This window comes from Micromonospora sp. NPDC048868 (assembly GCF_043198195.1).
Lineage (GTDB): Bacteria > Actinomycetota > Actinomycetes > Mycobacteriales > Micromonosporaceae > Micromonospora > Micromonospora reichwaldensis.
In genome coordinates this window covers 223,237-269,876 of sequence record NZ_JBICUN010000010.1, presented here as the reverse complement: position 1 = coordinate 269,876, position 46,640 = coordinate 223,237, and the positions used below count along the sequence as shown (strand labels likewise).

The window sequence follows — 46,640 nt, the reverse complement described above, 5'->3', positions numbered from 1 at the left end:
CTTCTTGTCTGCCATGACGTGGTCCTTCCTGGACAGGATCGACGTCCTGTCCAACGGACCACACCCAGGTCAAACACGGAAATCTACGCAGTCCCAAGTGAGCCAGCCGACATCGGGATGCGGACGATCGATCATTACGTTGAGTGGCGACGGGCCGTTCCTGGCGGCGTCCTGATCTGCCGAGAACAGTGCGCCGACGGAGTCGGGGAGTTCCGGGGGCGCTGATCGCCGCGTCGTAGGGTATTCCGGGGCGCTACGGAGAGTTGAGACAGCGTTGTGACGAGTATGCGGTCGTTGTTCGATACCTTCGTCAAGGGCTTCGCGGAGCAGCTTGCCGGGTACGGGTTCGAGCGTGAGAAGGGTGCTCGGGTATTCCGCCGATTCTCCCGGGACAGGGACGTGTTCATCGTGGAACTGCAGTCATCGACGCACTCCACCAGGACAGAGAAGGTTTTCTACATCAACGTAGCGCTGGTATTGGCTCCGCATTGGGAGAGCCACCGGCGCCGCCTGGGACTTCCCGTCTCCGAGCTTCCCCGAGAAGTTCACGGCATCTGGCGTCACCGGATCGGGTTCACCACCCTGTCGGGGGGCGATCAGTGGAAGATCAAAGACCGAGCGACGCTTGTCAAGGTGTCGAAAGATGTTCGGCGACGTGTTGATGAAACCTTGCCCGAACTCCTGCAGATGCTGGACCGGGACACACTCTTCGTGGATGCTGCCGAGCGCTTCCGAGGCCGTGCCTGGCAGGTGCGAGCCTGGCTCCTGGCCGAGAAAGGACCTTCCGAAGAACTCGAACGCCTGTTGTCCTCAGGCGAACCGGGCGCGGTAAGGGTGATTCGTGAGTACTTAGCCAACTCCTACGGGACCAGCGAACTTCTCCGTACTCGTCCGCAGTTGCGCCATGAATCCGACTCAGGCAGTGACCAAACCCGGCGCGCTACCGATGCGGGACCAGCCGTTCAGGGACGGGTGGCCGAGGACAACGTCGTCCAGGTGCTGAAACGGATCAGCGGGTACATCGGCTACGTGTACGACGACCTTGATGAGGCGGCGCTCACCGGAGCGCTGGACGACACGAACGACGAGTCAGCCGACGCCTGGTTCCGGTATCCGCTCATGGGCATGCCCCCGCTATTGGTTCACCTGGCCCAATCACCGGGCAGTGCGGTCGTCAGCGTCCACATCGAAGGAACCATGGGGCAGGTCCTGACCACGCGGATAGAGGCCCTGCTAGACCTGCCGTAGTCGGTCCGAAGCCCTGAGCTGGATGCACGCTTATGCCGCGATCCGGGCGTTGGCCGACTGCGTGCCGGTAACTGAGCGTAGGTGTTGGCACGGAGGCTGGCTGGGCCGATGGCCAGCGGCACGCGGCTTCTCGGAGCCGACGGATCTATGTACGTCAGCGCGTACCTTGACTCTGTAGCGGAACCCGCACGCCGACAGCTCGATCAAGTTCGATGCTCTGGCATGATCATCGGGCACAGATCCGGCACAACTGAGCCCGGAAACGCCTGTAAAACGTCGAGAGGTGCTGAGGGCTCCAGCCCTGATCAGGGGCCAGATCTGCCCGTTTGCAGACGATCTCCGCCCGGCCTACGGCATTAGGGGTTCGAGTCCCCTGGGCTCCACCAGCACTTTCCATGGTTGATCTCGGCCCCGAGTACAGCCATTCGTACAGCCAAGCGGTCACGCCGTCCCCTCCTCGCCGAGGATCCGGTCGATGGCCGAGGCAGCCTGACGAGCCCGCGCCGGTAGGACGTGCCCGTAGGTGTCGGCCGTCATCCGGATCGTGGAGTGCCCGAGCAGCTCCATCACCGTGCGCAGCTCCTCGCCCTGGTCGAGGAGGAACGTGGCGAAGGCGTGCCGCAGGTCGTGCAGGTGCAGCCACTCCAGCCCAGCCGTTGCGCGGAGCTGCTCGAAGCGCCGGTTCACGTTCCGCGGTTCCATCGGCGTGCCGATCGTGCTGGCAAACACCAAGCCGAGATCCGACCACACCTCGCCGGCGGCAAGCCGCTCCTTCGCCTGACGCACCCGTTGCGACTCCAACGCGCGGACGGCCAGCGTCGACAGCGGCAGCGGACGACTCGACCTGTGCGTCTTCGGCGGCACGAACTCAAGCCCCCGGTCGGTCCGCTGGAGCGTCTGCCGCACGAACAGCGCCTTGCCGGGCAGGTCGACGTGGGGGTGGGATGGCAAGCAAGGTGGCAGCGATGACGATCTCAGTAGGATGCTGAGATGTCGCGGCCAGTGATCTTCGACCTCTTCCATACCTTGATCCAGGGGGCCGACGAGGAGCGTGACCGGGTAGTCGGCGAGATGGCGGTCATGGTCGGGGTAGCTCCGGCCGAGTTGGTCACCGCGTACCACGCCACCTGGCGGGACCGGCTGGTCCGGTGGGACGTGGAGGAGACCATCCGCATCCTCGCCGGACGCCTCGGCGGCACACCAACCAACGAACAGGTGACACGGGCCGGTGAGCATCGGCGAGCCTTCGGGCGCCGGGTGCTGGACAGCGTTTCGACCGCCACCCTGGACGTGCTCGACGCGCTACGCGGCGACGGACATCCGCTGGCTCTCATCAGCAACGCCACCGCGGACACTGCCGAGGCATGGCCGCAGAGTCCGCTCGCCCAACGGTTCGATGTCGCGGTCTTCTCCTGCGATGTCGGGCTGGCCAAGCCCGACCCGGCGATCTATCACCTTGCTGCCGAGCGCCTGAGTGTTGGGCCGGCGGAGTGCGTCTTTGTTGGCGACGGCGCAGACGGTGAGCTGGCCGGGGCGGCAGCGGCCGGTATGACTGTCTTCCGGACCACGGAGCACAACGACACCGACCCGGGCTGGGGCGGGCCGGCTTTCGCCACCCTGGGCGACCTGCCGGTCATACTCCGAGAGCCGTTCAAGGTCATGGAGCGGCATCACGCGTGGTAAGAGGAGCAGTCGCAGCCGCAGGCGGCCGGAACTGGGTGCACGCGGGATGGCGGGTGCAGCCAGCTCCGACGCCGACCGGACAACCGTCGTGCACCTCAGCGCTAAAATGGGTCACCGCGTAGGTCGACCCTCCCATGGACACGACCGTTTGTAGTCGGTCGGCACCTCGTGGCATGGCGGGTAGTGAAGGCGTGCAACGGCCTACCCGAGGAGGCAAGGTGGCTCAGCGCTCGCAGCGTCAGGGGGGTCGGTGTCCCGTCTGCAAACGCGTCGTAGCCCTCACCGCTGACGGAAGGGTTGCGCGGCACAACGGCACCATTCGTGCCTACGCCCCGCCCGAGGAGTGCCCTGGGAGTGGACAACGAGCGGAAGCCACGGGGTCATGAGCAACAGCGCGGCCCTGCGTAGATGCCAGTCAATCCGGTCGAATGGCCCGCAGGGGGAGACCGGCAAGCCTCAAGCATGAGGGCGGCGGTCGCGGTGCACCGGCAGGTGCCCCCCGCCAGTTCCTACCGTCGTCCAGGTCAGGTCAAACCGGCACCTGGGAAGGGGGTGGGAGCGCCGTGGGCGGGGCGGTCGACCAGGAGCCGCCGTCGCTGGTCCCGGTCAGGGTCAGAAGCGCTGCTGTGGCGGTGTCCGTCGGGTGGTGGGCCGTGGACACGAAAGCCGAGTACAGCCGAGCGGTCACGCGGGTCGCGGCATGCCCGTGCGTCGACGACCTTCCGGGCACCTGATCGGATCGGGCCTCTACGGTCGGGCCGCGGGCAGGATCCTACGAGCAGGATCGACGTCGAAGGGAGGCCTCGTGATCGCGGCACTCAACCGGCTCGTCGACCTCGTGGAGGAGCACCTCACCGAGGAGTTCGACGTCAGCGGACCGGCCAGGGCGCTCGGCACCACCGAGTACCACCTGCGCCGGATGTTCTCGTCGTTGGCCGGCATGCCGTTGTCGGAGTACGTGCGCCGGCGCCGCATGACCGTCGCCGCCGCCGACGTCGTGCGGGGTGAGGACGATCTGCTGAGCATCGCCGTCCGGCACGGATACGGCTCGACGGAGGCGTTCGGACGTGCGTTCCGGGCGGTCCACGGCGCCAACCCCGGTGACGTTCGCCGCGACGGAGGTCCCCTTCGCACGCAACCGCAGGTCAGGTTCCGCCTGACCGTCGAAGGGAGCATCCCCATGGACACCCGCATCGTGGACCGCCCCGTGTTCCGGCTCGTCGGACACGCGGCCCGGGTCCCACTCGTCCACCAGGGCGTCAACCCGCACATCCAGCAGCACATCACCGCGCTCCCGCCGCAGGAGCATCCCCGGCTGAAGGCCCTCAGCGACACCGACCCGGGAGGGCTGCTACAGGTCTGCGACGACCTCGATCCCGACGGCACCGAGGGCAGCGAGCTGACCTACCTGCACGGGGTCGCGGTGTCCCGGGACACGCCGGTCCCCGACGACCTCGACGCCATCGAGGTGCCGGCCGGCAGGTGGGCGGTCTTCCGCACCGCCGGGCCCCACCCGCAGGCCCTGCAGGACACCTGGGCCGCGACCGCGACCGAGTGGTTCCCCTCCAACCCGTGGCGTCTGCGGCCGGGTCCCTCGATGGTGGCGATCCTCGAGCGTGCGGACGACTTCAGCACCGCTACCTGCGAGCTGTGGCTACCCGTCGAGCCGACGTGACGGACCTGGCTGCGGGGCACGGTCGGGTCGAGTCTTCCGGGCCCCGCAGCACCACCTGATGCTCGCGGCAGCATCAGCGGTCAGTGCAGGAACGTGAAGAGCGTCCCCGTGGCGTCCAGAGGTCGCGGTGTGCCCTGGAACCGGTGGACGCCGACGGAGAACCGCACGTCGGCCGGAGCGTGGAACGCCTCCTCCACGAAGCCGGCGTCGCGGAACCACCCCCGTACGGCCGGCGTGAGGTCCGGGGTCCGCCGCGCCCGGGTCCAGATCACGGTGGCACCCGCCGCGCAGAACTGGGGCAGGGCGGCGACGGTTCGCCGCACGTCGGCGTCCGGGATGTTGCCGAAGACTCCGACCATGAGCACCAGGTCGGCCGGAACCGTCCCGGCGTAGGAGGAGAGCTGGCCCGCGTCCGTCTGCCTGATCACGAGGTGGGAGAGTCCGGCCCGGTCGGCGGCGGCCCGCGCGGCGGCCACGTTGCCGGCGTCGTACTCGAGCAGGGTCACGTGCACGCGCGGGGAGTCGGGCCGTGCGGCGAGTACGCCGATGAGGTCGTGGCCCTGCCCGGCACAGGCGCTGACCACCGTGAGCCGTTCCTCGGAGCGCTCGTCGAGCCACGAGGCGATGTGCTGCTGCACCAGCCGCAGCCGACGTGACAGCGGGGAGTCCGCGTCGGCGTATGACTCGTGCCACGCCTGCCAGTCGGTACCGCCGGTCACGGGCGGGTGTGCTCACGCAGCAGCGCGAGGAGCCCGTGGCCGTCCTCGATCCGCGCGTCCGGTTCGACCCCCGGGAGCGCCGGTTCCCGGTCGGTGCGGGGCGAGCGCATGAGGATCGCGGCGCCCGTGCCGGCGCGACGGGCGCACACGACGTCGCGGTGCACGGTGTCGCCGACGAACCAGCAGTCGCCGATCGGCACCGCGACGGCGCGAGCCGCCAGCAGCGCCAGTTCCGGGTTCGGCTTCCGGGGCCCGGCCTCGTCGCTGTAGAACTCGGCACTGAACAGCCCGGAGAGCCCCGCGGCGGCCAGGAAGTCCCGGTGGGCGGCACCGCAGAGCGTGTTGCTGACGACCGCCATCGGCAGGCCGGCGCCGGCGGCGTGCCGCAGGGCCTCGCCGATGCCGGGACGCACCGCCCACTCCCGGCGCCAGGTCCAGGCGTACGCCAGCGGGGTCGCCTCCCGCTCGACGGCGGCGCGGGCCTCCCGCGGCCAGGACCGGGTCACGAAGTCGGCCCACACCTGGGCGTGCGGCAGCTCGACCGGGTCGTCTGTCCTGCCCACGTCGTCGCGCCACAGGGCGTATGCCCGCGCGCCCTCGCCCAGGTCACGGGCGATCTGCTCGTCCGACACGGCGCCGTCGACGAGTTCGGCGAGGCGCCGCACCAGACCCGGCGGGGCCGGCGGTTGGGGCGGCGCGTCGGCCAGGACGCCGCCGAAGTCCAGCAGGAGAGCCCGGGGGGTACGAAGCATGCCCGTCATCCTCGCGCACCGGGGACAGGCGTCACCACTGTCGATACACGGTCGCCTTGCCGCCCGTCACCAGGCTGGCCGGCGGTACGTCCTCGGCCACGACCGCGCCGGCGGCGACCACGGCGTCCCGCCCGATGCTGACGCCGGGGAGGATCGTGGCACCGGCGCCGATCCACACGTTCTCCGCCACGTCGATGGGCCCTCCGCTCAGCCAGCCCCGTCGCTCCTCCGGATCGACCGGGTGGCCGACGGTGATGAAGGTGGCCTTCGGTCCGACCATCACCCCCGCACCTAGCCGGATGCCGGCGTAGTCCAGGAACGTGCAGTTCTGGTTGACGAACACGCGTTCCGTGAGGTCCAGGCGGAGGCCGTGGTCGGTGTAGAAGGGTGGATAGATCGTGACTCTCTTCGGCAGCGGCCTGCCGAGGATCTGTGCGAACAGCTTCGCCTTGCCCGCCTCGTCCTCGAAGGGCAGGACGTTCAGGCGGGAGGTGAGCTCGGTGACCCGCAGGACCCGCTCGGCCATGGCCTGGAACTCGGGGCTGTGGATGCGCATCAGACGGTCGCTGGACACGCCATGATCCTTCCTGTCGGCTCACGCGCGGGCGCGGCCGGCGCGGGGCACCGCGGTTCCGCACGGCCGCCCACGAGCCGCCCGCCCCGGCAGGTTAGCGTCGGAGGCGTGACCACCGGATCCCCACGCGTGCTCCCGGCCGACAGCGGCATCGCCGAGGCGGCCTCCGTCCTGCGTACCGGCGGGTTGGTGGCCTTTCCCACCGAGACCGTCTACGGGCTCGGCGCGAACGCGCTGGACGCCCGGGCGGCGGCCCGGATCTTCGAGGCGAAGGCTCGGCCCAGCTTCGACCCGCTGATCACGCACCTGGCGGACGCGGCCGAGCTGGAGAAGCTGGTCGGGGCGGTGCCGGCGGCGGTGACGGCGTTGGCCGGACGCTTCTGGCCCGGGCCGCTCACGCTGATCGTGGACCGGCCGGCGGCGATCCCGCCGATCGTCACCTCCGGGCTGGCGACGATGGCGGTCCGCGTGCCGGACAACGCGTACGCGCGGGCGCTCATCGTCGAGGCCGGGGTGCCGGTGGCGGCGCCGAGCGCGAACCGGTTCGGCCAGCTCAGCCCGACGCGGGCGGAGCACGTGGTGCGGGGGCTGGGCGCCGCCGTGGACGTGGTGCTCGACGGTGGGCCGACGCGGTGCGGCATCGAGTCGACGATCGTGGACGCCCGGGGCGGGCGCCCGGTGGTGCTGCGCCTCGGCGCGCTGCCCCTGGAGGCGCTGGAGGAGGCGGCCGGCCCGGTGACCGTACGCCCGGGCAGCTCCGGGCAGCCCGTCGCGCCCGGCACGCTGGCGGCGCACTACGCCCCGCGTACGCCGCTGCGGTTGGCTTCGGGCGGCGAGCCACCGGCGGCCGACGGGGTCCGGCGCGGCTTCCTGGCCTTCCGGGACCGGCCGGCGGGCGACTGGGCGGCCGTGGAGGTGCTCTCCGCCGCCGGCGACCTGACCGAGGCCGCCGCGCGGCTGTTCGACGCGCTGCACGAGTTGGACGCCGCCGGGGTCGGCGAGATCCTGGTCGAGCCGGTCCCCGAGGTGGGCGTCGGCCGCGCGGTCAACGACCGGCTGCGCCGCGCCGCCGCCACCTGGCACCCGACGGCCTGAGGCGGGGCGGGCGACCGGGTCGGGCGGCGCGGCCTCCCGGCGGGCGCGAAACGCTGTCGACGCGGGCGGTTCCTTCCGGGTGCATGGGCCGGGAGGTCGGGGGTAGGAGAAACGGCAACGATCCCCCTGGAAGTGAGGTGTCAGCCAATGCCGACCGCACGCGAGATCATGACGAACGACGTGACCTGCATCCGTGAGCAGGACGACCTCAAGACGGCCGCCAAGCAGATGGCCCGGCTGGGCGTCGGCTCGCTGCCGATCTGCGGGGACGACAACCGGCTCAAGGGAATGCTGACCGACCGCGACATCGTGGTGAAGGTCCTCGCCGAGGGCCGCGACCCGGGCCGCGTCACCGCCGGTGAACTCGCCCAGGGCGAGGCGGTGACGATCGGCGCCGACGACGACGCGGCGGAGATCCTGCGGACCATGAGCCAGCACAAGGTACGCCGGTTGCCGGTGATCGACGGGCACGAGCTCGTCGGCATCGTGGCCGTCGCCGACGTGGCCCGCTCCCTGCCCGAGCGCCCGGTGGGCGACCTCATCGAGGCCATCTCCGAGCGCGCCTGACCGCGCGTCACGAACCGATCGCCGCCCTCCGGCCCCGGCCGGGAGGCGGCGGTCGGCGTACGCGGTGCACCGGCGGGCCGGACGCCCGGGAGGAGACCCCGGCGGGATCGGGCGGGAGGTCGACGACTCAGTCCGGCGGGGTCACGGCGTGCTGGTCGACTGCGGACGGCGGGCCCGGTCACGCCGGTTCGTCGTCCGCGCCGGACCCGGAGCCGGGCAGGCGCTCCACGAGGCGGGTGAGCGCGCCGTTGGTGAAGGTGGCGCCGAGCGCGGAGCCCGTCGCGATGGTCCAGCCGACCGGGCCGAGCGGTGTGCAGCCGAAGAAGTGGCTGACCCCCGGCGTCTGGACGACCACCACCAGCGCCCCGAGCGAGGCGGCGGTGGAGGCCAGTACGGCCGGGCTGGTGCCGCCGGCCAGCACCGTCTGCCCGAGCTGGGTGCCGACCAGCGAGACCAGCGCGACGGTGCCCGCCCGCCTGCGTCGCCCGGTGTAGCGGGCCAACGTCCAGCCGGCGGTGGCGCCCAGCGTCGTGGCGGCGGCACGCAGCCCGATCTCCCGGGTCATCGTTTCGCCCAGCGAGGTGTCGGGGCCCTCCCGGAGCAGGCCGTCGGCGTGGTCCGCGTCGGGTGGCCGGATCGCGATCGCCAACGCCGGTGCCAGGTCGGTAAGCAGGTTGACCAGGAGCAGTTGCCGGCCGGTGAGCGCCGAGCGGCCGGTGGCGGCGGCGGTCAGCACGCTGAACGCGATCTCGCCGAGGTTCCCGCCGACCAGGATGCTGAGCGCGTGGCGTACCGAGGACCACATCGCCCGGCCTTCGACCAGGGTGGCGATGATGGTCTCCAGCCGGTCGTCGGTGACCACCAGGTCGGCCGCCGCCCGGGCCGCCGGGGTGCCCCGCTGACCGAGAGCGATGCCCACGTCGGCCAGCCGGATCGCCGGCGCGTCGTTGGCGCCGTCGCCGGTCATCGCGACCGTACGTCCGCACTTCTGCAACGCCTGGATGATCCGGACCTTGTGCGCCGGGGTGCACCGGGCCACCACGTCCGTGGCGGCGAGCCGCGCGGCGAGGGCCTCGTCGTCGAGCTGGTCGAGTTCCGTCGCGGTGACGACCCGCTGCTCCTCGTGGTCGCTGATGGTGGCCGCGATCGCCTCGGCGGTCGCCGGATGGTCACCGGTGATCATGATGGTGTGCACGCCGGCTTGGCGGATCCGGCGCACGGCGGGGGCGGCGCTCTCGCGTACCCCGTCGGCGAGGGCCAGGAAGCCGACGAAGGTCAGGTCGTGCACCTGTTCGTCGGTGACTCCGGGCGAGGAGACCCGGCACTCGGCCACTGCGAGGACGCGGTGTCCCGCCCCCGCCCGGTCGGCGAGCACGGCGTGCAGCCCGCCGCGGCCCTCGTCGTCGAGAGGCTCGTCGCGTCCCCCCGGCGTACGCCAGGCCGAGCACCGGGGCAGCACCGACTCCGGCGCCCCCTTCACGCTGAGCAGCAGCCGGTCCCCGGCCCGGCCGACGGTGGCGTGGTAGCCGCGGGACGGCTCGAACGGCAGCCCACCCACCGGTTCCCATCCCGGGGCGCCGGTCTGTTCGGTCACCCCGGCGGCCTGCGCGCCGGACCGGACCGCCCGGTCGGTCTGCTGGGCCAGGTCGTGGGGGTCGTCGGCGCCCGGGGTGGCGCGCAGCGCGGCCGAGAGGGTGCGCAGCAGGCCGTCGTCGAGGCGGTCGACCGGTGCGTACCGGCCGTCGTCGCCGACCCCGGCGAGCATCAGCTGCCCCTCCGTGAGGGTGCCGGTCTTGTCGAAGCAGAGCACGTCCACCCGTCCGAGCGTCTCGATCGTGCGCGGGTTGCGGACCAGCGCGCCGTGCTCCGCCAGCCGCCGCGCGGCGGCGAGCTGTGCGGCGCTGACCAGGAAAGGCAGCCCCTCCGGCACGGACGCGACGGCCAGGTTCGCGGCGGTCGCGGCGGTCTGGGCCAGGGGTACGCCCCGCAGCAGGCCCGCGCTGGCCACCGCCACCGCCGAGCCGGCGGCCAGCGGGATCGCCGCCCGGGTCAACCGGCCCAGCCGTGCCTCCACGCCGCTCGACGGCGGGGCCTGCCGGGCCATCGCCAGGCTCCGCCCCGCCTCGGTGCCCGTACCCGTCGCGACCACCACCGCCGTCCCGTGGCCGGCGGCGACGCTGGTGCCCTCGTAGAGCATCGACCGCCGGTCGGCGACGGCGGCGGCGACCACCGGCTGGTCGGTCTTGCCGACGGGCAGCGACTCGCCGGTGAGCGAGGACTCGTCCATCTCCAGCCCGGCCGACTCCAGCACCCGGCAGTCGGCCGGGACGGCGTCCCCCGATTCGAGGAGGACGACGTCCCCCGGCACCAGGTCCTCGGCCGGCAGGATCCGCTCCGCGCCGTCGCGGCGTACCCGGGCGGTCACCGCCGAGCGGGACAGCAGTTCGGCCAGCGACCGCTCGGTGTTGTGCTGGTGCACCGCCCCGAGCAGCGCCGACCCGCCGACCACGCCGCCGACCAGGGCGGCGTCGACGGGCGAGCCGAAGGTGGCCGAGAGCACCGCCCCGGCGGCCAGCACCGGGGTGAGCGGGTTGGCCAGCTCGTCGACGAAGGCGCGCAGCAGCCCCGTCGGCCCCGAGGGCCGGGCGTCCCGGTCGCCCCGGCGGCGCTCGGCCTCGTCGGTGGCGAGCCCGTCCGGGCCGGTGTCGAGCTGGTCGAGCACGGTCGAGGAGGGCATCAGGTGCCACGCGGTGACGGCCGGCGTCGGGGAGTCCGCCGGGCCGGGCAGCCGGTGCGCCCGCAGGACGCCGTGCGCGAAGGCCAGCGCCGCCGCCCCGTTCACGGCGGTGACGGCGCGGCCGGGCAGCTGTGCGCGGGGGGCGGTGAGCGCCCCCAGCGCGCCGAGGCCGGTGCCGGCCATGGCCAGGCCGATGTTCTGCCGGGCCACCCGGTGGGCCACCCCGGCCGCCTCGACCACCAGCGCCGCCACCCGCAGGTCGGCGCCGACCAGCAGGTGCGCGCCCCAGGGCGGCAGGTCCTCGGGGGCGGCGATTCCCAGCCCGCAGTCGGCGGCACCGAGCGCGGCCCGGTCGCCGGAGACCACCATCACCACGGCCCCGTCGCGTTGCAGTTCCCGCACCGACTCGACCAGCTGGTCGCGCCCGGGCAGGTGGGCGTCGGCGAAGTCGTACCGCCGCTCGTCGTCGCCGGCCACGACCAGCCGCAGGCCGGCCTGGCGGGCGGCGGCCGGCAGCGCGTCGACGCCCGGCGCCGGCTCCGGCTCGACCCGCAGCACGGCGGCGAGGGTGTCGCCGTCGGCCAGGCCGAGCACGGGGGCGCCCGCGTCGCGCAGCCGCCGGCTGTCGTCGGTGTCACCCGGGTCCTCGACGTCCAGCGCGTCCAGCGGCCCGAGCCGCCAGCCGTCGGCGTGCCGCAGCTCCCGGGGCGCGGCGGGGTCGAAGAGGGCGAACGCGCGCGCCGCCACCCGCCCGGTGTCCGCACCGGCCAGTGGCGCCAGGTCCGCCAGCACGGCCCGGTCGGAGCCGAGTACGGCGGCGTCCAGCACCAGGGTGTCGATCCGGTCGAGTTCGCGCAGCACGCTGCGGTCCATCGCGATCACCCCGCGCCGCGCGAGGATCAGGCCGAGCTGCGCGGCATAACCCTCGCGTCCGCTGCCAGGAGCCTTGGGCAGCGCGGAGAGGCCCAGCGCGGCGGCCCGTTTCCCACCCACGACCGGCGTCGCGGCGGCCGCCGCCACGGCGCCCGCGTCGAGCGTCCGGGCCACGTACCTCTCGACGGGGCCGTCCGGCTTCGGCCGGGGGCGCTCGACCTTCGGCACGGAGGCGGCGGCCCGCTCCGGATGCCCGGTCAGCCGAGGCTCGGCCTGTTTCCACGCGCGGAGCTGCGCGCGCGCCTCGCCCCACTGCACCACCCGGTGCGCGCTGTCGAGCACGAGCCCGGTCCAGCTACCCGTGAGGCCCTGCACCACCGCCTCGGCGAGCGGGAACAGCAGCTCGGCCCGGGGGTCGGCACGCAGCCCCCGGTCCGCCAGCGCGTGCAGCCTCGGGTGCAGGTCGACCGCGCCGAGCAGCCCGGCGACCTCCCCGGGCACCGGGGTGAACGGCAGGATCCGGGTGGCGGCGGAGAGGGTCAGGCCCAGGGCGTCGGAGGCCAGCGCGCCGAGGGTGCGCGGCGTGCGCGGCCCCTCCTCGGGCGGGTGTGGCGGCGGGATCTCCGGGTCCGGCTCGTGCGGACAGGTGCGTTCGGTGCGGGCGACGGTCGCGATGAGGTCCCGCAGGGCGGGCTCCGGCGTACCGACGGCGACGACCACCCGGCCGGACGGGGCGTTGACCCGCGCCCACTCCACGCCGGGCATCCGCTCGAGCGCCGCCTCGACCTGACGCGCGAGGACGTCGCCGCCGTCCTGGCAGACCCCGAGCACCTCGATGTGGTGCCGCCCGGGGCGGGACCAGACCCGACGCCGGCCCAGCCCGGCCGCCCGCGCCAGCCGGGCCGCGACGGCACCGACGTTCCGGGACGCCTCGCTGACGACCGGCGGCACCGTCACCGGCGGAAGGAGCCGGCCGGCGGTGCGGACCAGTGAGATCATCGAGGCGTACGACCGGACAGGCGCCGGTCAGGCCCCTCGCTGCCGCTGCTCCCGCCGTACGCCATCTCGCCTCCCACGCCCGAAGCTCCGGCGGCCTGGCTTCCCGGCTGATCGTCCGTTATGCGCTTCGAGCAGCGGAAGTTCCCCGGATGGGCCGGAGAGAGTCGGGTCACCCTTGACCTGAAGCCGGGTTCAGGTCCGAGGCTGGTCGCATGCTGATCGAACTGCTCCGCCGCGACACGGGTCCGTCGGACCCACGGGCCCGCCTCGGCCACCGACCGTTGTGGCTGCCGGGCGCGGCGGGCCGGAGGTGACCGGAACGGCGACGCACGCCGCCCCGGTCGCCGACGAGGCCGGGCTCTTCGCGCCCCGGCTGCGCGCGATGACGGTGGGCAGCGTCGCGCTGATTTCGCTGCTCGCCTTCGAGGCGCTGGCGGTGGGCACCGCCATGCCGACCGTCGCCCGCAGTCTCGACGGGCTGGCCCTCTACGGGCTCGCCTTCGGGGGCCCGTTCGCCGCCGGCGTGCTCGCCATGGTCGCCTCCGGCATCTGGTGCGACTCGCGGGGCCCTCGGGCGCCGATGTGGCACGGGCTCGGCTGGTTCGTGCTGGGGCTGGTGCTCGCCGGTGGCGCCACCACCATGGGCGTCCTGGTCGCCGGCCGGATCGTGCAGGGCCTCGGCTCCGGCCTGCTCTCGGTGGCGCTATACGTGATCGTCGGGCAGGCGTACCCGGAAGCGCTGCACCGGCGGATCTTCGCGGCGTTCGCCGCCGCGTGGGTCGTACCGTCGCTGGTCGGGCCGACACTGGCCGGCCTGATCGTGGAACACCTCGGCTGGCGTTGGGTCTTCCTGGCGGTGCCGGTGGTGGCGGTGCCGGCGGTGCTGCTGATCCACCCCGGCCTGCGGGCGATCGGCGCGCCCGCGGTGACCGGGTTGCCGTCCGGCGCGGCGGCCCGGATCGGCTGGGCCTGCGGGGCGGGGGTGAGCGCCGCACTGTTGCACATCGGGGGGCAGCAGCGCGGCGCTGCCGCCGTCGGGCTGGTGGCCCTGGCGCTGATCGGGCTGCTGGTCTGCGCGCCCCGGCTGCTGCCGGCCGGGTTCCTGCGCGCCGGCCGGGGCCTGCCCACGGTGATCGGCCTGCGCGGTCTCGCCTCAGCCGCGTTCGTGGGCGCGGAGGTGGTGATCCCGCTGATGCTCTCGCGGGAGCGCGGGCTGTCGCCGACCGCCGCCGGCCTGGTCCTGACGACGGGCGCGCTCGCCTGGTCGGCGGGTTCCTGGTTGCAGGGGCGGATGCCGGCGCCGCGCTCCCGGGCCACCCTGCCGAGGGCGGGGCTGACCTGCATCGCCGCCGGTACGGCCGTGGTCACGCTCGCCGTCGCGCCGGCGGTGCCGGTCTGGGTCGGCGTGCTGGGCTGGGCCGGCGCGGGTCTCGGCATGGGGCTGCTCTACCCCTCGTTGTCGGTGCTCACGCTGGAGCTGTCCGCCCCCGGCGAGCAGGGCCGCAACAGCTCCTCGCTGCAACTGGGCGACTCGCTCTTCGCGGCGACCGTGCTGGCGCTCACCGGCGCGGTGCTCGCGGCCGGTGCGGCTCCGGGACCGGCCAGCTACGCCGGCACGCTCGCGGTGGCCTCCGGGCTGGCCCTGCTGGGTGTCGTGCTCGCCGGCCGGGTGGTGCCCGGCGCGTCCGGGATCCGCGCCGGCTGACCGCCCGCCGGGTGCCCGACTCCGGCACGGGCGGCGGCGATCGGGTTCTTCGTGGTCCTGACGGCGGCCGAGCTGCTGCGGTGGGTCGAGCTGCTCGCGTGAGCCAGGCTGGTGCGGTGAGCCTTGCGCAGCCGGTCACACGCGGGGGCCGGGCGCCGTCACCACCACTGTCGCGCGGCGGGCGCGCGACGGCCGGAGAGGGAGGGAACCATGCGGGTGCTGGTCACCGGGGCGGGCGGTCGGCTCGGGCGGGTGGTGCTGCCCCGGCTGCGCGCCGAGGGGTGGGACGTGCGGGCGACGAGCCGGCGGGCGCGTACCGGCTCGTGGGTGGTCGTCGACCTGGCCACCGGGGAGGGGGTGGTCGAGGCGGTGGCCGGCGTGGACGCCGTACTGCACCTGGCCTCGGCACCGAACCGGGGGCGGCAGACCCACCGGGTCGACGTGCTCGGCACCCGCCGACTGGTCGTCGCCGCCGGGCAGGCGGGCGTACGGCACCTGGTCTACGTCTCGATCGTCGGGGTGGACCGGGTGCCGATCCCCTACTACCGGCACAAGCTCGCCGCCGAGCAGGTCGTGGCGGCCGGCACGGTGCCGTGGACGGTGCTGCGGGCGACCCAGTTCCCGGAGTTCCTCGACGGGATGCTGCGCGGGGCGAGCCGCCTCGGTCCCGTGATCGGCGACCCCGCCGTACTCGCCCAGCCGGTGGATCCCGGCGAGGTCGCGGACCGCCTCGTCCGGCGGCTCACCGCCGGCCCACTGCACGGCATCGAGGAGTACGGCGGCCCGGAGGTGCTCCGCTTCGACGACGCGGCCCGCGCGTGGACGGCCGCGCGGCGGTCCCGCCGTCCGCTGCTCCCGGTCCGGATCCCCGGTGGGATCGGCCGCGCCCTGCGCTCGGGCGGCCTGGTCACCGAAGCGACCCCGAAGGGCGGCCGGACCTGGGCCGACCACCTCGCCGACACGTACGGGGGAACGGGCGCAAGATGAACGGCCTGCGCGTTCACGTCCGGCCTACCGTGACGCCATGTTCGCCATGGTCGCCACCGTCATCCTGTACGTCGCCGGTTTCGTCTTCCTCTACGGCGTGATCCGGCTCGCCATCCGCCACGCCCTGGAGGAGATGGAGGTGCGCCGGGTCCAGGCCGAGCGGGCGGAGGAACTGGCCTCCGTCCGGGACCGCGCGCTGCTCCGCGAGAACGGCTTCCTCACCGGCAACTGACCGGCCCCGTCCCGGGCCTTCCCGTCCCGGCCGCCCCGTCCCGGCGGTCCGGGACGGGGCCGGTGCTCGGGGTGGCTAGAAATCGGCGGCCACGGCCAGGTTGAACTTGTCGACGGCGGCCTTCTTCTCCTCCGGGAGCGCCTCGACGTCGATCCGGTCGGTCTCGCCTCTCCCGTCGTGGGTGTCGACACCCTTGAGGAGGTGGTCGACGATGGAGTTCGCCTCGTCGGTCGTGAAGCCTGCGTCGGTCAGGATGTGCAGCGGAAGTTCACTCATGCCGATCGCCGGTACCCGGCAGCGCCCGCTCCCACACGCCGTCGGGACCCGTCTCCGGATCGATAGGGGTGACCCCCTGCCGGCGACGGTTCGCCCGCCGGTCAGGTGGTGGAACGCCGGGCCCGGGCGGGTGCGAGGATCGCAGGCGTGATGGGGACGCTGAAGACCGAACCTGCCCGCAGTCGGCTCGACCTGCTCGCTCCGCCGGTCGCCGCCGCAGTCGGGCAGTGGCCCGCCGAGGCGCCGGTGGACGTCGACGACGTGCTGGTGGCGCCGATCGACGCCGAGCTGGCCGACACCGCCGCCTTCTGCGCCGCGTACGAGGTGGGGCTGGACGAGTCGGCCAACTGCGTGGTGGTGGCCGGCAAGCGCGAGGGGGTCGTGCGCTACGCGGCCTGCGTCGTGCTCGCCACCACCCGCGTCGATGTCAACGGGGTGGCCCGCCGCGCGCTCGACGTGCGGAAGGCGAGCTTCGCGCCGATGGCCGAGGCGGTGGAGCTGACCGGCATGGAGTACGGCGGCATCACCCCGATCGGCCTGCCGGAGCAGTGGCCGATCCTGGTCGACGCGCGGGTGATCGCCGCCCCGCACGTGATCATCGGGTCGGGCGTGCGGCACAGCAAGATCGCGCTGCCCGGGCCGGCGCTCGGCGCGCTGCCCGGCGCGCGCGTGGTGGAAGGGCTGGCCAGGCCGGCCTGACCGGTGACGGACGTCGATACCGTTGCACGTGAAACATCACACACGTCGATGTCCGTCGCCGGGGTCGACCCCGCCGCAGTGGACGGTTCAGTCAGCCTCGGCCTCACGGTCGCCGTGGACGGCTCAGCCGGGGTCGGCTCAGTTGGCTTCGGTCTCGCGGCGGTCCACCTCGGCCAGGGCGGCGAGCAGCGTCTCCGGCTCCTGTGCGCCGGTGACCGCGTACCGGCCGGCCAGCACGAAGGTGGGCACACTCGTTACCCCGATCTGCCGGGCGGTGGCCAGCTCGGCGGAGAGTTCCGCCACCCGCTCGCCGGAGTCGAGGAAGCGGCGCGCCTCGGCCGCGTCCAGGCCCACCTCGGCGGCGAGCGCGGCGAGCGCGTCACGGGAGCCGACGTCGACGCCGTCGGTGAAGTGGGCACGGTAGAGCGCGTCGACCGTCTCGGCGGCGCGTCCCCGGTCGGTGGCCCAGGCGACCAGGCGGTGCGCGTCGAAGGTGTTCGCCGCGACCGCGCGGTCGAAGTCGAGCTTCAGGCCGATCTGGGCCGCCACCTCCGTCACCTGACCGAACATCTGCCGGACGCGGTCCGGCCCGCCGAACTTCGCGGCCATCGCGTCGACAAGTGGGCGCGGCTCCGGCACCGGCGACGGGTCGAGCTGGAACGGCCGGTAGCGGACGGTCACCTCGCCGTCGTACGCCTCCAGGGCCTGCTCCAGCCGACGTTTGCCGATGTAGCACCACGGGCACACGACGTCGGCGTAGATCTCGATCTCCATGTCGGGTGACAACCCTCCGTCTAGTGCGGTGTCCACTAACGTTCACCGGGTTTTCGGTGGACTGTTGTGGATCCTCGCCGTGCGGGCGAGCGACTCCCCACCGAGTGGTGGGGCGGGCCACCGCGGGCCATCTTGACCTCCGCGCCGCCGGGTGGGCGGCGGGGGTCACGCCGGGACTGGCCGGCTCCGGGGAGGTGCCGGCCGGCTCGACGGTGCGTGACCACCCCGGGCAGCGTGACCGCTGTGGGGGTGGTGGGTCCGCCGCCCGGGGTGCGGGTGGCGATGCTGGCCGCCGCGACGACATCGCGGTGGCCTGAAAACTGGCAGTGCGGGCAGGTCAGGGTCCGCCCGCGTGGCTTCGGTACGCGTTTGCGGCAACTGGGGCAGGTCGACGACGTGCCGCGTTCGTCGACGAGATGAACGGTGATGCCGGCGAGGGCAGCCTTGTCGGTGAGGATCTGCAGGAGTCGGCCGATCTGCCACTGTCGTAGCCGCAGGTTGTGCTGCTGGCCAGCCGGCAGGTTGAGGACGCCGCGGGGGTCGCCGACGTGCAACACCCCGACCCGCTGATCTACGGCCCAGCCGACGACAGTGCGGGCGGCCTCGTGTTGGGCCTGCCGAACCCGCCGCCGATGCCGACCCTCTACCCTGCGGGCCCGGGCACGATACTGGCGCCACCGCCGCGACCCCCGCTGACCCGGCTTCGGTGCCCGGCGGGCCATGGCACGATGGCGGGCTTTGGTGTCGGCCAGGTGCATGCGGTGCTCGGCGCGGATCGCCCGCCCCGACACCAACAACGCCTCCCCGCCACAGCCGGCGACGGCGTACGGGTGGATGATCCCCACGCCCACGCCCGCCACCCGGCCGGGATCCGGACCCTCACCCGACGGGTACACGGCGATCGTAACCTCGGCGGTGACGTCGAGGAACAGACGGCCGCCCTCGCACAGCAGCGTGATCGAGCGGACCTGCTCGACCGGATACGGCACCTGACGGGCCAGGCGCACCCACAACGCCGGGGTGCCCCTCGCCGTCGGGATACGCACGCGGTGGCCGTCGAGGGTAAACGTGCCGTGATACCAGCGCACCGGCACCAATCCCCGCCTCCGCCTGGGAGAACGCGCTGACAGGTCACCGGCCTTGCGGCGTTTCGCCGCCGCAAACCACGCACTGGAAAACCGCCGCAACACCGACCGCGCGCCGGTCGAGTCCAGCTCGGCGAAGGTGCCCGACCCGGAAGACGCCAACTCGCGACACAACTCCTGGTAGCCCGTCAGCGGCGCGTCCTGGCGGCGGCGCCGCCACGCGTTGACCTCCAGCACGCACGCCCACACATCACCGGCCGAACGCAGCAGCCCGAAACACCGCCGCCGCTGCGCGGGCGTTACCCGCAGCGCGACACGAGCGGTGCGATACACCACCGCAGGCGCAGCAGGATCCCGACGACGAGGCACAAACCGAAGCCAACACCACCGGTACGACAATTTCACCACCGCCGAACCCGGCAAAGGTTCGTGGACACCGCACTAGCTGGTCTGTTCCCGGACCTGCCGCTTGAGCCGGGCCAGGATGGCCGTGCCGCCGCGCACCCGCAGCGGGCTGATCGCCTGGGCCAGGCCCATCCGCTGGTAGAGGTCGTCGGGCACGGCGAGCACCTCGTCCGCGCTCGCCCCGGCCAGCCCCTCGGCGAGGATGCCGGCGAACGCGCGCGTGGTGGGCGCCTCCGGCGGGCAGTCGAACAGCGTCTCCACCGTCTTCTCCGGCGTCACCCGGGCACGCAGGAAGAACGCCGTCTGGCACTCCGGCACCTGCTCCATGCCCTCCCGGTCGGCGGCGCCGGCGGGCAGCGGCGGGATGACGTCGGCGTACTCCAGCAGCATCTCCAGCACCACGTCGCGGGGCGCGGCGGCGAACTCGTCGACGATCTCGGAAAGCCTGGCCGGCATGGATGACATGTCTCCGAGGCTACCGCCGAAGGAAGGGACCCTTCCTGTCCCGCAGGCGTTGGTAAGGGGCCCTTCCTCACACCTCAGACGGTCGGTGCCTGCTCGCTGATGTCGCTAAGCGCCGAGTGGGGGTCGAGCTGCATCGCGAGGTCGCCGAGGGAGACGATGCCGACCAGCTTGCGCTCGCTGTCGCAGACCAGCACCCGCCGGATGCCCCGCTCCCGCATCAGGGCGGCCGCCTCGGCCGCGGTCGAGTGCTGCTCGATCATCACCACCTCGCGGGTGATGATCGAGCCGATCGTGGTGGTGGCCGGGTCGCTGCGCTCGGCCACCGCCCGTACGACGATGTCCCGGTCGGTGAGCATGCCGGCGAGGGTGGCGCCGTCGGTGACCACCACGTCGCCGATGTCCGCCTCCTTCATCACCCTGGCAGCCTCGTCCAGGGTGGTCTCGGTCGGCAGGTAGATGACCTGCTTCGTCATCACGTCGCTGACCCGGTAACCGGTCATGAGAGCCTCCAGAACGCATTCAGTCGATCGGACTGCGGTACCCCGTGACACGTTCGCTACACCACGTTCCCGCGCTCCCGGTGTACCTGGTCGACCAGCCGGTCCGCCACCCCGTCGGCCGGCAGCTCGACGCGCTCGCCGGACGCCCGGTCGCGCAGTTCCACGTACCCCTCGGCGAGACGTCGGCCGACCACGACGGCGCGCGGGATGCCGATCAGCTCGGCGTCGGTGAACTTCACCCCGGCGGAGACGTGCGTCCGGTCGTCGACGAGCACCCGCAGGCCGGCGGCGGCGAGCCGCCCGCCGAGCTCCAGCGCCGCGTCGAGCTGCGGCCCCTTCCCGGCGGCCACCAGGTGTACGTCGCACGGCGCGATCGCCGTCGGCCAGACGAGCCCCCGCTCGTCGTGGTGCTGTTCGGCGATCGCCGCGACCGCACGGGACACCCCGATCCCGTAGCAGCCCATGGTCGGCCGTACGGGCTTGCCGGCGGGACCGAGCACGTCGACCGCGAAGGCGTCGGTGTAGCGGCGACCGAGCTGGAATATGTGCCCGATCTCGATGCCGCGCCGCATGGTCAGTTCGCCGGTGCCGCAGGCCGGGCAGGGGTCGCCGGGGCGCACCTCGGCGGCCTCGACCGTGCCGTCCGGCACGAAGTCCCGGCCGCAGACCACGCCCGTCGCGTGGCGGCCCGGCTCGTTCGCGCCGGTCAGCCACGCGCTGCCCGGCACCACCCGGGGATCGGCCAGGTAGCGGATGCCCAGCTTCGCCAGGACCTGCGGCCCGATGTAGCCCCGGACCAGCTCGGGGTGGGCGTCCCAGCCGTCGAAGACGTCCACGGTGGCCGGGGCGACCGCCGCGCCGAGCCGCTTCAGGTCGACCTCGCGGTCGCCGGGCAGCCCGACCACCAGCAGCTCGGCCTCCTGCACGCCGGGCCGGCGCAGGGCGAGCACCACGTTCTTCAGGGTGTCGGCGGCGGTCCAGTCGTCCCGGCGGCCCAGGCGTCGGGCGTTGGCCAGCTCGACCAGGCTGGCGATGGTCGGGGTCTCGGGGGTGTCGTGCACCTCGGCGGGCGGCTGGGCGTCCGGGTCGCCGGCCGGCGGGGCGGGCGTGGTCACCGCCTCGGTGTTGGCCGCGTAGTCGCAGGCGGTGCAGCCGACGAAGGTGTCCTCGCCGACGGGCGTCGCCGCCAGGAACTCCTCCGACGCCGACCCGCCCATCGCCCCGGAGGTGGCGCGCACGATCGTGTGTTCCAGCCCGAGCCGGTCGAAGATCCGCCGGTACGCGCCGCGGTGCCGCTCGTACGCCGCCGCGAGGCCCGCCTCGTCGAGGTCGAACGAGTAGGCGTCCTTCATCAGGAACTCGCGCCCGCGCAGCAGTCCGGCGCGCGGCCGGGCCTCGTCCCGGAACTTCGTCTGGATCTGGAAGAGCGTCACCGGGAAGTCCCGGTACGAGGTGAACAGGTCCTTCACCAGCAGCGCGGCCAGTTCCTCGTGGGTGGGCGCCAGCAGGTGCTCCGCGCCGCGCCGGTCGGCGAGGGTGAAGATGTCGTCGCCGTACTCCGTCCACCGGCCACTGGTCCGGTAGGGCTCGGCCGGCAGCAGCGCCGGGAAGTGCACCTCCTGGTCGCCGATCGCCGTCATCTCCTGCCGGACCACCTCGGTGACGCGGTCCAGCACCAGCTTGCCCAGCGGCAGCCAGGTGTAGCCGCCCGGTGCGGCGCGACGGATGTAGCCGGCGCGCAGCAGGAGCCGGTGGCTCGGCACCTCCGCGTCGGCCGGGTCCTCGCGCAGGGTCCGGAGCAGCAGGGTCGACATGCGTAGCAGCATTGGCGCAGCGTACGGGGGCCGGTGGCGGGACGACGATCCATTTCGGGTACGGCGGTCAGCCCGGTTCCGGGGCGGGTGGCGTCGCCGGGACGGGGCCGAGCAGGCGGCGCGGACCCTGACCGGTCTCGCCGAGGTGGTGGTCGGTGTTGCGCAGGAAGCAACGGTCGATGGAGAGGCAGCACGCCATTGGCGGCCGGGCGGAACGCCGCGTTCCGCCCGGCCGGCTCAGCGGGCGCCGTGACCGGCGGGCGTGACCTGATCCAGCAGGCCGGCGAGCCGTTTGGCCACCGGCGGGGCGTGCAGGTGCAGCCGGGCCACGTTGATGCTGTCCTCGCCGACGACCGCGAGCAGCGCCTGGGAGCTGACCGCGTAGACGCTCAGGTAGCCGCCGGCGTTGCGGACGGTGGACTGCTGGAAGTCGCCCTGCCCCAGCCGCAGCCCGACCTGCCGGCCCAGCCCGTACGTGGTGGCGGCGAGCGCCGCCAGGTCGTTCGGGTCGACGTCGGTCTGCAGGTTGTGGGTGATGAGCAGGCCGTCCACGCCGCCGAGGACGCAGCCGTGCACCCCGGGGATCTGGAGGCGCAGCTCCGACAGCTCGTGCCCGATCGCCGGGTACGGCAGCGACGTGTTCCCGGCCAGCGACGGGGGCAACGACCGGGGTGGCGGAAGGGTGCCCGTGCGTGCGGTGCGGCGGGGAAGCGGGGTCTCGGTGTCGTCGATCCCGCTCACAGCTCCAGGCTCTCCTCGATGCTGCGCAGCTGGTGACGCGCCATCGCCAGGTTGGCGCGGCTCTTGCTCACCATCAGGTAGAGGAAGAGCCCCTTGCCGGTGCGGCTGGTCACCGGGCGGATCAGGTGGTACTGCGTGCCGAGGGTGATGAGGATGTCCTCGATCTCGTCGTTCAGGTTGAGCATCTCGATGGTGCGCAGCTTGGCGCGGACGACATCGGTGTTGCCGGCGGCGGCGACGGTCAGGTCGATCTCCCCGGTTCCGCCCGCCACGCCGAGGGTCATCCCACTGTTGTAGTCGACGAGTGCGGCGCCGATCGCGCCGTCGATGCTCATCGCGTTCTTCAGTGCCAGGTCGAGGTTCGACACGCTGCTTACTCCCAGGACGTGCGGGCGGCGTCGCCGTCTGCGGTGCAGAGGGTGACACGGCGGTGACAAGTGTTACAACCTCGTTAAAAAGGCTTGAACGAGGCTCGCACACCGGAGGCCGCAGCGCACCTGCTGGCGCCGCCATCCACCTGACCGGACCGTGCCGGCCGGCCGGCAGTCCCCGCAAATAGGACGCTCCGAGGGTTGTCGACGGCGCCACGGAACTCCTCGCATCGACGCAGCGCGGTGATCGGGCTCGTGGCCCCGGTCCCGGATCACGCCTTTGGGCACGGTCCCGCCGCCAACGATGACCTCCGCCACGTTTGTTCCTCGGTCCCCCCGCCACCGGCCCTCCTGGTGAAGACTGTCCCGCGTCGGGAAGGGCCCCTTCCTCCACCGGGGTGCTCCTTCCCACCGCACGTCGGAGGGATGATCAGGTGCGCTGGCGCAGTTACGTGGCGGTCGGGGACAGCTTCACCGAGGGCATGGACGACGCGTACCCGGACGGCAGCTACCGGGGCTGGGCGGACCTGGTGGCCACCCGGCTGGCCGCCGGGGCCGGCCCCGACTTCCGGTACGCGAACCTGGCCATCCGGGGCCGGCTCTTCCCCGGCGTGGTGGCCGAGCAGGTGCCCGCCGCGCTCGCCATGAAGCCCGACCTGATCAGCTTCGCGGCCGGCGGCAACGACGTGCTCCGCCGCACCTTCGACCCGGACGCCCTGGTCACCCGCTTCGACGACGTGGTGCGCAGGCTGCGTTCCGGCGGTGCCGACGTGGTCCTGTTCCGGTTCGCCGACGTGATGGCCCGGCTGCCCGGCCAGCGCCTCGTCGCGCCCCGGGTGCAACTGCTCAACAGGGCCGTCGGGGAGACCGCCGAGCGGCACGGCGCCATCCTGGTCGACCTGTACGCCGACGACGCGTACCTCAACCCGATGCTCTGGAGCACCGACCGGCTGCACCTGTCGGAGGCCGGGCACCGACGGGTCGCCGCGCAGGTGCTCAACGCGCTCGGCGTCGGCTGCGACGAGGAGTGGCTGATGGTGCCGCCGCACCCGGCACCGACGCCCTGGCTGGCCGCCCGCGCTGCCGACCTGCGCTGGGCCGGGCGGCACCTGGCGCCGTGGATCAAGCGCCGGCTCACCGGCCGCTCCTCCGGCGACAGGGTCACCGCCAAGCGCCCGTCGCTCGGCCCGATCGTCGACTGAGTCGTGCTCACCCTGCACACCGCGCCGCTGCTGCGGACCACGCCCGACGCCCCGCCCACCCCGGGGGCCGCCGTCGCGGTCCGGGCCGACCGGATCGTCGCGGTCGGGCCGCTGGGCGAGCTGACCGAGGCGTACGCGGGAGCCCGGATCCGCCGCTGGCCCGGCACGCTCGGGCCGGGGCTGGTGCACGACGGGCCGCTGCCGGCCGCCGACACTCCCCGCGAGCGGGTGCACGCGCTGCTGCGCCTCGGGGTGACCGCCGTCCTGGCCGGCCACCTGACCGATCCGGCGCTGCGGGCCGCCGTGGAGCGCGGCGACCTGCTGGTGCTGCCCGCCGCCGCACCACCGACGCTGGCTCCCGGCGGGCGCGCGGACCTGGCCGTCCTCGACGCCGACGGCGCCTGCCTGGTGACCGTGGTCGCCGGCCGGATCGCCCACCGCCGCGCCTGACCGCGACGCCGGGGAGCCAGCCGTCCGGAGCCCGTCAGGGCGACGCCGACGAACCCGACCGACACACGCAGGCTCGTCGGTCGGCCGTCGTGGGCCGTCAGGAGACCAGGGTCCACGTACGCGTGACGCCGGAGTTGACGCCCATGATCTGGGCCGATCCGGTGCTCACGACGACCGTGTCGTCCCGCAGCACCTCGACCGACAGGCTGGCGTCGGTGTCGTCGCGCAGCGCGGCGCGCAGCTCGGGCACGTCGACGTAGTGTCCGCCGGTCCAGAAGCCGGCGCTGCCGTAGGCACTGGTGACGGCGAGGACCCCGCCGTTCGCGGCAGCGACGTCACTGGTGTTGTCGGGCAGGCCCGGTCGCTGCTCCCACCTGCTCCCGACCAGCCGCCACACCTGCTTTGTCGCCGCCACGTCGAATCCGTCCTCCCGGACGCTCACCAGCCAGGCGTCGGCACCGTCCGGGGAGACCAGGAGCCGTCCGGCCCCCGCCACGGCCGGCAGCCTCCGCCAGCTCGCCGCCCCGTCGGCGCTGAGCAGGACGGTGAGCCGGTCTCCGTCGCGTACGGTCAGCCAGAGCCGCCCGTCGCCGCTCTCGACGAGCCGGTGTTCGGTCTCCTCGGTGAGGGCCACCGGGGGCTGCGGGCGGACGGGGCCGGAGCCGACCCGGATCAGCTCCCGGCGGGGACACGGTCTGCCTTCCAGGCTGTCTTGGCCCGGACAGCGGATGAGGAATCCGCTGCGGGTCACGGTGCTCCGCTGCGTGGCCGGCGGCGGGGCGCTGAACGGGTGGCGGGACCAGGCAGCGCCGCCGTCCGTGGTGACGAGGTATCCGTCGCGGTCCATCAACGTGAGCGTCCGGTCGTCGATCGGCAACATGCTCGCGGGCCCCTTCGCATCAGCGAGCGGGGCAGTCGGCTGCCAGGTTGCCCCGCCGTCGGTGGTCCGCCCGACGGCCCGCCGGCAGCCGGTCGCGTCCGGGTCGCGCGGGCCGCAGGTGTCGAAGAGCGCCCAGCCGTGCCGGGCGTCGACGAAGCGCAGGTCGGCCAGCTCGCCGGGCTCGCCGGGCAGGGCGACTTTCCGTTCCGGGAGCTGCCCGGTGGGTGTCGGCGACACGGAGGGGGTGGGCAACGGGGCCGGCGGGTCGGGATCCGCGCCCCGGCCGGCGGCAACGAACGCGCCGGCCGGTCCGGCCAGGAGGAGGGCAGCCACACCCGTCAGCAACCGTCGCCGCCGCCGGTCGCGTACCCGGCGTTCGGCCACCGGCACGCCCGGCGGGCGAAAACTGGTCATCGCGTCGGCCTCGAACTCGGCGAACATCTCGTCCAGGTCGTTCTCACGCACCGTGGGCCTCCTGCCGCTCGGTGAAGTACGTGGCGAGCGTCGCCCGGCCCCGGGACAACCAGGAGCGGACGGTGCCCTCGGGGGCGTCCATCTGGTCGGCGATCTCCGCGATGCTCAGGTGCGCCAGGTGGTGCAGCACGACGGCCCGGCGCTGGCTCGTGGGCAGACAAGCCAGGGCATGGCTCAGCGCCACCCGGTCCGGTTCCGGGCCGGGGACGTGTTCCTCCCGCTGCCTGGCCAGGTGCCGGACGGCGGTGCGGACCCGGCGCAGCCGGCTGGTGGCCAGGTTCCAGGCGACCCGGCGGACCCATGCGGACGGGTCGTCGTACGCGCTGATCCGGTTCCAGCGCTCCAGGACCCGGCAGAACGCCTCCTGAGTCAGGTCCTGCGCCTCGGCGTGATCCCCCAGGTAGGCGTAGAGCTGCACCGCCAGGCGGTGGAAGTGCGCCTGGTAGAAGTCGGCGAAGTCCACTGGTGACGCGGCGGCCCGGGGCGGCCCGGTTCGGTGCCGTACGGTCATGTCGATCCTCGTTGGTTGGCGGGTCTCGCCACTGTCACGCGCGACGCGTCGGATTCGCTGCACCGATTTCCGATGGCCGGCCGCTGGCCCGGGATGCGGCGTACCTTGGGGATCATGTCTGTGCCGAGCGATCCCGATCCCCGACTCCAGTCGTACGCGGACCCGCAGCGGTTGGTCACCACCGAATGGTTGGCCGAGCACCTGGGCGACGAGGGCCTCGTCGTCGTCGAGTGCGACGAGGACGTGCTGCTCTACGACACCGGCCACATCCCGGGCGCCGTGAAGGTGGACTGGCACACCGAGCTGAACGACCAGGTGACCCGGGACTACCTGGACGCCGAGCGCTTCGCCGAGCTGTGCGCCGCGAAGGGCATCGGCCGGGGCGACACGGTCGTCTTCTACGGCGACAACTTCAACTGGTGGGCCGCGTACGCCCTGTGGGTGTTCAGCCTCTTCGGCCACCCGGACGTGCGGCTGCTCGACGGCGGCCGGCAGAAGTGGGTCGCCGAGGGCCGCGAGACGACGCGGGACAAGCCGGCCCGATCCCGCGCCGACTACCCGGTGCCGCAGCGCAACGACGCGCCGGTGCGGGCGTACCGCGAGCAGGTGATGGCGCACGTGGCGGCGGGCCGCCCGCTTGTCGACGTCCGATCGCCGGGCGAGTACACCGGCGAGATGCTGCACATGCCGGACTATCCGCAGGAGGGCGCGCTGCGCGGCGGTCACATCCCGGGCGCGGTCAGCAAGCCGTGGAAGTCCGCTGCCAACGACGACGGCACGTTCAGGTCGGCCGACGAGCTGCGGGCGATCTACGCCGACCAGCTCGGGCTGAGCCCGGACGACGACATCGTGGCGTACTGCCGCATCGGCGAGCGGTCGAGCCACACCTGGTTCGTGCTGCGGCACCTGCTGGGCTACCCGCAGGTGCGCAACTACGACGGCTCGTGGACCGAGTGGGGCAACCTGGTCCGGGCCCCCGTCGTGAAGGGCGACCAGCCCGGCGGCCTGGCGGGCTGACGCGCCGGCCGGTCCCCGCGCGCCCGCCACGGTCGCACGGGGATCGGCCCTGCCGTGGTACGGGACAGGTCAGCCGGCGGAGAGCGACACCGCCCCGAACAGGTTCCGCGTCACGCCCGTGATCTCGCGGGTCTCCGGCCGCCAGCGCAACAGCCCGCCCGGGTTGTGGCGCAGCAGCACCGCGCCGTCGGAGTCCCAGCCGAGCACCTCGCAGCAGCCCTTCCAGCGGTCCCGGCCCAGGTTGAGCAGGTGGGTCACCACGCGCGTCCGGGCGTTCAGCACCGCGACGCCCTCCAGTCCGCCCATCCTGTCCGTGGTGATCCAGCCGGCGCGAGCCACCCGGTCTCCGCGCTGCCAGCCCCGCCCGTAGAACTCGTCGACCCGGTGACCGGGTGGTAGCGCGCGAAAGTCGACCGCGCCGAAGCTGCGGTGCGTCTCGTCGTCGGTCCACCGGACCTGCGTCAGGTTCGGCGGCGTGCCGCCCAGTTCGAGCGGGACGTTCGGCGGGGCCGCCGGGTCGGGCGTGACCGCGTCCCAGGGAGACACGGGCAGCTTCCGGGCGGCGCCCGTGGCCCGGTCCAGCTCGTACGCGGTGTCGTCGCCGCCGACGAGCAGCCGGTCGCCGGACCAGAGGACCTGCTCCAGGTAGCCCTTGAGCGGGTGGCGGCGTACGGCGGCGGTGGTCAGGTCGACCACGATCACCTCGTCGGTCTGGGCGAAGGCGGCCGTCCGCCCGTCCGGGGAGAGGCTTCCGCTCTTCAGCGGCACCGCCTCGTTGCCCCCGGAGTCGCGGGTCGGGGCGGGGGTGACCACGTCGAGGTCGCGTACGACGCCGTCGTCGCCGAGCACCCGGATCCGGCCGGCGACGCCGGTCCCGGGGTCGATCGGCTGGTGCAGCGCCAGCGCCCGGCGTACCGGGCGGGCCGAGAGCGTCGCGCCGACCGGGTCGCCGAGGCGGCCCAGCGGGTGCCCGGGATAGGCCAGGTCGGCCGGGGGCGTCTGCACGGGTACGGGGTGCGGGGTCGGGTTCCGGTCCGGTGTCGCGGTGGTGGCTGGTGTTGGCGGCGCGGCGGGGCGCAGGGCCAGTGCCGTACCGCCGGTGAGCAGGGCGACCGCGAGCGCGGTGGCGCCGGCGGCGCGGCGGGCACGCCGCACCCGGCGGGCCCGTTCCCAACCGGTCGCCGCCGGGTGGGCCGGCTGTACGTCCTCGGTGGCGACGGTGAGCAGCCGGTGCAGTTCGTCTTCCCTCACGGGTTCACCTCCAATCCGGTCATCAGGTCGTCGCCGGGCCGTCCCTCGTCGCGTCCCAGCTCCGGCGCGATCTCCCGGAGCCGGCGCAGCGCCGCGTGGCACTGGCTCTTGACGGTGCCGACGGTGACGCCGAGCGCCTCGGCGGTGGCGGCCTCGGTGAGGTCCTCGAAGTAGCGCAGCACCAGCACGGCCCGCTGCCGGGGCGGCAGGTGGCCGAGCGCGTCGCGCAGCGCGAGCCGCAGTGCCCCGTCGCCCTCGGTCGTGGCCCGCTCCGGCGGGTACTCGCTCAGCCACTCCCGGCGGCGTCGGCGCCACCAGGAGACGGCGTCGCGGTAGAGGATGGTCCGTACGTACGCGGCCGGGTCACCGTGCCGCACCGAAGGCCAGCGCAGGGCGAGCTTGAGCAGCGCGTCCTGGAGCAGGTCCTCGGCCTGGTGCCGGTTGCCGCAGACCAGGTAGGCCGCGCGCAGCAGCCGGTGCTGGTGGCACTCGACGAAGGTGACGTAGCCGTCCCGCCCGTCGTCGGTCGTCGGCGGTCCCATCCGCCCTCCCCTCCGGCCGGCCGTCGTGTGTCACAAGACAGACGCACCGGGGCCGGAAAAGGTTGGGCGCGGCGGCGAGATCAGGCGTCGGGCGCGCTGCACAGGTAGCGCTGGACGGTCGGCGCGACCCAGGCGACCAGCTCGGCCGGGTCGGCGTCGACCACCGGGGGCAGCCGGAGCACGTACCGGGTCAGCGCCAGGCCGAGCATCTGGCTGGCGACCAGCCCCGCCCGCCGGGGGGCCTGCGCCGGTTCCGGCACGACCCGGGCCACCGCCGTGGTGAGCTGGTCGGCGAAGATGCCCCGCATCCGCTCGGCGGCGGCGTGGTTGGTGGCGGCCGTACGCAGCAGCGCGGCCATCGTCCCGTCGGTCTCCCACCGGTCGACGAAGTGCCGGACCAGCAGCTCGCCGAGCCGCTCGGGTGACGCGTCGGCCAGCTCGGGCAGCCGCAGGTCGAACTCGGCCGCCGCCGCGAAGAGCCCCTCCTTGCTGCCGTAGTAGCGCATCACCATCGACGGGTCGATCCGCGCGTCCGCCGCGATGGCCCGGATGGTCGCCCGGTCGTAGCCGTCGGCGGCGAAGCGTTCGCGGGCGGCGCGGAGGATCGCCGCCCGGGTGGCGTCGGAGCGGCGGGTACGGGTCGGCGCGGCGTCGGTCATGCCCACGACCGTATGCCAACGCCTGTTGACACTCCACCGTCGGCCGCCCTAACGTTGCCAACAAGTGTTTGCCAACAAGTGTTGGCATGAACTGACGGAGGTCGGCGATGCTGCCCACGAGTACGGACGTCCTGGTGGTGGGTGCCGGCCCGACCGGGCTGACCGCCGCGTTGACCCTCGCCCGGCGCGGGGTCGACGTGACCGTGGTCGACCGGCTGGACCGGCCGCCGCGGACCTCCCGGGCGGCGGTGGTGCACGCGTACACCCTGGAGACGCTGGACCGGATCGGCGCCGGCGCGCCGCTGGTGGCGCGCGGGCTGCGGTCGCCGGGGTTCACGGTCCGCGACCGCGACCGGGCGCTGCTCGCCGTGCCGTTCGACACGCTGCCCTCCCGGCACGCCTACGCGCTGATGGTGTCCCAGTCGGTCACGGAGGAGGTGCTCGCCGGGCAGCTCGCCGCGCTCGGCGTCCCGGTGCTGCGCCCGTACGAGATGACCGGGCTGGCCCCCGACGCGGCCGGCGTGGTCGCCACGTTCGCGGGCGGCGCGACGGTCCGGGCCCGCTTCCTGGTCGGCGCCGACGGGATGCACAGCACGGTGCGGGAGCGGGCCGGAATCGGCTTCTCCGGCCCGGCCGGCGGCGAGGAGTCGTTCGTCCTCGCCGACGTCCGGCTGGAGAGCGCGCTGCCCCGCGACCGGGTGTCCCTCTTCCTGGCCCGCTCCGGCCCGCTGGTCTGGGCACCGCTGCCCGACGGGGTGGTCCGGCTGGTCGCGGCCGTGGCGGAGGCTCCGGCCGCGCCCGACCGGGCCCACCTCCAGGCGCTGCTCGACGAGCGCGGCCCGGCCCGCCGCCCCGACCGGGTGACGGAGGTGCTCTGGGGCTCCCGGTTCCGGATCCACCACCGGATCGCCGACGCCTTCCGCAAGGGGCCGGTGCTGCTCGCCGGCGACGCCGGACACGTGCACAGCCCCGCAGGCGGGCAGGGAATGAACCTCGGCATCCTGGACGCGGTCGACCTCGGCGACACGCTCGCCGACGTGCTGGCCGGCGCGCCCGACGCGCTGCTCGACGCGTACGCGGCCCGGCGCCGCCCGATGGCCGGGGAGGTGGTGGCCCTCGCCGCCCGGCTGACCCGGCTCGCCACCCTGCCGCCGGCCGCCCGGCCGGCCCGGAACCTGCTGTTCCGCCTGCTCGGCGCCGTGCCGCCGGCCCGGCACCGGATCGCGATGCGCCTCTCCGGCCTGCACCACCGCGACGGGACGCGCGGCTGACCTGCCCGGCGGATCGCGCGGCCGGGCCGCCCGGCGGATCAGGCGCGACGGGGCGCGCGACTAGGCTGCCCCGGTGGGTCAGGTGTGGCGTGACTGGGGTGGCGTGCTGCTCGCCGTGGCCGCCGGGCTGCCCCTGCTGGCCCTCCTCACCGCCGTGCTGGCGCGCCACCGGCGCGACGCCGCGACGGTCGGGGAGTCGTGGCGGCGCAGCGTCGCCGAGGTGGGCGCGGTGGCCGGCACCCTGCCGTGGGTGTGGATGATCCTCACCCCCCGGCCCGCGCCCCGGCAGGTCGACCTGGTGCCGCTACGCGACCTGGCCGACCTGCTGACCGGGCCGCCGGCGACCGCCGTGGTCCAGGTCGTCGGCAACCTGCTGGTCTTCGCCGCGCTGGGCTTCTTCGCCCCGGTACGCCTGGCCGCACTGGCCGGCGTCAGCCGGCTGTTCCTGCTCGGGGCGGCCGGTTCCGTGCTGGTCGAGTCCCTCCAGTACGCGCTCGACCTCGGCCGGGTCTCCTCGGCCGACGACGTGCTGCTCAACGCGACGGGCGCCGCCCTGGCCGGGCTGCTGTCGCGGCGCTGGTGGGCCCGGCGGCCGGTGCCGGCGCGGCCGGTTGCAGCGTCCGCCACGCCGCGAGGGTGACCAGCACGAAGACCCCGGCCACCGCCGCCGCCACCGGTCCCACCCCGTACGCCGCGCCGGCCATGCCCGCGAGGGTCGCCCCGACCGGCGCGGTGAGCAGGCCGACCATCCGCTGGGCGGCGCCCACCCGGCCGAGCAGTGCGGGCGGCACGTGGCGCTGCCCGTACGAGGCCCACAGGCCGTTCCACACCGTGGTGCCGGCCGCGAACACGGCCAGCGCCAGCCCGCCGGGCACCGGGTGCCGGGCCAGCGCCAGCCCGGTCAGCGCGACGGCCTGGCCGGCGAGCACGACGCGCAGCGCGGGCACCGTGCCGAGGCGGGCGGCCAACCGACCCGCCCCGAGCCCACCGGCAAGCCCGCCGAGGAGCGCCCCCGCCGCGAACAGCCCGTACCCGGCCGGCGGCACCCGCAGCACGTCGAGGGCGTAGAGCACAAGCACCGCCATCAGCCCGCTGATGGCCAGGTTGCTCCCGGCGGTCGCCACGGTCAGCCGCCACAGCATCGCGTCCCCGCGTACCCACCGCACCCCCTCGACGCCCTCCCGCCACACCGACCGCCGCCCGGGGCTCGCGCCGGGGCGGGATGGGACGGGACGAAGGGCGAGGGTCAGCAGGGCGGCGCAGAGGAAGGTGAGGGCGTCCACGGCGAACGGCAGCGGGGCGGCCAGGGCGAAGAGCACGCCGGCGGCCGGGGTGCCGAGGAAGCCGCCCGCCACCGCCGAGCCGGCCTGGAGGCGGCCGTTGGCCCGGGGCAGTGCGGCCGGCGGCACCACGGACGGGAGCATCGCGAACGAGGCGGCGTCGAAGAGGGTGCCGAGCGCGGCGAGCAGGAAGGCCACGGTCACCAGCGCGGCGACGTTGGCCCGGTCGAGGGCGACCGCGAGGGCGAGTGCGCCGATCACGGCGGCGCGCAGTCCGTCCACCACCGCCATCGTCCGGCGGCGGTCCCAGCGGTCCGCGTACACGCCGCCGAGCAGGCCGAACAGCAGCGGCGGGAGCTGCCCGGCCACGGTCACCGCCGCGATCACCCGGGGATCGCGGGTCAGCGTCGCGGCCAGCAGCGCCAGTGCCGGCGTACGCAGGGCGTCGCCGAGACGCGAGGACACGGCGGCGGACCAGAGCAGTCGGTAGTCGCGGCCGAGCGGGGGTGCGGTCATGCCGGCGACCCTCCGGGCTCGACCGGGTCGAGGGTCAAGGTGCCCGGACGCGCCGGTGACCGGCGGCGGACGTGAGCCAACCGACGGGTAGCGGAGGCTCCACGCCGGGCCGGTCGAGGTCTACGCTTGCCCGGTGACGGTCGAGCAGCAGGCACGGGGCAGGGCGAACGGTGCCGCGGGGTCGGCCCGGCGCCGGTCCCGCAAGGACGAGATCCTGGAGATCGCGGTCGGCCTCTTCGCGTCCCGGGGCTACCACGGCGTGTCGATGGACGACATCGGCGCGGCCGCCGGGGTCACCGGCCCGGCGCTCTACCACCACTTCGCGGGCAAGGAGGCCATGCTGGTCGCCGCGCTGATCCCGGTCAGCGAGGAACTGCTGGCCGGCGGCCAGCAGCGGTCCGCCGGTCACCCCGACGACCCGCGCGGCGCGCTGGAGTCGTTGATCGACTTCCACGTCGACTTCGCGCTGGCCAACCCGGCGGTGATCGCCCTGCACCTGCACGAGCTGGACCGCCTCCCCGACGAGCCGCGCCGCCGGATCCGCCGGCTCCAGCGGCTCTACGTCGAAGAATGGGTGACGGTGCTGACCGCGCTGCACCCGGGCATGCCCGACGGCGAGGCACGGGTGCTGGCCCACGCCGCGTTCGGCCTGATGAACTCGACGCCGTTCCTGGGTGGCGAGGTGGACCGGCGCCGCCGGGCCGAGCTGCTCCGCGCCGCCACCCTGGCCGCACTGCTGGCCCACCCCGGTTCCTGAACCGGGGGCAACTCGTCAGTAACCTTCCGGCCGTGGTTCCCTAGCACCCGTCCCCACCCCTGGACGCTGGAGGGAAACATGATCGAGTCGCTGCTGGTCGCCAACCGGGGCGAGATCGCCCGCCGGATCATCCGGACCGCCAGGCGGCTCGGCATCCGCGCGATCGCGGTGCACTCGGAGGCCGACGCCGACCTGCCGTTCGTGACGGAGGCCGACGAGGCGGTGTGCGTGGGTCCGGCCAACCCGGCCCAGAGCTACCGCAACGTCGAGGCCATCCTCGCCGCCGCCAAGTCGACAGGTGCGCAGGCCATCCACCCCGGCTACGGCTTCCTGTCGGAGAACGCCGACTTCGCCCGTACCGTCGAGGCGAGCGGGCTGATCTGGGTCGGGCCCGGCGCGGACGCGATCACCGCGATGGGCGACAAGATCAACGCTCGGAACCTGATGGCGGCGGCCGGGGTGCCGGTCGCGCCCGGCACCACCGACCCGGCGGCCGACCTCGACGCGGCGGTCGTCGCGGCGGCGGAGATCGGCTACCCGGTGATGGTCAAGGCCGCGGCCGGTGGCGGCGGCATGGGCATGGGCGTGGCGACCGACGAGGCCGCGCTGCGCACCGAGTACGACAAGGTGCGCTCCTTCGCCGAGCGGATGTTCGGCGACGGCTCGGTGCTGATCGAGCGGTACTTCCCCCGGGTGCGCCACGTCGAGGTGCAGATCCTCGGCCTGGCCGACGGCCGGGTGGTCGCCCTCGGCGAGCGGGAGTGCTCGGTGCAGCGGCGCAACCAGAAGCTGGTCGAGGAGTCGCCGTCGCCGGCGGTCTCCCCGGAACTGCGCGAGCGCATCCTGGCCGCCGCCGTGCGCGCCGGCGAGGCGGTCGGCTACCGCAACGCGGGCACGGTCGAGTGCCTGCTCGATCCTGCGACACAGGAGTTCTTCTTCCTGGAGATGAACACGCGGCTCCAGGTCGAGCACCCGGTCACTGAGCTGGTCTACGGCGTCGACCTGGTCGAGGAGCAGCTGCGGGTGGCCGCCGGCCTGGCGCCGACCTTCGACCCGGACGCGCTCGCCCCGCGCGGGCACGCCATCGAGCTGCGGATCAACGCCGAGGACCCGAAGCGCTTCCTGCCCGGCCCCGGCGTGATCAGGACGTGGGTGGAGCCGACCGGCGAGGGCGTCCGGGTGGACTCGGGCTACGTCGAGGGCAACACCGTCACCCCGTTCTACGACAGCCTGATGGCCAAGCTCATCGTCAACGGCGCCACCCGCGCCGAGGCGATCGAGCGCGCGAAGACGGCGGTGGCCGCCTTCGAACTGGCCGGCCCGAAGAACAACCTCCCCTTCTTCGCCGAACTCCTCAAGAACGAGGAATTCCTCTCCGGCGACTACGACACCGGAATCGTCCCCCGAATGCGCTGACCCCCGGGCTCCCTCCCACCCCGGTCTCCACCCCGTTGATCATGAAGTTGTTGTCCTCGGCTGCGGCGTGTCGTGGCGACAACTTCATGATCAACCGGGATGGGGCGGTGGAGGGGGTGGGAGGCTGGAGGGGACAGAACAGCTCTGCGTCACAGTGAGGTGACCCCTTATGGCGGAAATGCCGAACTCCGTGTCGATCCGGGAGGTCGGGCCGCGCGACGGGCTCCAGAACGAGGAGCCGATCCCGACCGAGGCCAAGGTGCGGCTGCTCGACGCCCTCTCCGGCACCGGCGTGCAGCGGATCGAGGCCGTCTCGTTCGTGCACCCGAAGGCGATCCCGCAGATGGCCGACGCCGACGAGGTGTGGCAGCGGGCCGCGAAGGCCGACGGTGTGCGCTACTCGGCGCTGGTGCCGAACACCCGGGGCGCGCAGCGGGCCCTGGCCGCCGGCTTCACCGAGATCGAGGTGGTGGTCTCGGCCAGCGACACGCACAACCGGCGCAACGTCAACCGCTCCACGGAGGAGTCGCTGGACGACATCGCCGAGCTGATCGACCTGCTGCACGGCGCCGGCGCGCAGGCCGAGGTGATCGTGGCGACCAGCTTCGGCTGCCCGTACGAGGGGGACACCGACCCGGCCCGGGTAGCCGCCATCGTGGACCGGGTGGTCCGCGACGGCGCCGACCGGGTGGCCTTCGGCGACACCACCGGCATGGGTACGCCCCGACGGGTCCGCGAGCTGCTGACGGCGGTACGCGACCGCAACGCACACGTCCCCGTGCTGCTGCACTTCCACAACACCCGGGGCACCGCGCTGGCCAACATGCTCACCGCGCTGGAGTTGGGCGTGACCGAGTTCGACGCCAGCGTCGGCGGCCTCGGCGGCTGCCCGTACGCGCCGGGGGCCAGCGGCAACCTGGCCACCGAGGAGGCGGTGCACATGCTGCACGACATGGGCGTCGACACCGGCATCGACCTGGACGCCCTGGTCGAGGTGGCCGAGCTGGCCGAGGAACTGGTCGGCAAGCGGCTCCCGTCGGGGGTGCTCCGCGCCGGCCCGCGTACCCGGCTGACGCCGCTGCCGAGCTGACCGCACGCGGGGGAGGGCCGACCGCACGCGGGGAGGGGCCGGCGTCGTGCCGGCCCCTCCGACGTGCGCGGTCGGTCAGCCCACCGTGGTGAGCGTGGCCGGCCAGCTGTCCTGGAAGATCTGCGACCCGGCGCGGTTCGTGCTGAAGGTGCCGGCGAAGAGGCTGGACACCCGGCTGGCCTCGGTGCTGCTCGGGTACGGGTTGGTGCAGCTGGTGCCGGCGCTGCCGCCGGACATCAGGATCGCGCAGTTGCCGTTGTAGTTGTCGGGCAGGCCGAGGATGTGCCCGATCTCGTGGGTCATGATCCGCAGCGGGCTGTACTGCTGGGCCTGCTGGGTGTCGATGTAGACCCGCCCGTTGCCGAGGCTGGTCCGGACGGCGTACGAGCCGCCGCCGGTGATCTGGTAGATCCGCAGGTTGGAGCCGCAGTTCGCCGTGAGCGTCAGGTTCGACGTGGCGTTGTTCCAGATCGAGGCGGCCTGGTTGGCCGTACCGGCGAAGCTCCCCGCCTGGCTGGTGTTGTAGCAGATGGTCATGGCGGCCGAGGCGGGTGACGGGTTCGCGACCGTGACGCCGAGGGTGGCCAGTGCCGTCGCGACGAACGCGACCGCGAGCCGGTTGAGCCGTGAGGTCATCGCTGACTCCAATCCGGGAGGAGGGGTGTCAGGAGCGTAGCCCCATAAATTCATGATTTTCAATGCCTTCCGATCGGGCGCGACCGGGTGGCGTCGTCCCCGCCGGCCGTGGCTCGCCGGGGGGCGGGGGGATGCGCTAGCCTAACGATCGTTCAGGTCAGTCGGTCCGCCCGCGAGGTGACCGGCTCAGGTGGCGAGGGAGTCGGCGTGACGCTCGACGGTGAGGCACTGGAGCAGCTGCGCAAGCGGGCCCGGGCCGGCGGTGCGGACAAGTACCACGCGGCGAACGCCGCCAAGGGCAAGCTCTTCGCCCGGGAACGGGTCGCGCTCCTGGTTGACGAGGGCTCCTTCGTCGAGGACGGCCTCTACGCCAACGCGATGGCCGAGGGACTCCCGGCCGACGGCGTGGTGACCGGCACCGCCACCATCGACGGCCGCCCGGTCTGCCTGATGGCGAACGACTCCACGGTCAAGGCCGGCAGCTGGGGCGCCCGTACCGTCGAGAAGATCATCCGGATCATCGAGCGGGCCTACTCGACGAGCGTGCCGATGGTCTACCTGGTCGACTCGGCCGGCGCCCGGATCACCGACCAGGTCGACCTCTTCCCCGGCCGCCGCGGCGCCGGCAAGATCTTCTGGAACCAGGTCCGCGCCTCCGGCGCCATCCCGCAGGTCTGCGCGCTCTTCGGGCCGAGCGCGGCCGGCGGGGCGTACATTCCGGCGTTCTGCGACGTGGTCGCCATGGTCGACGGCAACGCCAGCATGTACCTCGGCTCCGACCGGATGGTCGAGATGGTCACCGGCGAGAAGACCACGCTGGAGGCCATGGGCGGCGCCAAGGTGCACTGCGCCGAGTCCGGCGTCGGGCACTTCCTCTGCAAGACCGAGGCCGACGCCCTCGACGTGGTGCGGCGCTACCTGTCCTACCTCCCCGCCAACTGGACGCAGGCCCCGCCGGCCGCGCCCGCCGTCGCGGCGCCGGAGAAGGCCGACCTGGCCGCGCTGGTGCCGGCGAGCGAGCGGCAGGCGTTCGACATGCGGCGGTACGTCAAGGGCCTGCTCGACGACGGCTCCTTCTTCGAGATCCAGGCGCTCTGGGCCAAGGAGCTGACGATCGGCTTCGGCCGGCTGAACGGCGAGGTCGTCGGCGTGGTCGGCAACAACTCGATGTTCAAGGGCGGCGTGCTCTTCGTCGACTCGGCCGACAAGGCGACCCGCTTCGTGCAGCTCTGCGACGCCTTCAACGTGCCGCTGCTCTTCCTCTCCGACGTGCCCGGGTTCATGGTCGGCAGCGCGGTGGAGAAGCAGGGCATCATCCGGCACGGCGCCAAGATGATCACCGCGATCTCGGAGGCGACCGTACCCAAGATCTGCGTGGTGGTCCGCAAGGCGTACGGCGCCGGCCTCTACGCGATGGCCGGTCCCGGCTTCGAGCCGGACGCCACGATCGCGCTGCCCACCGCCAAGATCGCCGTGATGGGCGCGGAGGCGGCGGTCAACGCGGTCTACGCCAACAAGATCGCGGCGATCGAGGACGAGGCGGAGCGGGCCGCGTTCGTCGCCGCGAAGCGCGAGGAGTACGAGCGCGACATCGACGTGGTCCGGCTCGCCAGCGAGCTGGTCGTCGACGCGATCGTCGAGCCGCACGAGCTGCGCGCCGAGCTGGTCCGCCGGTTCGCCGCCGCCCGCACGAAGGAGCGGCACTTCTCCCGGCGCCGGCACGGCGTCACCCCGGTCTGATCCCGCCGCCGGCCCCACCTGGCCGGCCCGATCCGAGCGCCCCCGCCCCGCACCGCACCAGCGACCCGTCCGTTCCCGGCCTTGGGCCCGCACCGCACCAGCGACCCGTCCGTTCCCGGCGTCACGAGCGCCCGGCGGCCCATCCACACAGGAGGATTCCATGGACTTCCGGCTCACCGAGGAGCAAGAGGCGCTGCGGGAGAGCGTGCGGGAATTCGCGCGCGAGGTGGTCGCCCCGGTCATCGCGGAGCACTACGAGAAGCACACCTTCCCGTACGAGGTGATCCGGCAGATGGGCAAGATGGGCTTGTTCGGCCTGCCCTTCGCCGAGGAGCACGGCGGCATGGGCGGCGACTACTTCGCGCTCTGCCTCGCCCTGGAGGAGCTGGCCCGGGTCGACTCCAGCGTCGCCATCACCCTGGAGGCGGCGGTCTCGCTGGGCGCGATGCCGATCTACCGCTTCGGCACCGACGAGCAGAAGGCGACGTGGCTGCCGAAGCTGCTCAGCGGCGAGGCGCTGGCCGGCTTCGGGCTGACCGAGCCGGGCACCGGCTCGGACGCCGGGGGCACCCAGACCCGCGCGGTGCTCGACGAGTCGACCAACGAGTGGGTGATCAACGGCTCCAAGGCGTTCATCACCAACTCGGGCACCGACATCACGGCGCTGGTCACCGTCACCGCGGTCACCGGCACCCGCCCGGACGGCGCCAAGGAGCTGTCCACGATCATCGTCCCCTCGGGTACGCCGGGCTTCACCGTCGCGCCGGGCTACTCGAAGGTCGGCTGGAACGCCTCGGACACGCACGAGCTGACCTTCGACGACTGCCGGGTGCCGGCGGCGAACCTGCTCGGCGAGCGCGGCCGGGGCTTCGCCCAGTTCCTGCGCATCCTCGACGAGGGGCGGATCGCCATCGCCGCCCTGGCCGTCGGCCTCGCCCAGGGCTGCGTCGACGAGTCGATCAGGTACGCGAAGGAACGCCAGGCGTTCGGCCAGCCGATCGGCAACTACCAGGCGATCCAGTTCAAGATCGCCGACATGGAGATGAAGGCGCACACCGCCCGGCTGGCCTACTACGACGCCGCCGCGCGGATGCTCGCCGGCGAGCCGTTCAAGCGGCAGGCCGCCATCGCCAAGCTGCACGCCAGCACCATCGCCGTGGACAACGCCCGCGAGGCCACCCAGATCCACGGCGGCTACGGCTTCATGAACGAGTACCCGGTGGCCCGCTTCTGGCGCGACTCCAAGATCCTGGAGATCGGCGAGGGCACGTCCGAGGTGCAGCGCATGATCATCGCGCGCGATCTGGGCATGTGACGGCGACGGGTCCGATGGCGTCGAGGCAGCCGCCTCCGCGCCACCGGGCCCGCCCGGTGTGACCGGCCCGCTGTCGGATATCCGCGCCGGGGCGTCGGCAGGGCGACGTTCGGCTGCCGTCGGTCGTACCCCGTCCGTACCCTTCCTGCCCATGACGCCGGTTCATGATCGTTCGCCGCATCCGGGCGGTCGTACCGGGCTGCCGGAGCTGTTGCGCGGGCACCGGCTCGCCGCCGGCCTGACCCAGGCCGAGCTGGCGGGCCGGGCCGGCGTGGGCATCCGGACCGTTCGCGACCTGGAGCGGGGCCGCTCGTCCCGGCCGCAGCGCACCACGGTCGAGCTGCTCGCCGGCGCACTGGAGCTGGCCGGAGCCGTCCGGGCGACGTTCCTGGCCGCCGCCCGGGGGCCGGTCCCGGCCGCCGCGCCGGCCACCCCCCGCGGCGCCCCGCCGGCCCGCGTCGACCTCGACCACCACGCCGGTACGCCGACCGCGCTCCCGCCTCCGGTCGCGCTGGTCGGCCGCGACCGTGACCTGACCGAGCTGGCCGGGTTGTTCACCGACGGGCACGGGCCCCGGCTGGCCAGCCTGGTCGGGCTGGCCGGCGTGGGCAAGACCGCGCTGGCACTCTCGGTGGTCCACGCGGTCGCCGACGACCATCCCGGCGGGGCGGCCGGAGTGCTCATCGGCGAGGGCTCGGACGCGGCCGACGTGCTCTCCGCCTCGGTCGCCGTCTTCGGCGTCGCCCGGCTGCCCGAGCTGAGCGCCCGCCTCGCCGGCCGGCCGGCGCTGCTGCTCGTGGACGCGGCCGAGCGGGCCCCCGACGCGGTCGCCGAGACGGTGCACCGGCTCGCCGGGGCGGTGCCGTCGCTGCGGGTGCTGGTCACCGGCCGGCACCCGGTCGGCCTGCCCGGGGAGCGGGTGTGGCCGGTCGCCCCGCTCGACGTGCCGCCGCCGGGTAGCGAGCGGGAGGGCCCGGCGGCGCTGGCCGACTATCCCGCCGTGGCTCTCTTCACCGCCCGGCTCGCCCAGGTCCGCCGGGAGCCGCCCGGCCCCGCCGAGCTGCCCGCCCTCGCCGCCCTGGTACGCCGCCTGGGCGGGCTCCCGCTCGCCATCGAGCTGATGGCGGCCCGGGGCCGGATCCTCGACCTCAACGAGCTGCTCGACCGGTACGGCGACCGCGTCCTCGACCTGACCACCTCGTCGGGGGCGGCCGGGCGGCCGGGCTGGGACAGCACGGAGCCGGGCCGTCCGGAGAGCCCACGGGCGGCGGTGGCGGAGACCCTGCGCGACGCGGTGGCCGTCAGCTACCGCCTCCTCGCCCCCGACGAGCGGGCCGCGTTGCGCCGGCTCGCCGCGTTCGGCAACCGCTGGTCGGTCGAGCTGGCCGAGGAGATGCTCGCCGACCCCGCCGACCGGGACGGGACGGTGGTCGTGGACCCGGTGCCGCTGCTCGACCGGCTCGTCGAGCTCGGTCTGCTCAGCGTGCGGGGCGCCGGGCCGTTCCGGTTCCGCCTGCTCGACGCCGTACGGGACTTCGCCGCGGAGCAGGCGACCGGCGCCGGCGAGCTGACCGCGATCCGGCGCCGGCACGCGCAGGTCGTCGCCCGGCTGGTGGCGCGGACCGCACCGGAGCTGGCCGGGGCCAACCTGCCGGCGGCGGTGCACCGCCTGGACGAGGTGTCCGGCGACATCAGCTCCGCCCTGGCGCACGCCGCCGTCGACGACCCGCTGACCGCGCTGCGGTTGGCGGCGGCGCTGTCGCGGTGGTGGCGGTTCCGGGGGCGCGACGTCCCCGGCAGGCAGTGGCTCCGGCGCCTGCTGGCGGATCCGCGTACCGCCGATGTCGACCCGGTGCTGCGGGCGTGGGCGTTCCTCGGGGTGGCCCGGCTCGCCGCCGAGCACGGTGCCGGGGCCGAGGAGCTGCCGGCTGCGCGGCGGGCGTTGGCCGCGTTCCGGGACGCGGGCGACGTCACCGGGGAGTTGGAGGCGCGCTCGGTGCTCTGCGCGCTGCTGATCGCCCTCGGCGAGCACGACGAGGCGCGTACGCAGGCCGAGGCGGTGCTCGCGCTGGCCGTCCGGCACGGGCGGACCCGCGACATGACGGTGGCGCAGAACAACCTCGCCTGGCACGACATCCGGGTCGGTGACCTGGCGGCCGCCCGGCGCCGGCTGGCCGCGGTCGACCGGCTCGCCGCGCAGGGCGGGGAGCAGCGGCTGCGGGTGCTCGCGCGGGCCAACCTCGCCGAGGTGTCCCGCCTGGAGGGCCGCTACGCCGACGCCGTCGACCAGGGCCGGCGGGTGGTGGCGGCGCTGGCGGACCTCGGCGACCCGGGCCACCGTCGCCGGGTGCTCGGCACGGTGGGACTGGCGCTGGCCCGCGACGGCCGGTCCGCCGAGGCGGCCGAGGTGCTGGCCGAGCTGCGCCCACCCCCGGTGCCCCGCGCCGAGGAGGTCTGGTCGCCGGGTGCGCCGACGCCCGGGGCGCGCCCGGAGGACGGGATCTGCGCGCTGATCGAGGGGAACCTGGCCCTGTGCCGGGGCGACCGTGAGCTGGCGGCGGAGTGGTTCGCCGCCGCGGCGGAAGCGGGCGTCGACGGCCAGGACCGGCGTGACGTGGTGGAGGCGTTGGTGGGGCTGGCCGCCAGTTCGGGTGACCCCGGCGTGCTGGACCGTCTCGACCGGGCCTGCCGGCAGAGCGGTGTCCGGCTGCTGCCGCACGAGGAGGAGCAACTGCGCCTGTGGAGGGCGGGCCGGAGCGGGTGGCCCGTCGGCGACGGTGTCGGTCGTCACCTGGACGGCGTTGCGCAGAGCGAGCGGAGGGCGTCGCGCAGAGCGACCGGGGGTGACGCGGGCGACGAAGCCCCTCTTGCTACCCCTCGCTCGTCGCCCGCGCCATCACCCCCCGGTGCGTCCCCACTGCCCGAAGACTAGCCACCGCCCGCACGCGGTCCCGTCCGGTTTGAACGTCTATCGTCCCGTGGGCGCGGCAGTTCTGCCGCTCTTTCTGCCGGTGCCGAGCGGGCCCCGGGAACGGGTCAGGAGGGCGTGGCCGTCTCGTCGCAGTCGGCGGCGGATCCGGTGCTTCCGGCGGTGGCGCCGGGGTGCACCGCGTCCCGGACCCGGCGCAGCCCGTCGAGCAGGGCGTCCAGGGCCGCCGGGTCGAGCTGGCCGGTGAACCACTGCTCGATGATCCGTAGGTGCCCGGGCAGGGTCTCGTCGAGGCGTTGCAGGCCGGTGGCGGTGACCACGGCGAACGAGCTGCGCCGGTCGGAGGGGCAGGCGCGGCGGGTGAGCAGCCCGTCGCGTTCCATCCGGTCCACCACGCGGGTGACGCCGCTCGTCGAGAGCGAGGTCTGGGCGGCGAGGTCGGTCATCCGCAACTGGTTGCCGGGTGAGCGGGCGAGTCTGGTCAGCACCTCGAACTCGACCGGTGAGAGGCCGTGCTCCTCGAACTGGGCGGCGAACCGGGCCGAGAGCCCGGCGTGCGCCTCGACGAGCAGGCCGACAGCGGTGATCCGGGGGTCGTCGAACACGTTCTGGTCCACGCGCCCATCGTAGCAGTACTTGACATGAGGAATATTGCTGTGCCTATAGTTGCTGCGACAGTCGTTGGGCTACTAAACAACTTTCCCCACGGAGGGCAGCTTCATGACCAGCAGCACCGCACCGGTTACCCGCGACTGGGACGGCCTCACGATCCCGACCGCCGGCACCTACCTGCTGGACGCCGCGCACAAGCGCGTGGGCTTCGTCGCCCGGCACATGATGGTCAGCAAGGTACGCGGTGAGTTCGCCGACGCCAGCGCCACCATCACCGTCGCCGAGGACCCGATGCAGTCCTCGGTCAGCGCCACCATCCAGGCGGCCACCATCAACACCAACCAGGCCGACCGGGACGCGCACCTGCGCAGCCCCGAGTTCCTCGACGCCGAGGCCTTCCCGACCCTGGAGTTCCGCAGCACGGCCGTGAAGTCCCGCGACGGCAACGAGTTCGTCCTCTCCGGCGAGCTGACCATCAAGGGCGTCACCCGCCCGGTCGACCTGGAGGTCGAGTTCGAGGGCGTCGGCCGCAGCCCGTTCGGGCAGGACATCTTCGGCTTCTCCGCCTCCACCGAGATCGACCGCGAGGACTTCGGCCTGACCTGGAACGTCGCCCTGGAGACCGGGGGCGTGCTGGTCGGCAAGAAGATCAAGATCGAGATCGAGGGCGAGGCCGTCCGCCAGGCCTGATCCGCCGTACCGCTTCCGGGCCCGCGCCGCGTCACGGCGCGGGCCCGACGCGTGTACGCACGGTCAGAGCCGCCGACCGGGTGCGATTTGTCACGACTCATTCGCGGTTCGATCGGGTGCCGGGCGCCGCCGCTGGGTAGAGATGCCGCCGGGAGCGCGTCCGCCGACCGGAGTACGGTCGTCCCGGCCGTGGGACCGCCGCGACCTCCTCTGGTCCCGGCGATGCCGACACTCCTAACGTGGAGGGGTTAACCACGCGCTTACCGGGCCGGCACGGTCCGACTGCGCCTCGCGCCGGGAGGAAACATGGGCAGGGACGTCGAGCAGGGCGCCTTCTCCCGGGAGGACCGGGTTCGCTACCGACAGAAGGTCCGGCGGTGCCTGGACGTCTTCGCCCTGATGCTTGACGACTTCGGCTTCGACGCCGACCGGCCGATGACCGGGCTGGAGATCGAGCTGAACCTGGTCGACTCGGCGGCCGAGCCGGCGATGCGCAACGAGCAGATCCTCGCCGACATCGCCGACCCGCTCTTCCAGACCGAGCTGGGCCAGTTCAACCTGGAGCTGAACGCGCCGCCCCGGCTGATCGAGGGCAACGGCTTCGCCGACTACGAGCAGGACCTGCGCGGCAGCCTCTCCCGCGCCGACGAGCGGGCCGCCAAGTCGGACGCGAAGATCGTCCTGGTCGGCATCCTGCCCACCCTCACCGAGCGTCACCTCGTCGAGGACAACCTCTCCACCAACGAGCGGTACCGGGTGCTCAACGACCAGATCGTCGGCGCCCGGGGCGAGGACATCGAGCTCGACATCCGAGGCGTCGAACGCCTCCAGACCCACACCGACTCGATCGCCCCCGAGGCCGCCTGCACCAGCCTCCAGTTCCACCTCCAGGTCGCCCCGGACAGCTTCGCCGACTACTGGAACGCCTCCCAGGCCATCGCCGGGGTGCAGGTGGCCGTCGGGGCCAACTCGCCCTTCCTCTACGGGCGCCAGCTCTGGGCGGAGACCCGCATCGCCCTGTTCGAGCAGGCCACCGACACCCGGCCGGACGAGCTCAAGGCGCAGGGCGTACGACCCCGGGTCTGGTTCGGCGAACGCTGGATCACCTCGATCTTCGACCTCTTCGAGGAGAACGTCCGCTACTTCCCGCCGCTGCTGCCGATCTGCGAGGACGAGGACCCGGTCGAGGTCCTGCACGGCGGCGGCGTACCGGAGCTGGGCGAGCTGCGCCTGCACAACGGCACCGTCTACCGGTGGAACCGGCCGGTCTACGACATCATGAACGGCCGCCCGCACCTGCGGGTGGAGAACCGGGTGCTACCGGCCGGCCCGACCGTGGTCGACATGCTGGCCAACGCCGCCTTCTACTTCGGGCTGGCGCGCGGGCTGGCGGAGTCCGACCGGCCCATCTGGAGCCAGCTCACCTTCAGCTCCGCCGAGGAGAACTTCCACGCCGCCGCCCGGCGCGGCATGGACGCCGTCCTGCACTGGCCCCGCCTCGGCGAGGTGCCGGTGACCAAGCTGGTCCTGGACGTCCTGCTGCCCAAGGCGGCCGCCGGGCTCGACCGGTTCGGGGTGTCCCCGGCCGAACGTGACCGGCTGCTCGGCATCATCGAGCAGCGCTGCCGTACGGGCCGCAACGGCGCGGTCTGGCAGACCGAGGCGGTCTGGGCGGCCGAGCGGCACCGCGGCATGGACCGGGGCGCCGCCCTGCACCACATGGTGCAGCGCTACGCCGAGCTGCAACGCAGCAACGAGCCAGTGCACACCTGGCCCGTCGACTGACCCGGCCGGGGCGCTCCGCGGCGGTGACACCCCTCAGCGGGCCGGGGTGGGAGTGCGGCGGTGAGGCCCTTCAGCGGGCCGGGGTGGGAGTGGCCCACGCCGCCCGGCTGCCGGTCAGCGGGTGCGGCGGCCGGAGCGGGATCGGCGGCCGGTGGCCTGCGGTTCCGCCGGATCGTCGGCGGCCGGCACGGCCGGCTCCCCGGTCGACGCCGACGCCGGCGTGCCGTCCCCGGGGACCGAAGCGGCCGGCTCCCCTGCCGGCGTGCCGGACGCGGCCGGCTCTCCGCCCGGCGTGCCGGTCGCGGTCGCGGGCCGCGCGGCGGCGGGGACCGGCGTCGGTTCACGGTCGGCGGGGAACACCCCTCCGCCCGCCGCGGCGGGACCTCCGCCCGGCGCACTGCCGCCGGACCCGGTGAAGGCACCGCTGCCGCCCGACATGGTGGAGGCGTGGCTGCCGCCCGGCCTGGTGAAGGCGTCGCTGCCGCCCGGCCCGGTGGAGGCGTCGCTGCCGCCCGGCGTCGTGCGGGTGTCGCTGCCGTCGGGCGTCGCCTGGGCGTCGCCGTCGGTGCCGCCGAACGGAGGGGTCTGCCGCCCCGGGTCGCCCGGTTGGTCGGCGGGTTCGCCGGTGCGTTGGCGGGGGA

Annotated in this window: 43 protein-coding genes and 1 pseudogene (1 of these 44 running past the window's edge); 22 read left to right on the top strand and 22 right to left on the bottom strand. The window is 73.8% G+C overall.

Going from position 1 to position 46,640, the window contains the following annotated elements:
• Window positions 1-294: 294 nt before the first annotated feature.
• Window positions 295-1,248 (top strand): DUF4304 domain-containing protein, encoded by a 954-nt coding sequence (locus ACGFNF_RS18750; RefSeq protein ID WP_393169318.1) that lies wholly within the window; start codon window positions 295-297, stop codon window positions 1,246-1,248.
• A gap of 441 nt (window positions 1,249-1,689) precedes the next feature.
• Here the strand turns inward: ACGFNF_RS18750 and ACGFNF_RS18745 are convergent, their stop codons facing one another.
• A complete protein-coding gene (locus ACGFNF_RS18745; protein WP_393169316.1) occupies window positions 1,690-2,199 on the bottom strand; it encodes a tyrosine-type recombinase/integrase in 510 nt (169 codons plus the stop codon).
• Between the two features lie 39 nt (window positions 2,200-2,238).
• On the opposite strand from ACGFNF_RS18745, the gene ACGFNF_RS18740 reads away from it, so the two are divergent.
• Together ACGFNF_RS18740 and ACGFNF_RS18735 are read left to right on the top strand one after the other, a co-directional pair.
• Complete coding sequence (locus tag ACGFNF_RS18740) at window positions 2,239-2,931, top strand: HAD family hydrolase (RefSeq protein ID WP_393169314.1); 693 nt, start codon at window positions 2,239-2,241, stop codon at window positions 2,929-2,931.
• An 805-nt stretch (window positions 2,932-3,736) separates the two neighbouring features.
• Window positions 3,737-4,606, top strand: coding sequence for a GyrI-like domain-containing protein (locus tag ACGFNF_RS18735; protein ID WP_393169312.1), 870 nt, complete (start codon window positions 3,737-3,739; stop codon window positions 4,604-4,606).
• A gap of 80 nt (window positions 4,607-4,686) precedes the next feature.
• Here ACGFNF_RS18735 and ACGFNF_RS18730 read toward each other — a convergent pair whose 3' ends face one another.
• Genes ACGFNF_RS18730 through ACGFNF_RS18720 form a run of 3 tightly spaced genes read right to left on the bottom strand, consistent with a single transcriptional unit; the run spans window position 4,687 to window position 6,651 of the window.
• Window positions 4,687-5,325: an SAM-dependent methyltransferase gene (locus ACGFNF_RS18730; protein ID WP_393169310.1), complete on the bottom strand. Its 639-nt coding sequence runs from the start codon at window positions 5,323-5,325 to the stop codon at window positions 4,687-4,689.
• Window positions 5,322-6,077, bottom strand: a complete 756-nt coding sequence (locus tag ACGFNF_RS18725; protein ID WP_393169308.1) for an HAD family hydrolase — start codon at window positions 6,075-6,077, stop codon at window positions 5,322-5,324. The genes ACGFNF_RS18730 and ACGFNF_RS18725 overlap by 4 nt, the downstream gene beginning before the upstream one ends.
• Window positions 6,078-6,108: 31 nt before the next feature.
• Window positions 6,109-6,651 (bottom strand): DapH/DapD/GlmU-related protein, encoded by a 543-nt coding sequence (locus ACGFNF_RS18720; protein WP_393169306.1) that lies wholly within the window; start codon window positions 6,649-6,651, stop codon window positions 6,109-6,111.
• 108 nt (window positions 6,652-6,759) lie between these two features.
• On the opposite strand from ACGFNF_RS18720, the gene ACGFNF_RS18715 reads away from it, so the two are divergent.
• Together ACGFNF_RS18715 and ACGFNF_RS18710 are read left to right on the top strand one after the other, a co-directional pair.
• Complete coding sequence (locus ACGFNF_RS18715) at window positions 6,760-7,746, top strand: L-threonylcarbamoyladenylate synthase (RefSeq protein ID WP_393169305.1); 987 nt, start codon at window positions 6,760-6,762, stop codon at window positions 7,744-7,746.
• 147 nt (window positions 7,747-7,893) lie between these two features.
• Entirely contained in the window at window positions 7,894-8,313 is a 420-nt protein-coding gene (locus tag ACGFNF_RS18710; RefSeq protein ID WP_357577050.1) for a CBS domain-containing protein, read from the top strand.
• A 178-nt stretch (window positions 8,314-8,491) separates the two neighbouring features.
• Here the strand turns inward: ACGFNF_RS18710 and ACGFNF_RS18705 are convergent, their stop codons facing one another.
• Window positions 8,492-12,922: an HAD-IC family P-type ATPase gene (locus ACGFNF_RS18705; protein WP_393169303.1), complete on the bottom strand. Its 4,431-nt coding sequence runs from the start codon at window positions 12,920-12,922 to the stop codon at window positions 8,492-8,494.
• A gap of 310 nt (window positions 12,923-13,232) precedes the next feature.
• Here ACGFNF_RS18705 and ACGFNF_RS18700 point away from each other — a divergent pair, with 310 nt between their 5' ends.
• From ACGFNF_RS18700 to ACGFNF_RS18690, 3 genes are all read left to right on the top strand, one after another.
• Complete coding sequence (locus ACGFNF_RS18700) at window positions 13,233-14,627, top strand: MFS transporter (protein ID WP_393169301.1); 1,395 nt, start codon at window positions 13,233-13,235, stop codon at window positions 14,625-14,627.
• A gap of 210 nt (window positions 14,628-14,837) precedes the next feature.
• Window positions 14,838-15,614, top strand: coding sequence for an SDR family oxidoreductase (locus tag ACGFNF_RS18695; RefSeq protein ID WP_393169299.1), 777 nt, complete (start codon window positions 14,838-14,840; stop codon window positions 15,612-15,614).
• A 37-nt stretch (window positions 15,615-15,651) separates the two neighbouring features.
• Window positions 15,652-15,846, top strand: a complete 195-nt coding sequence (locus tag ACGFNF_RS18690) for a hypothetical protein (RefSeq protein WP_132235413.1) — start codon at window positions 15,652-15,654, stop codon at window positions 15,844-15,846.
• 75 nt (window positions 15,847-15,921) lie between these two features.
• Here the strand turns inward: ACGFNF_RS18690 and ACGFNF_RS18685 are convergent, their stop codons facing one another.
• The gene (locus ACGFNF_RS18685) at window positions 15,922-16,122 is read right to left on the bottom strand and encodes a hypothetical protein (RefSeq protein WP_358118828.1); all 201 of its coding nucleotides are present in this window, start codon (window positions 16,120-16,122) and stop codon (window positions 15,922-15,924) included.
• Window positions 16,123-16,272: 150 nt separating this feature from the next.
• Between ACGFNF_RS18685 and ACGFNF_RS18680 the strand changes: the two genes are divergently transcribed.
• On the top strand, window positions 16,273-16,821 hold the full coding sequence (locus ACGFNF_RS18680; protein ID WP_151452791.1) for a YbaK/EbsC family protein: 549 nt from the start codon (window positions 16,273-16,275) through the stop codon (window positions 16,819-16,821).
• Between the two features lie 138 nt (window positions 16,822-16,959).
• On the opposite strand, the gene ACGFNF_RS18675 is transcribed toward ACGFNF_RS18680, so the two are convergent.
• The 7 genes from ACGFNF_RS18675 to ACGFNF_RS18645 all read right to left on the bottom strand — a co-directional run bounded on the left by ACGFNF_RS18675 (window position 16,960) and on the right by ACGFNF_RS18645 (window position 22,973).
• Window positions 16,960-17,595, bottom strand: a complete 636-nt coding sequence (locus ACGFNF_RS18675) for a DsbA family protein (protein WP_393169296.1) — start codon at window positions 17,593-17,595, stop codon at window positions 16,960-16,962.
• A gap of 35 nt (window positions 17,596-17,630) precedes the next feature.
• Window positions 17,631-19,016 carry an RNA-guided endonuclease InsQ/TnpB family protein gene (locus ACGFNF_RS18670; protein WP_393169294.1) on the bottom strand — a complete coding sequence of 462 codons (1,386 nt, stop codon included), beginning with the start codon at window positions 19,014-19,016 and terminating at the stop codon, window positions 17,631-17,633.
• A gap of 105 nt (window positions 19,017-19,121) precedes the next feature.
• On the bottom strand, window positions 19,122-19,550 hold the full coding sequence (locus ACGFNF_RS18665; protein WP_311409990.1) for a SufE family protein: 429 nt from the start codon (window positions 19,548-19,550) through the stop codon (window positions 19,122-19,124).
• A gap of 74 nt (window positions 19,551-19,624) precedes the next feature.
• A complete protein-coding gene (locus ACGFNF_RS18660) occupies window positions 19,625-20,050 on the bottom strand; it encodes a CBS domain-containing protein (RefSeq protein ID WP_393169292.1) in 426 nt (141 codons plus the stop codon).
• Window positions 20,051-20,106: 56 nt separating this feature from the next.
• Window positions 20,107-21,876 (bottom strand): proline--tRNA ligase, encoded by a 1,770-nt coding sequence (locus ACGFNF_RS18655; protein ID WP_393169290.1) that lies wholly within the window; start codon window positions 21,874-21,876, stop codon window positions 20,107-20,109.
• Between the two features lie 225 nt (window positions 21,877-22,101).
• The gene (locus tag ACGFNF_RS18650) at window positions 22,102-22,605 is read right to left on the bottom strand and encodes a roadblock/LC7 domain-containing protein (protein WP_393169288.1); all 504 of its coding nucleotides are present in this window, start codon (window positions 22,603-22,605) and stop codon (window positions 22,102-22,104) included.
• Window positions 22,602-22,973 carry a hypothetical protein gene (locus ACGFNF_RS18645; RefSeq protein ID WP_357577038.1) on the bottom strand — a complete coding sequence of 124 codons (372 nt, stop codon included), beginning with the start codon at window positions 22,971-22,973 and terminating at the stop codon, window positions 22,602-22,604. The genes ACGFNF_RS18650 and ACGFNF_RS18645 overlap by 4 nt, the downstream gene beginning before the upstream one ends.
• A 437-nt stretch (window positions 22,974-23,410) precedes the next feature.
• On the opposite strand from ACGFNF_RS18645, the gene ACGFNF_RS18640 reads away from it, so the two are divergent.
• Window positions 23,411-24,178 (top strand): SGNH/GDSL hydrolase family protein, encoded by a 768-nt coding sequence (locus ACGFNF_RS18640; protein ID WP_393169286.1) that lies wholly within the window; start codon window positions 23,411-23,413, stop codon window positions 24,176-24,178.
• Window positions 24,179-24,181: 3 nt separating this feature from the next.
• Window positions 24,182-24,628: a hypothetical protein gene (locus ACGFNF_RS18635; protein ID WP_393169284.1), complete on the top strand. Its 447-nt coding sequence runs from the start codon at window positions 24,182-24,184 to the stop codon at window positions 24,626-24,628.
• 97 nt (window positions 24,629-24,725) lie between these two features.
• Here the strand turns inward: ACGFNF_RS18635 and ACGFNF_RS18630 are convergent, their stop codons facing one another.
• Together ACGFNF_RS18630 and ACGFNF_RS18625 are read right to left on the bottom strand one after the other, a co-directional pair.
• Complete coding sequence (locus ACGFNF_RS18630; protein WP_393169282.1) at window positions 24,726-25,973, bottom strand: hypothetical protein; 1,248 nt, start codon at window positions 25,971-25,973, stop codon at window positions 24,726-24,728.
• A complete protein-coding gene (locus ACGFNF_RS18625; protein ID WP_393169280.1) occupies window positions 25,966-26,493 on the bottom strand; it encodes an RNA polymerase sigma factor in 528 nt (175 codons plus the stop codon). Before ACGFNF_RS18625 ends, ACGFNF_RS18630 begins: the two co-directional genes overlap by 8 nt.
• A 114-nt stretch (window positions 26,494-26,607) precedes the next feature.
• On the opposite strand from ACGFNF_RS18625, the gene ACGFNF_RS18620 reads away from it, so the two are divergent.
• A complete protein-coding gene (locus ACGFNF_RS18620) occupies window positions 26,608-27,510 on the top strand; it encodes a sulfurtransferase (protein WP_393169278.1) in 903 nt (300 codons plus the stop codon).
• Window positions 27,511-27,579: 69 nt separating this feature from the next.
• Here ACGFNF_RS18620 and ACGFNF_RS18615 read toward each other — a convergent pair whose 3' ends face one another.
• The 3 genes from ACGFNF_RS18615 to ACGFNF_RS18605 form a co-directional block, all read right to left on the bottom strand.
• Window positions 27,580-28,761: a hypothetical protein gene (locus ACGFNF_RS18615; protein ID WP_393169276.1), complete on the bottom strand. Its 1,182-nt coding sequence runs from the start codon at window positions 28,759-28,761 to the stop codon at window positions 27,580-27,582.
• Window positions 28,758-29,303 carry a SigE family RNA polymerase sigma factor gene (locus ACGFNF_RS18610; protein ID WP_393169274.1) on the bottom strand — a complete coding sequence of 182 codons (546 nt, stop codon included), beginning with the start codon at window positions 29,301-29,303 and terminating at the stop codon, window positions 28,758-28,760. The genes ACGFNF_RS18615 and ACGFNF_RS18610 overlap by 4 nt, the downstream gene beginning before the upstream one ends.
• A gap of 80 nt (window positions 29,304-29,383) precedes the next feature.
• Complete coding sequence (locus tag ACGFNF_RS18605; RefSeq protein WP_393169272.1) at window positions 29,384-29,962, bottom strand: TetR family transcriptional regulator; 579 nt, start codon at window positions 29,960-29,962, stop codon at window positions 29,384-29,386.
• Between the two features lie 107 nt (window positions 29,963-30,069).
• On the opposite strand from ACGFNF_RS18605, the gene ACGFNF_RS18600 reads away from it, so the two are divergent.
• The gene (locus ACGFNF_RS18600) at window positions 30,070-31,233 is read left to right on the top strand and encodes an FAD-dependent oxidoreductase (RefSeq protein WP_393169270.1); all 1,164 of its coding nucleotides are present in this window, start codon (window positions 30,070-30,072) and stop codon (window positions 31,231-31,233) included.
• 73 nt (window positions 31,234-31,306) lie between these two features.
• Window positions 31,307-31,873, top strand: coding sequence for a VanZ family protein (locus ACGFNF_RS18595; RefSeq protein ID WP_393169268.1), 567 nt, complete (start codon window positions 31,307-31,309; stop codon window positions 31,871-31,873).
• Here the strand turns inward: ACGFNF_RS18595 and ACGFNF_RS18590 are convergent.
• A complete protein-coding gene (locus ACGFNF_RS18590) occupies window positions 31,767-33,029 on the bottom strand; it encodes an MFS transporter (protein ID WP_393169266.1) in 1,263 nt (420 codons plus the stop codon). The genes ACGFNF_RS18595 and ACGFNF_RS18590 overlap by 107 nt on opposite strands.
• Window positions 33,030-33,162: 133 nt before the next feature.
• Between ACGFNF_RS18590 and ACGFNF_RS18585 the strand changes: the two genes are divergently transcribed.
• The 3 genes from ACGFNF_RS18585 (at window position 33,163) to ACGFNF_RS18575 (ending at window position 36,292) form a co-directional block, all read left to right on the top strand.
• Window positions 33,163-33,786 (top strand): TetR/AcrR family transcriptional regulator, encoded by a 624-nt coding sequence (locus ACGFNF_RS18585; protein WP_357577026.1) that lies wholly within the window; start codon window positions 33,163-33,165, stop codon window positions 33,784-33,786.
• 78 nt (window positions 33,787-33,864) lie between these two features.
• Window positions 33,865-35,202 (top strand): acetyl/propionyl/methylcrotonyl-CoA carboxylase subunit alpha, encoded by a 1,338-nt coding sequence (locus ACGFNF_RS18580; RefSeq protein WP_393169264.1) that lies wholly within the window; start codon window positions 33,865-33,867, stop codon window positions 35,200-35,202.
• Window positions 35,203-35,371: 169 nt separating this feature from the next.
• Window positions 35,372-36,292: a hydroxymethylglutaryl-CoA lyase gene (locus ACGFNF_RS18575; protein WP_393169262.1), complete on the top strand. Its 921-nt coding sequence runs from the start codon at window positions 35,372-35,374 to the stop codon at window positions 36,290-36,292.
• A gap of 75 nt (window positions 36,293-36,367) precedes the next feature.
• On the opposite strand, the gene ACGFNF_RS18570 is transcribed toward ACGFNF_RS18575, so the two are convergent.
• Entirely contained in the window at window positions 36,368-36,928 is a 561-nt protein-coding gene (locus ACGFNF_RS18570) for a snapalysin family zinc-dependent metalloprotease (RefSeq protein WP_357577024.1), read from the bottom strand.
• A 207-nt stretch (window positions 36,929-37,135) separates the two neighbouring features.
• On the opposite strand from ACGFNF_RS18570, the gene ACGFNF_RS18565 reads away from it, so the two are divergent.
• The 3 genes and pseudogenes from ACGFNF_RS18565 to ACGFNF_RS18555 form a co-directional block, all read left to right on the top strand.
• Window positions 37,136-38,668: an acyl-CoA carboxylase subunit beta gene (locus ACGFNF_RS18565; RefSeq protein ID WP_393169260.1), complete on the top strand. Its 1,533-nt coding sequence runs from the start codon at window positions 37,136-37,138 to the stop codon at window positions 38,666-38,668.
• A gap of 160 nt (window positions 38,669-38,828) precedes the next feature.
• Window positions 38,829-39,983 (top strand): acyl-CoA dehydrogenase family protein, encoded by a 1,155-nt coding sequence (locus ACGFNF_RS18560; protein WP_132235377.1) that lies wholly within the window; start codon window positions 38,829-38,831, stop codon window positions 39,981-39,983.
• 151 nt (window positions 39,984-40,134) lie between these two features.
• A pseudogene (locus ACGFNF_RS18555) lies at window positions 40,135-42,717 on the top strand (ATP-binding protein); the annotation flags it as partial.
• Between the two features lie 302 nt (window positions 42,718-43,019).
• Here ACGFNF_RS18555 and ACGFNF_RS18550 read toward each other — a convergent pair.
• Complete coding sequence (locus ACGFNF_RS18550) at window positions 43,020-43,529, bottom strand: MarR family transcriptional regulator (RefSeq protein WP_357577022.1); 510 nt, start codon at window positions 43,527-43,529, stop codon at window positions 43,020-43,022.
• 103 nt (window positions 43,530-43,632) lie between these two features.
• Here ACGFNF_RS18550 and ACGFNF_RS18545 point away from each other — a divergent pair, with 103 nt between their 5' ends.
• Window positions 43,633-44,214 carry a YceI family protein gene (locus ACGFNF_RS18545; RefSeq protein ID WP_311410011.1) on the top strand — a complete coding sequence of 194 codons (582 nt, stop codon included), beginning with the start codon at window positions 43,633-43,635 and terminating at the stop codon, window positions 44,212-44,214.
• A gap of 306 nt (window positions 44,215-44,520) precedes the next feature.
• Complete coding sequence (locus ACGFNF_RS18540; protein ID WP_393169257.1) at window positions 44,521-45,999, top strand: glutamate--cysteine ligase; 1,479 nt, start codon at window positions 44,521-44,523, stop codon at window positions 45,997-45,999.
• A 114-nt stretch (window positions 46,000-46,113) separates the two neighbouring features.
• On the opposite strand, the gene ACGFNF_RS18535 is transcribed toward ACGFNF_RS18540, so the two are convergent.
• A protein-coding gene (locus ACGFNF_RS18535; protein ID WP_393169255.1) for a hypothetical protein crosses the window boundary here: on the bottom strand, window positions 46,114-46,640 show its end. It continues 943 nt past the right edge of the window; the window shows 527 of its 1,470 coding nt (coding positions 944-1,470); the start codon falls outside the window, past its right edge; its stop codon occupies window positions 46,114-46,116.

Coding starts and splice junctions, on each gene's coding strand:
- ACGFNF_RS18610 (WP_393169274.1), bottom strand. CDS start 29,303: ATGGGACCGCCGACGACCGACGACGGGCGGGACGGCTACGTCACCTTC.
- ACGFNF_RS18675 (WP_393169296.1), bottom strand. CDS start 17,595: ATGGAGATCGAGATCTACGCCGACGTCGTGTGCCCGTGGTGCTACATC.
- ACGFNF_RS18695 (WP_393169299.1), top strand. CDS start 14,838: ATGCGGGTGCTGGTCACCGGGGCGGGCGGTCGGCTCGGGCGGGTGGTG.
- ACGFNF_RS18740 (WP_393169314.1), top strand. CDS start 2,239: ATGTCGCGGCCAGTGATCTTCGACCTCTTCCATACCTTGATCCAGGGG.
- ACGFNF_RS18620 (WP_393169278.1), top strand. CDS start 26,608: ATGTCTGTGCCGAGCGATCCCGATCCCCGACTCCAGTCGTACGCGGAC.
- ACGFNF_RS18605 (WP_393169272.1), bottom strand. CDS start 29,962: ATGACCGACGCCGCGCCGACCCGTACCCGCCGCTCCGACGCCACCCGG.
- ACGFNF_RS18660 (WP_393169292.1), bottom strand. CDS start 20,050: ATGACCGGTTACCGGGTCAGCGACGTGATGACGAAGCAGGTCATCTAC.
- ACGFNF_RS18625 (WP_393169280.1), bottom strand. CDS start 26,493: ATGACCGTACGGCACCGAACCGGGCCGCCCCGGGCCGCCGCGTCACCA.
- ACGFNF_RS18680 (WP_151452791.1), top strand. CDS start 16,273: ATGGGGACGCTGAAGACCGAACCTGCCCGCAGTCGGCTCGACCTGCTC.
- ACGFNF_RS18540 (WP_393169257.1), top strand. CDS start 44,521: ATGGGCAGGGACGTCGAGCAGGGCGCCTTCTCCCGGGAGGACCGGGTT.
- ACGFNF_RS18600 (WP_393169270.1), top strand. CDS start 30,070: ATGCTGCCCACGAGTACGGACGTCCTGGTGGTGGGTGCCGGCCCGACC.
- ACGFNF_RS18685 (WP_358118828.1), bottom strand. CDS start 16,122: ATGAGTGAACTTCCGCTGCACATCCTGACCGACGCAGGCTTCACGACC.
- ACGFNF_RS18545 (WP_311410011.1), top strand. CDS start 43,633: ATGACCAGCAGCACCGCACCGGTTACCCGCGACTGGGACGGCCTCACG.
- ACGFNF_RS18665 (WP_311409990.1), bottom strand. CDS start 19,550: ATGTCATCCATGCCGGCCAGGCTTTCCGAGATCGTCGACGAGTTCGCC.
- ACGFNF_RS18710 (WP_357577050.1), top strand. CDS start 7,894: ATGCCGACCGCACGCGAGATCATGACGAACGACGTGACCTGCATCCGT.
- ACGFNF_RS18575 (WP_393169262.1), top strand. CDS start 35,372: ATGGCGGAAATGCCGAACTCCGTGTCGATCCGGGAGGTCGGGCCGCGC.
- ACGFNF_RS18690 (WP_132235413.1), top strand. CDS start 15,652: ATGTTCGCCATGGTCGCCACCGTCATCCTGTACGTCGCCGGTTTCGTC.
- ACGFNF_RS18560 (WP_132235377.1), top strand. CDS start 38,829: ATGGACTTCCGGCTCACCGAGGAGCAAGAGGCGCTGCGGGAGAGCGTG.
- ACGFNF_RS18570 (WP_357577024.1), bottom strand. CDS start 36,928: ATGACCTCACGGCTCAACCGGCTCGCGGTCGCGTTCGTCGCGACGGCA.
- ACGFNF_RS18590 (WP_393169266.1), bottom strand. CDS start 33,029: ATGACCGCACCCCCGCTCGGCCGCGACTACCGACTGCTCTGGTCCGCC.
- ACGFNF_RS18655 (WP_393169290.1), bottom strand. CDS start 21,876: ATGCTGCTACGCATGTCGACCCTGCTGCTCCGGACCCTGCGCGAGGAC.
- ACGFNF_RS18705 (WP_393169303.1), bottom strand. CDS start 12,922: ATGATCTCACTGGTCCGCACCGCCGGCCGGCTCCTTCCGCCGGTGACG.
- ACGFNF_RS18580 (WP_393169264.1), top strand. CDS start 33,865: ATGATCGAGTCGCTGCTGGTCGCCAACCGGGGCGAGATCGCCCGCCGG.
- ACGFNF_RS18725 (WP_393169308.1), bottom strand. CDS start 6,077: ATGCTTCGTACCCCCCGGGCTCTCCTGCTGGACTTCGGCGGCGTCCTG.